This is a genomic window from Chitinophaga sp. YIM B06452 (assembly GCF_039655965.1).
GTDB lineage: Bacteria > Bacteroidota > Bacteroidia > Chitinophagales > Chitinophagaceae > Chitinophaga.
Window position 1 is genome coordinate 288,090 of the sequence record NZ_JAWLKY010000005.1, and the last position, 53,069, is coordinate 341,158.

At 48.5% G+C, this 53,069-nt stretch carries 48 protein-coding genes and 1 tRNA gene; 30 read left to right on the forward strand and 19 right to left on the reverse strand.

Going from position 1 to position 53,069, the window contains the following annotated elements:
• Positions 1-350: 350 nt before the first annotated feature.
• From thrA to rpe, 5 genes are read left to right on the forward strand one after another with little or no spacing between them, the layout of a single operon-like run.
• Positions 351-2,792 carry a bifunctional aspartate kinase/homoserine dehydrogenase I gene (thrA, locus tag R3I13_RS22780; protein ID WP_346320284.1) on the forward strand — a complete coding sequence of 814 codons (2,442 nt, stop codon included), beginning with the start codon at positions 351-353 and terminating at the stop codon, positions 2,790-2,792.
• 8 nt (positions 2,793-2,800) lie between these two features.
• Positions 2,801-3,742, forward strand: a complete 942-nt coding sequence (locus tag R3I13_RS22785) for a homoserine kinase (RefSeq protein ID WP_346320285.1) — start codon at positions 2,801-2,803, stop codon at positions 3,740-3,742.
• A gap of 4 nt (positions 3,743-3,746) precedes the next feature.
• Positions 3,747-5,042 (forward strand): threonine synthase, encoded by a 1,296-nt coding sequence (thrC, locus tag R3I13_RS22790; RefSeq protein WP_346320286.1) that lies wholly within the window; start codon positions 3,747-3,749, stop codon positions 5,040-5,042.
• A 21-nt stretch (positions 5,043-5,063) separates the two neighbouring features.
• Positions 5,064-5,870 (forward strand): tetratricopeptide repeat protein, encoded by an 807-nt coding sequence (locus R3I13_RS22795; RefSeq protein WP_346320287.1) that lies wholly within the window; start codon positions 5,064-5,066, stop codon positions 5,868-5,870.
• A 26-nt stretch (positions 5,871-5,896) separates the two neighbouring features.
• Complete coding sequence (gene rpe / locus R3I13_RS22800) at positions 5,897-6,559, forward strand: ribulose-phosphate 3-epimerase (RefSeq protein ID WP_346320288.1); 663 nt, start codon at positions 5,897-5,899, stop codon at positions 6,557-6,559.
• An 83-nt stretch (positions 6,560-6,642) separates the two neighbouring features.
• On the opposite strand, the gene R3I13_RS22805 is transcribed toward rpe, so the two are convergent.
• Both R3I13_RS22805 and R3I13_RS22810 read right to left on the reverse strand, forming a co-directional pair.
• A complete protein-coding gene (locus R3I13_RS22805; RefSeq protein WP_346320289.1) occupies positions 6,643-7,035 on the reverse strand; it encodes a response regulator in 393 nt (130 codons plus the stop codon).
• Positions 7,036-7,042: 7 nt separating this feature from the next.
• Entirely contained in the window at positions 7,043-9,649 is a 2,607-nt protein-coding gene (locus tag R3I13_RS22810; RefSeq protein WP_346320290.1) for a PAS domain-containing protein, read from the reverse strand.
• A gap of 222 nt (positions 9,650-9,871) precedes the next feature.
• Between R3I13_RS22810 and purE the strand changes: the two genes are divergently transcribed.
• From purE to R3I13_RS22830, 4 genes are all read left to right on the forward strand, one after another.
• Positions 9,872-10,327, forward strand: a complete 456-nt coding sequence (purE, locus tag R3I13_RS22815; protein ID WP_346320291.1) for a 5-(carboxyamino)imidazole ribonucleotide mutase — start codon at positions 9,872-9,874, stop codon at positions 10,325-10,327.
• 92 nt (positions 10,328-10,419) lie between these two features.
• The gene (locus tag R3I13_RS22820; RefSeq protein WP_346320292.1) at positions 10,420-11,403 is read left to right on the forward strand and encodes a PhoH family protein; all 984 of its coding nucleotides are present in this window, start codon (positions 10,420-10,422) and stop codon (positions 11,401-11,403) included.
• A gap of 194 nt (positions 11,404-11,597) precedes the next feature.
• On the forward strand, positions 11,598-11,954 hold the full coding sequence (locus R3I13_RS22825) for a hypothetical protein (RefSeq protein ID WP_346320293.1): 357 nt from the start codon (positions 11,598-11,600) through the stop codon (positions 11,952-11,954).
• Positions 11,955-12,163: 209 nt separating this feature from the next.
• Positions 12,164-12,715, forward strand: coding sequence for an inorganic diphosphatase (locus R3I13_RS22830; RefSeq protein ID WP_346320294.1), 552 nt, complete (start codon positions 12,164-12,166; stop codon positions 12,713-12,715).
• Between the two features lie 343 nt (positions 12,716-13,058).
• On the opposite strand, the gene R3I13_RS22835 is transcribed toward R3I13_RS22830, so the two are convergent.
• On the reverse strand, positions 13,059-13,823 hold the full coding sequence (locus R3I13_RS22835) for a C40 family peptidase (protein ID WP_346320295.1): 765 nt from the start codon (positions 13,821-13,823) through the stop codon (positions 13,059-13,061).
• 70 nt (positions 13,824-13,893) lie between these two features.
• Between R3I13_RS22835 and R3I13_RS22840 the strand changes: the two genes are divergently transcribed.
• The 4 genes from R3I13_RS22840 to R3I13_RS22855 all read left to right on the forward strand — a co-directional run bounded on the left by R3I13_RS22840 (position 13,894) and on the right by R3I13_RS22855 (position 17,083).
• Complete coding sequence (locus tag R3I13_RS22840; protein WP_346320296.1) at positions 13,894-14,457, forward strand: hypothetical protein; 564 nt, start codon at positions 13,894-13,896, stop codon at positions 14,455-14,457.
• Positions 14,450-15,601, forward strand: a complete 1,152-nt coding sequence (locus R3I13_RS22845) for a tetratricopeptide repeat protein (protein ID WP_346320297.1) — start codon at positions 14,450-14,452, stop codon at positions 15,599-15,601. Before R3I13_RS22840 ends, R3I13_RS22845 begins: the two co-directional genes overlap by 8 nt.
• A 516-nt stretch (positions 15,602-16,117) precedes the next feature.
• Positions 16,118-16,693 (forward strand): sigma-70 family RNA polymerase sigma factor, encoded by a 576-nt coding sequence (locus R3I13_RS22850; protein ID WP_346320298.1) that lies wholly within the window; start codon positions 16,118-16,120, stop codon positions 16,691-16,693.
• 36 nt (positions 16,694-16,729) lie between these two features.
• The gene (locus R3I13_RS22855; RefSeq protein ID WP_346320299.1) at positions 16,730-17,083 is read left to right on the forward strand and encodes a zf-HC2 domain-containing protein; all 354 of its coding nucleotides are present in this window, start codon (positions 16,730-16,732) and stop codon (positions 17,081-17,083) included.
• Here R3I13_RS22855 and R3I13_RS22860 read toward each other — a convergent pair whose 3' ends face one another.
• Positions 17,084-17,569 carry a nucleoside deaminase gene (locus tag R3I13_RS22860; protein ID WP_346320300.1) on the reverse strand — a complete coding sequence of 162 codons (486 nt, stop codon included), beginning with the start codon at positions 17,567-17,569 and terminating at the stop codon, positions 17,084-17,086.
• Positions 17,570-17,929: 360 nt separating this feature from the next.
• A complete protein-coding gene (gene clpB / locus R3I13_RS22865; RefSeq protein ID WP_346320301.1) occupies positions 17,930-20,530 on the reverse strand; it encodes an ATP-dependent chaperone ClpB in 2,601 nt (866 codons plus the stop codon).
• A 315-nt stretch (positions 20,531-20,845) separates the two neighbouring features.
• Between clpB and R3I13_RS22870 the strand changes: the two genes are divergently transcribed.
• Positions 20,846-22,102 carry an OmpA family protein gene (locus tag R3I13_RS22870; protein ID WP_346320302.1) on the forward strand — a complete coding sequence of 419 codons (1,257 nt, stop codon included), beginning with the start codon at positions 20,846-20,848 and terminating at the stop codon, positions 22,100-22,102.
• Positions 22,103-22,160: 58 nt separating this feature from the next.
• Here the strand turns inward: R3I13_RS22870 and R3I13_RS22875 are convergent, their stop codons facing one another.
• Both R3I13_RS22875 and R3I13_RS22880 read right to left on the reverse strand, forming a co-directional pair.
• Entirely contained in the window at positions 22,161-24,068 is a 1,908-nt protein-coding gene (locus R3I13_RS22875; RefSeq protein ID WP_346320303.1) for a DUF3857 domain-containing protein, read from the reverse strand.
• Complete coding sequence (locus R3I13_RS22880) at positions 24,065-26,098, reverse strand: DUF3857 domain-containing protein (protein WP_346320304.1); 2,034 nt, start codon at positions 26,096-26,098, stop codon at positions 24,065-24,067. Before R3I13_RS22880 ends, R3I13_RS22875 begins: the two co-directional genes overlap by 4 nt.
• A 108-nt stretch (positions 26,099-26,206) precedes the next feature.
• Between R3I13_RS22880 and queG the strand changes: the two genes are divergently transcribed.
• The 7 genes from queG (at position 26,207) to R3I13_RS22915 (ending at position 32,607) form a co-directional block, all read left to right on the forward strand.
• Entirely contained in the window at positions 26,207-27,127 is a 921-nt protein-coding gene (queG, locus tag R3I13_RS22885; RefSeq protein WP_346320305.1) for a tRNA epoxyqueuosine(34) reductase QueG, read from the forward strand.
• Between the two features lie 183 nt (positions 27,128-27,310).
• Positions 27,311-29,179 carry an RICIN domain-containing protein gene (locus R3I13_RS22890; protein ID WP_346320306.1) on the forward strand — a complete coding sequence of 623 codons (1,869 nt, stop codon included), beginning with the start codon at positions 27,311-27,313 and terminating at the stop codon, positions 29,177-29,179.
• An 84-nt stretch (positions 29,180-29,263) separates the two neighbouring features.
• Positions 29,264-29,337, forward strand: a tRNA-Pro gene (locus tag R3I13_RS22895).
• Between the two features lie 281 nt (positions 29,338-29,618).
• Entirely contained in the window at positions 29,619-30,857 is a 1,239-nt protein-coding gene (locus R3I13_RS22900) for a site-specific integrase (RefSeq protein WP_346320307.1), read from the forward strand.
• A 99-nt stretch (positions 30,858-30,956) separates the two neighbouring features.
• Positions 30,957-31,271, forward strand: a complete 315-nt coding sequence (locus R3I13_RS22905) for a helix-turn-helix domain-containing protein (RefSeq protein WP_346320308.1) — start codon at positions 30,957-30,959, stop codon at positions 31,269-31,271.
• 209 nt (positions 31,272-31,480) lie between these two features.
• On the forward strand, positions 31,481-31,843 hold the full coding sequence (locus R3I13_RS22910; protein ID WP_346320309.1) for a hypothetical protein: 363 nt from the start codon (positions 31,481-31,483) through the stop codon (positions 31,841-31,843).
• Positions 31,840-32,607, forward strand: coding sequence for a relaxase/mobilization nuclease domain-containing protein (locus R3I13_RS22915; RefSeq protein ID WP_346320310.1), 768 nt, complete (start codon positions 31,840-31,842; stop codon positions 32,605-32,607). The genes R3I13_RS22910 and R3I13_RS22915 overlap by 4 nt, the downstream gene beginning before the upstream one ends.
• Positions 32,608-32,738: 131 nt before the next feature.
• Here the strand turns inward: R3I13_RS22915 and R3I13_RS22920 are convergent, their stop codons facing one another.
• The 4 genes from R3I13_RS22920 to R3I13_RS22935 form a co-directional block, all read right to left on the reverse strand.
• A complete protein-coding gene (locus R3I13_RS22920; RefSeq protein ID WP_346320311.1) occupies positions 32,739-33,275 on the reverse strand; it encodes a hypothetical protein in 537 nt (178 codons plus the stop codon).
• A 142-nt stretch (positions 33,276-33,417) separates the two neighbouring features.
• Positions 33,418-33,939: an alpha-ketoglutarate-dependent dioxygenase AlkB gene (locus R3I13_RS22925; RefSeq protein WP_346320312.1), complete on the reverse strand. Its 522-nt coding sequence runs from the start codon at positions 33,937-33,939 to the stop codon at positions 33,418-33,420.
• A 76-nt stretch (positions 33,940-34,015) separates the two neighbouring features.
• Complete coding sequence (locus R3I13_RS22930; protein WP_346320313.1) at positions 34,016-34,462, reverse strand: hypothetical protein; 447 nt, start codon at positions 34,460-34,462, stop codon at positions 34,016-34,018.
• A 111-nt stretch (positions 34,463-34,573) separates the two neighbouring features.
• On the reverse strand, positions 34,574-34,774 hold the full coding sequence (locus tag R3I13_RS22935; protein WP_346320314.1) for a hypothetical protein: 201 nt from the start codon (positions 34,772-34,774) through the stop codon (positions 34,574-34,576).
• A gap of 480 nt (positions 34,775-35,254) precedes the next feature.
• Here R3I13_RS22935 and R3I13_RS22940 point away from each other — a divergent pair, with 480 nt between their 5' ends.
• The 5 genes from R3I13_RS22940 (at position 35,255) to R3I13_RS22960 (ending at position 39,548) form a co-directional block, all read left to right on the forward strand.
• A complete protein-coding gene (locus R3I13_RS22940) occupies positions 35,255-35,542 on the forward strand; it encodes a helix-turn-helix transcriptional regulator (protein ID WP_346320315.1) in 288 nt (95 codons plus the stop codon).
• A gap of 15 nt (positions 35,543-35,557) precedes the next feature.
• Entirely contained in the window at positions 35,558-36,160 is a 603-nt protein-coding gene (locus R3I13_RS22945; protein ID WP_346320316.1) for a hypothetical protein, read from the forward strand.
• A 288-nt stretch (positions 36,161-36,448) separates the two neighbouring features.
• Positions 36,449-36,997, forward strand: a complete 549-nt coding sequence (locus R3I13_RS22950; RefSeq protein WP_346320317.1) for an Abi-alpha family protein — start codon at positions 36,449-36,451, stop codon at positions 36,995-36,997.
• Between the two features lie 4 nt (positions 36,998-37,001).
• Positions 37,002-38,978 carry an AAA family ATPase gene (locus R3I13_RS22955; protein ID WP_346320318.1) on the forward strand — a complete coding sequence of 659 codons (1,977 nt, stop codon included), beginning with the start codon at positions 37,002-37,004 and terminating at the stop codon, positions 38,976-38,978.
• A 375-nt stretch (positions 38,979-39,353) separates the two neighbouring features.
• A complete protein-coding gene (locus R3I13_RS22960; protein WP_346320319.1) occupies positions 39,354-39,548 on the forward strand; it encodes a hypothetical protein in 195 nt (64 codons plus the stop codon).
• Between the two features lie 33 nt (positions 39,549-39,581).
• Here R3I13_RS22960 and R3I13_RS22965 read toward each other — a convergent pair whose 3' ends face one another.
• The 5 genes from R3I13_RS22965 to R3I13_RS22985 form a co-directional block, all read right to left on the reverse strand.
• On the reverse strand, positions 39,582-40,604 hold the full coding sequence (locus R3I13_RS22965; RefSeq protein WP_346320320.1) for a hypothetical protein: 1,023 nt from the start codon (positions 40,602-40,604) through the stop codon (positions 39,582-39,584).
• 26 nt (positions 40,605-40,630) lie between these two features.
• A complete protein-coding gene (locus R3I13_RS22970) occupies positions 40,631-41,350 on the reverse strand; it encodes a hypothetical protein (RefSeq protein ID WP_346320321.1) in 720 nt (239 codons plus the stop codon).
• 247 nt (positions 41,351-41,597) lie between these two features.
• Positions 41,598-42,542, reverse strand: a complete 945-nt coding sequence (locus R3I13_RS22975) for a hypothetical protein (RefSeq protein WP_346320322.1) — start codon at positions 42,540-42,542, stop codon at positions 41,598-41,600.
• A 149-nt stretch (positions 42,543-42,691) separates the two neighbouring features.
• The gene (locus tag R3I13_RS22980) at positions 42,692-43,306 is read right to left on the reverse strand and encodes a DUF4304 domain-containing protein (RefSeq protein ID WP_346320323.1); all 615 of its coding nucleotides are present in this window, start codon (positions 43,304-43,306) and stop codon (positions 42,692-42,694) included.
• Between the two features lie 280 nt (positions 43,307-43,586).
• On the reverse strand, positions 43,587-44,636 hold the full coding sequence (locus R3I13_RS22985; RefSeq protein ID WP_346320324.1) for a YCF48-related protein: 1,050 nt from the start codon (positions 44,634-44,636) through the stop codon (positions 43,587-43,589).
• A 456-nt stretch (positions 44,637-45,092) separates the two neighbouring features.
• On the opposite strand from R3I13_RS22985, the gene R3I13_RS22990 reads away from it, so the two are divergent.
• The 4 genes from R3I13_RS22990 (at position 45,093) to R3I13_RS23005 (ending at position 48,303) form a co-directional block, all read left to right on the forward strand.
• The gene (locus R3I13_RS22990) at positions 45,093-45,797 is read left to right on the forward strand and encodes a hypothetical protein (RefSeq protein ID WP_346320325.1); all 705 of its coding nucleotides are present in this window, start codon (positions 45,093-45,095) and stop codon (positions 45,795-45,797) included.
• A 269-nt stretch (positions 45,798-46,066) separates the two neighbouring features.
• Positions 46,067-46,351 (forward strand): GNAT family N-acetyltransferase, encoded by a 285-nt coding sequence (locus R3I13_RS22995; RefSeq protein WP_346320326.1) that lies wholly within the window; start codon positions 46,067-46,069, stop codon positions 46,349-46,351.
• A gap of 156 nt (positions 46,352-46,507) precedes the next feature.
• Positions 46,508-47,377 carry a helix-turn-helix domain-containing protein gene (locus tag R3I13_RS23000; protein ID WP_346320327.1) on the forward strand — a complete coding sequence of 290 codons (870 nt, stop codon included), beginning with the start codon at positions 46,508-46,510 and terminating at the stop codon, positions 47,375-47,377.
• A 170-nt stretch (positions 47,378-47,547) separates the two neighbouring features.
• A complete protein-coding gene (locus R3I13_RS23005) occupies positions 47,548-48,303 on the forward strand; it encodes a nuclear transport factor 2 family protein (protein ID WP_346320328.1) in 756 nt (251 codons plus the stop codon).
• 116 nt (positions 48,304-48,419) lie between these two features.
• Here R3I13_RS23005 and R3I13_RS23010 read toward each other — a convergent pair whose 3' ends face one another.
• The 3 genes from R3I13_RS23010 to R3I13_RS23020 form a co-directional block, all read right to left on the reverse strand.
• On the reverse strand, positions 48,420-49,400 hold the full coding sequence (locus R3I13_RS23010; RefSeq protein WP_346320329.1) for a type IX secretion system membrane protein PorP/SprF: 981 nt from the start codon (positions 49,398-49,400) through the stop codon (positions 48,420-48,422).
• Between the two features lie 18 nt (positions 49,401-49,418).
• Positions 49,419-51,737: an Ig-like domain-containing protein gene (locus R3I13_RS23015; protein ID WP_346320330.1), complete on the reverse strand. Its 2,319-nt coding sequence runs from the start codon at positions 51,735-51,737 to the stop codon at positions 49,419-49,421.
• Positions 51,727-53,069: Ig-like domain-containing protein (locus R3I13_RS23020; RefSeq protein ID WP_346320331.1), on the reverse strand; the 1,343-nt coding region annotated here is incomplete at its 5' end. The genes R3I13_RS23020 and R3I13_RS23015, both read right to left, overlap by 11 nt.

Here is a 53,069-nt window from a genome sequence, read left to right on the forward strand (position 1 = left end):
CCTATCACTCAAAGCCACTACAGTAAAGCGATTTTACAAAGAATGTATAAAAATCCCCATGTTTCCCCGACATTAAATGTTTTCGAAATTTTGTCTTACCCCTTTGTATTTTCGCTTTTAATTCCCAATCTTTGTAATACTAAAGTCATAAAATAATAGTGCATTTATTCAACTCACATATAATCCGTATCGCTTCACTCTCCTCCGGCGTGTACGGCACTATTATTACCACCACAACCACCACAACCCCATCGCGGGGTTAATTTTTCATATCGTCCACCGGCCAGGTAATACTGGCACACCGCAAAGCAGGGAACATCCCTTTTATATCCATTCAACACTTCCTTTCCATGCAAGTTTTAAAATTCGGCGGCACTTCCATAGGCAGCGCCGCAGCCATCGAGCAGGTTTGCAGTATCGTAGCCCAATACAAACGTAAAGGCAACATGGCCATCGTAGTGAGCGCCATGAGCGGCATCACGGATAAACTGATCCAATGCGGCCAGCTGGCCGGGCAATGCCAGGAACAATATAAATCCGTGCTCCAGGAAATAGAGACCAAACACCTCGATACCATCCGCGCGTTATTCCCCATCACCGTACAAAGCAGCCTCCTCAGCGAGGTGAAGAAACAACTCAACCAGCTGGAAGCCCTCTGCGATGGCATCTTCCAGGTAGGCGAACTCAGCAAACGCTGCCAGGATAAGATCATGAGCTTCGGCGAACTCCTCTCCTCCTGGATGGTAGCGGAAAAACTGAAGCAGACCGGGTTGAACGCCGCCTGGAAAGACAGCCGCGACCTCATATTCACCGACGCGCAGCATGGTCACGCCCTGGTAGACTTTGACGTGACCGACCACCAGGTGACCACCTTCTTCCAGCATCAAAGCGCCAACTTTGTCGTGCTGCCGGGTTTCATTGCTTCCAATGCGGATAAAGACACCACTACCCTCGGCCGCGGCGGCTCCGATTACACCGCCGCCATCATCGCCGCCGCCATGGATGCCAGCGTACTGGAGATCTGGACGGACGTGAGCGGCATGATGACCGCCGACCCGCGCCTGGTGCCGCAGGCCATCGCCATCCCGCGCATTTCTTACGAAGAAGCCATGGAACTTTCCCACTTCGGCGCCAAGGTGATCTACCCGCCCACTATCCAGCCGGTAATGAACCGCCGCATCCCCATCTGGATCAAAAATACCTTTGCACCGGACGATTACGGCACGCTTATACAGGACAACGGCGAAAAACCTTTCCCCGTTACCGGCATCTCCGGTATACAGAAGATCGCCCTGCTTACCCTCGAAGGCAGCGGCATGGTGGGCATTCCCGGCTTTTCCAAACGCCTGTTCGACGCGCTGCTGCGCGAAAAGGTGAACGTGATCCTCATCACCCAAAGCTCGTCGGAACACTCTATCACAGTGGGCATCCTCGAAAGCGACATGCTCAGCGCCAAAGCTGCGGTAGACAGTGAGTTCGTACAGGAAATACACGACAAGCGCATCGAGCCGCTGATCGTCGAAAAAGACCTTTGCATCGTGGCCGTAGTAGGCGACAATATGAAGAACCACCATGGCATGAGCGGAAAACTGTTCGGCGCACTGGGGCGCAACGCCATCAACGTGCGGGCTATCGCGCAGGGCTCTACGGAAAAAAATATCTCCGCCGTGATCAATAAAGCGGATGTAAAAAAAGCGCTGAACGTGATACACGAAGCGTTCTTCGAATCAGAGACCAAACAGGTGAACGTGTTCGTTGCGGGCACTGGCAACGTGGGCGGCAAGCTGTTGGAACAGCTGCAATTGCAGCAGGAATACCTGCTTCGCGAACTGGGCCTGCAGGTGCGCATCATTGCCCTGGCCAACAGCCGCAAGATGCGTTTCTCCGAAAGCGGGCTTTCCCTCGGCCAGTGGAAAGAGGAACTGGAAGCAGGCCATGAAATGGACCAGGAATTGTTCGCCAAACATATCCTGGACATGAACCTGCGCAACAGCGTGTTTGTAGACAATACCGCCAGCGATACCGTTGCAGGCATGTACAGTAATTTCCTGCGCAATGGCATTTCAGTGGTAACCTGTAACAAGATCGCGTGCTCTTCCGCCTATGCGGAATATAAAAAACTGAAAGACCTTGCCCGGAAGTTCAACGCTTCCTTCCTTTTCGAAACCAACGTGGGAGCGGGCTTACCCGTTATCAACACCTTGAACGACCTGGTGCGCAGCGGCGATAAAGTACAAACCATCGAAGCGGTGCTGAGCGGCAGCCTCAACTTCGTATTCAACCATTTCGTGAACGGCGCCAACTTCAGGCAGGTGGTAAAAGCCGCGCAGGACGAAGGTTACACCGAACCCGATCCGCGCATAGACCTGAGCGGCAAAGACGTGATGCGGAAAATACTCATACTGGCGCGGGAAAGCGGCGCGGTGCTGGAAATGGAAGACATAGAGAACCTATCCTTCCTGCCCGCGGAATGCCTGCATGCGAAAGACGTGCCTGCTTTCTACGAACAGCTCGATGTACATGCCGCACATTTCCAGCAGCTGCTGAGATCCGCGGCAGACAAGGGCGAACGCCTCAAGTTCGTAGCCCGTTATCACAACGGCAAAGCATCCGTCGGGCTGCAGTCCGTGGGGCCGCAGCACCCGTTCTACCAATTGGAAGGAAAGGATAACATCGTGCTGTTCACCACCAGCCGTTATTCCGCACAGCCATTGATCGTGAAGGGCGCCGGCGCCGGGGCAGACGTAACCGCTTCCGGCATATTTGCAGACATCATCAGAACCGTTCGATAATTTAAGATATGAACCAGGCAAACAATAAAATAAAGGTATTCTCTCCCGCCACCGTTGCCAACGTGGCCTGTGGTTTCGATGTGATAGGGCTTGCGCTGGAAGGCACCGGCGACGAAATGGAACTGAGCCTGAGCGATAAACCCGGCGTGCGCATCACTTCCATCGAAGGTGCAGACCTTCCGCTGGAAGCCTCCCAGAACGTGGCCGGCGTGGCACTCATGGCCCTTTTACAGGAATACGGCAAGCCGGAGACCGGTATGGAAATTTCCATCAAAAAGAACATCCACCCGGGCAGCGGCATCGGCTCCAGCGCCGCCAGCGCGGCAGGCGCAGTGGTAGGTGGCAATATGCTGCTGGGCAATCCCTTTTCCCCCGAAGCGCTGATCCGCTTTGCCATGGAAGGCGAAAGACTGGCCTGCGGCACGCCGCATGCGGACAATGTGGCCCCCGCCATCCTCGGCGGCTTCACGCTCGTGCGCAGCTACCAGCCGCTGGATGTGATCAGGCTGCACACCCCGCAGGACCTTTGGGTAACCGTGATACACCCGCAGATAGAAGTGAAAACGGCGGACGCCAGGGGCATCCTCAAACAACAGGTGCTGCTGAAAGACGCCATCCGCCAGTGGGGCAACGTGGGCGCGCTTGTATCAGGCCTCTACACCGAAGATTACGGCCTCATCAGCCGCGCGCTGGAAGACGTGATCGTGGAGCCAATCCGTTCCATTCTCATCCCCGCCTTCCACGACCTGAAAATACGCTGCAAAGAAGCAGGCGCCCTGGGCGGCGGCATTTCGGGCAGCGGCCCTTCCGTGTTCATGCTCAGCAAAGGCGAAGCTAACGCCAGGGCCGTGGCCGCCATGATGGAAACTATTTACGCGCCGCTGGGCGTGGATTACCACATCCACGTGTCCCGCATCGGCCACTCCGGCGTTAAAGCCATAAACCTTTAAATCCATGCAATACTATAGCTTACAGAACCACCAGCACCGCGCCTCCTTCAGGGAAGCAGTGATCCAGGGCCTGGCGCCGGACAAAGGACTGTATTTCCCTTCGGAAATACCCAGGCTGGACAAGGATTTCATAGAACGGCTGGACGAATACGACCCGCAATACATTGCCCGCAAAGTGATACAGCCATTCGTGGGCAACGATATACCTGTGCAATACCTCACGCAGATCATCCGCGAAACGCTCACCTTTCCCTTCCCGCTGCGCGAAGTGGAAGAAAACGTATATGCGCTGGAGTTATTCCACGGCCCTACCCTTGCGTTCAAGGACGTGGGCGCCAAATTCATGGCCGGCTGCCTGGGTTATTTCAGGCGCGACGCCGGGCAGCCCGTTACCGTGCTGGTAGCCACCTCCGGCGATACCGGCGGGGCCGTGGCGCATGGTTTTTACGATGTGCCGGGCGTGGAAGTGGTGATCCTCTACCCTTCCGGCAAAGTGAGCGACTTGCAGGAAAAACAGCTCACCACGCTGGGCCGCAACATCCGCGCACTGGAGATCAAAGGTACGTTCGACGATTGCCAGCGCATGGTAAAGACCGCCTTCCTCGACGGCGAATTGCAGGCCCGCCGCCCGCTTACCTCCGCCAATTCCATCAATGTGGCCCGCTGGCTGCCGCAGATGTTCTACTACTTCATGGCCTACCGCAAGATCAAGCAGTGGCGCAGGGAAGCCGTGATATCTGTACCCAGCGGCAACTTCGGCAATATCTGTTCAGGCATGATGGCCGCCGCAATGGGCTTGCCCATACAGCATTTCGTGGCTTCAACGAATGTGAACGATACCGTGCCCCGCTTCATGGCAAACGGGAAATATGAGCCGCATAATGCTGTTCCCACGCTTTCCAACGCGATGGACGTGGCGGACCCCAGCAATTTCGTGCGCATCCTTCAACTCTTCTCACAAAACGAAAGAGCGCTGAAAGCCTCCCTCTCCGCCTACCGCTTCACGGACGAAGAAACCACGGCCGCGATGAAAAAAGTCTACAAAGACCACCAATACCTCATGGACCCGCATGGGGCTGTAGGATATCTTGGATTGAAAAAATACATGCAGCAGCATCCCGGCGTAACCGGCATTTTCCTGGAAACCGCCCACCCGGTGAAGTTTGCCAACACCATGCCCGCCGAACTGCAGGAGGCCATTGCCGCGCCGGACCGCGTGCAGCAAATGAACGGCCACCGCAAAGAATCGGTGCTGATGGACGCGGATTACGCGGACATGAAGGCATGGCTGATGCAATAAAAATTCCCTATGTTTGGGACTATGAAACTTTTATATGTGTTATGCATACCGGTGTTTTTTGCCGCCTGCCAGCAAAGCGGCACGGAGCAGAAAACACCGGTTGTAACAGATTCCCTCAGCGTGGCGATAGACAACATGAGAAAAGACCTGCAGGTAAAACCCGGAGACGCCGCCACCCGCATCTATCTCGCCAACGCGTTGATCCAACAGGGGAATTATCCCGCGGCTGACAGCCAGGCCGCCGTTCTCGAAAAACATCCCTCCACGCTTCCCAATGCTCTTTACATCTACGGTCTAACCTCGCTCAACCGGAAAGACACCGCCACGGCCATTTCGCATCTCACCAAAGCCATCGGCATCCGGAAAGACAGCAGCGAATACGAAGCTGTAATGCTTACGGCAGACCTGCTTCTTGGTAAAAAAGATTACAACCAGGCCCTTTCCCTGTATACACTTGCTTCTTCGATAGATTCCCTTTCCGCCGAAGCCAGCTATGCCGCCGGCGAAGTGTACGACCTCCAGGGAAAAGAAGCGCAGGCCAGGCAAAAATATGTCTACGCCCTTCAGCAAGACCCTGCGTACAGCCGGGCTTACATCGGGTTAGGCAATTTATCGTCCCGGTACGGGAAATGGAAAGAAGCCCTGCCGCATTACAACATGGCTGCGAAGGCTGACCCTACCAATGCCGATGCATTCTACCTCCGCGGGCGCGCCCTGCTCATACTGGGCAACAGGCCCGCCGGCATAGACGATCTCACCAAGGCGCTCTCCTTCCGGAAGAACTTCCCGGAAGCCCGGCAGCTCCTCGATTCCGTTAAAAATCAGTAGGTTTGTAATCCTTAAAATCATCCCGCTTGGAAAAGAAAACACCGCTTATCGCCCCCTCCTTACTGTCCGCTAATTTCCTGGAAATAGGGAAAGACGTGGAGATGATCAACAACAGCGAGGCCGACTGGCTGCACCTGGACGTGATGGACGGGCGCTTTGTGCCCAATATCAGCTTTGGCTTGCCGGTGATTGCCGCAGTTGCCAAAGTGAACAAGAAGGTAAACGATGTGCACCTGATGATCGAAGAGCCGGAGAAATACGCGGAAGCCTTTGCCAAGGCGGGCGCACAAATACTCACCGTTCATATCGAAGCCTGCCGCCACCTGCACCGGAACATTCAGCAGATCAAGGGGCTGGGCATGAAGGCCGGCGTAGCCCTTAACCCGCACACTTCCGTGAGCCAGCTCGAAAATATTATTGCAGACCTGGACCTGGTGCTGATCATGAGCGTGAACCCCGGTTTTGGAGGCCAGCATTTTATTGAAGGCACTTACGAAAAGATCAGGCAGGCAAAAGAACTGATCACCCGTTCCGGCTCGGAAGCGCTGATCGAAGTGGATGGCGGCGTAACGCTGCAAAACAGCAGGGCGGTCGTGGCGGCCGGCGCGGACGTGCTGGTGGCCGGCAATACCGTATTCTCAGCGAAAGATCCCGTGGAAATGATCCGCGCGCTGAAACATAATGGCTGAACAGTGCCCTGGCAGGGCATTTGGAAGCAAAACAAACGTACTTCCAGGCAGGGTTTGCCTGGAATTTTCATATACAAAAGCGCCTAACGCGCCAGCCCGAGGATGATATCGTTGGTAAGCGGCTTGGTGAGGTACCCTTCCACAAAATCGAAATTGCTCACCCGCTGGCGGTCCCTTTCGTCGATGGAAGAAGTCAGCACATAAACTTTCACAGGTTTGGGCAGCGTGCCGCGTACGGCAGAAAAGGCTTCCAGGAATTCCCAACCGTCCATCACGGGCATGTTCAGGTCCAGCAGGATGATATCCGGCAGGGAAGCGGGCTCCGCGATGTTCAGGCGGATATGATCCAGTACGTCCTGCGCATCGGAGAATTTTTTTACGTCATTGGTAACCCGTAACCGGTCCAGCATGATCTCGGTGATCTGCTGATGTATAGGGTCATCGTCTACTATAAAGATCGATCGTAGCGGCTCCATAGATTAGCTATTCGGGGCTGAAGGTAATGATAAATTTGGTTCCTGCGCCAGGCTGGCTCTCAGCATGAATGCTTCCACCCATTGCTTCGATCTGGCTCTTTGTTATAAATAGTCCTATTCCTTTGGCATCCTTGTTCTTATGAAACGTTTTCCTGAACCCGAAAAGTTTCGCCCCGTACCGTTCCATATCTATCCCCATCCCGTTATCTTCCGCCGTCAGCATCACCCCGCCGTCTACCAGCCTGCTTTGCAGTGTCAGCCTCGGCTTCCGGCCAGCCGCCCTGTATTTGATGGCATTGGTGAGCAGGTTCTGCAAAATACTGTCCAGGTAAATGCGCGGGTACTCAATGTACGGCGCTTCACTGAAATCTGTGATCAGTTCTATGCCGCTGGTCTCAATATCCACGAACAGGATGTCCTTCACTTTCTGCAACCGCTCGGAAAACACCAGCCGTTCCCGTTCCACGTTCAGGTCTTTGCGGATCTGCACTACTTCAATGAGGTCGTTCAGCGTTTCGTCTATATTCCGGATCACTTCCTGGAACATGCTGCGGTACAGCTCTTTTTCCTGCTCGCCGTCTGTATCGTTCATGATCTGCATCAGCGCCTTCAGGTTGGCGATGGGCGCGCGCAGGTTGTGTGAGGTGATGTGCGCGAAATCTTCCAGCTGTTTGTTCTGGTTCACCAGGTATTTATTGAGCGAGGAAAGCTGCTCGTTGGCCTTGCGCAGTTCCCGCTGCATCTTTTTACTGTCGGTAATGTTGCGGGTGAAGATGGAGATATTCCCGTCCTGCATGGGCGCCAGCAGGAATTCGTACCACTTGTCCGTAGCCGGCAGGTAGTTGGAGAAGGAAACGGGGGCCTGCAGGGCCATACACTGCTGCACGCGGGCGTGGAAGGTGGAGCCCACGAGGGTGGGGAATACTTCGAAGATATTCCGCCCGATCACTTTCCCGTGATCCACGATCTCCTGCGCCTTGCGGTTGATGAAGTTCACCTTGCCGTCTTTGTCCATCACGGCATACCCCATGTCTATGGTGTCAAAGAAAAGCCGCATCAGCTCTGCGTTCCGCGTCAGCTGGTTGCGTATCCTGAATTGTTCCGTCACGTCCTGTATTACGCCGTAGATGCGCACGATACGGCCGTTCCGGTATTCGGGCTTGCCGATGATGCGGCATTGCAACACGTTGTTCCTGGCGGTATTCACGGTGATCTGCAGGTCGAATGCCTTGCCCCGCTGCATGCATATGCTCACCGCCTGCTCTACCCGGCTCCGCGATTCTTCGGTGAAAAAGGACATGGACTTTTCGTAGGTCATATGCGTAAAGGGCGGCAGCTCGTGGATCTTGTAGGTCTGGGCGCCCCAGCGCATCTGCCGGGTGGTCATGTCTACCTCCCAGCCGCCGATCTTGCCGATCTCGCCGGTTTGCATGAGGAACTCGTGCGTTTTGGTGTTTTCCAGCTCCTGGCGTTTCTTCTCGGTAATATCATTCACCAGCGCCACCACGATCTGGTCCTTGTCTACCGGATCTTCCACGGGAAACATGGTAAGGTCCAGGAACACTTCGCGGTCCGCTTTTCCGCCGTTGCTGTGCACCTGGAACTCCACCTTCTTTTCCAGCCTGAGCATTTTGCCTTTTTGCAGCACCTGCATAAAAAGCTGGTCCAGCTCAAAGAGCCGGGCGAAGGGATCCTGGATGAGGTTGCTGTCCGGCTGTTCTTCCAGGCCGGTGCCGGCAAAGAACCGCCGCTGCGTCTGGTTCACCCGTCGAATGAACCCGAAGTTATCGAACTGGATATACCCGACGGGCAAATGTTCTACGATGGTATCCAGCAGGCGCTCGCTTTTTTCGAGGCTGAGCACTGCCAGTTTCTTTTCCGTGATCTCGCTGAGGATGATGAACAGGTAGGCGATCTCCCCCTGCAGATCCAGCACGGGGAAGCCTGTCACGTCGTAATACAGCGGCAGGATGCGGGTTACGTTGCCGTCGTGCTGCTCGGCATAACGCAGCAGCATTTCTTTTTTGACAGGGCCTTTGCGCTGCTTGACCTCGGTGAGCAGGGCGGTGAGGCCGGTACGGCGGTTGAAGGCGTCGCCGAACACGTTGTAGGGGCCATGATTGGCCGGGTGGCCTTCGCCGAGTATCTGCCGCTGGGCGGTGTTCATATTGCGGTGCCAGCCATCCGGCGTAAATTCCTGGAGGCCGACGGGCAGGTTTTCCAGCACGCTGCGGAAGAAACGTTCGTTGCGGCGCGCTTCGCTTTCCTGTTCCACGTTGCGGATCACCATCATCACGTGCACCGTGTTGTTGTCGCCGTAAAGGGGGCTGTAGCTGATCTTGAAATGAACGGGGGGCTGCCCGAAGGGCACGACATAGGCAAAGCGTTCGCCGCTGAGGGCGCGCTGCCAGTGCTCGATCGCGTCGTCTTTGATGTGCGGAGCGGCATCACAAAGGCGTAACATACTGTCCCCTGCCTCCAACGCTATAGCCAGGTATTTTTTATTCTCCCCGATAAAGGCACTATTCATGGCAACCAGCCGCAATTGTGCGTCAAACACCGCTACGGGGTCCGGCAATGCCTCCACCACCTGGCTCAGCAGGGCAATGTTCATGGAATTGTTCACTTTGGCATAGGCGGTTGGGATGGGCCAAATGTAGGGATTATATTATACAAATTCATGCTATTAATATGTGATAAAGGCTGTTATGTATTGTTTTCAAAAAATTCACAGGGGGATTCCACGGTGGGCTCCTTACTTTTAAATATCTTTGGGCAGGAAACAATAATTCCGATTTTACGTTAAACTATAGCAGATTAATATTCAAACAACAGGATGAAAGTTTTAATTCTCATGGGCTCTGAAAGCGATAAGCCTGTTATGCAGGAATCGCAGAATTACCTCCAGTATTTTGGCATTGAAAGTGAAATGATCGTGGCATCGGCCCACCGGAATCCGGACAAGGTGCGCGAACTCGTGATCAATGCCCAACCCCAGGGTTATGGTGTGATTATTGCAGCAGCTGGTATGGCAGCCGCTTTGCCGGGCGTGGTATCCGCGTATACCTCCCTCCCGGTGCTGGGTGTTCCCCTGGAAGGCGGTTTACCCGGCGGTGTGGACGCCCTGTATTCCATTGTGCAAATGCCCGCGGGCCTGCCGGTAGGCACCCTGGCGGTAGGTAAAGCAGGTGCAAGGAATGCGGCAGTGTTAGCGGCAAGGATCATTGCCCTGAGCGACAAAAAAACAGCCGAACGCGTAGAAGCGTTCAAACAGAACGGATACCGGGTCTAGCTCAGTTATTGCAGGATGCGTTGGCCCCGTGGTGCACGCATCCTGTTCTTCCAGTCCAGATCCGAAATGCAGACATCTAAATTGAACCGCACTTGACAGAATCGATCATTAACCTGGACAGCGTAAATCCCATTGAGTTTTTCGGCGTCAACAACGGAAAGCTGGACTTATTGAAAAAGAAGTTCCCCTTATTGAAGATCCTCAGCCGCGGCACACAGCTGAAACTTTCCGGCGCGCCGGAAGAAGTAGCCACCGCGAAGGAAAAGATCGGGCAGATCGTGAGCTACCTTGAACGTAACGGGCACCTGAGCGAGAATTATTTCGAGCAGATACTGGGCGAAGAGGAAGGTTCCGGCATCGATCATTTTAAGGACAGGAACCCGAATGAAGTGCTGGTATTCGGCCCCAACGGGCGCACGATCCGCGCGAAAACCGCCAACCAGAAGAAAATGGTGGCGCTGGCAGACAAGAACGACATCGTGTTTGCCATCGGCCCGGCCGGTACCGGGAAAACCTATACTGCTGTAGCCCTCGCCGTAAGAGCGCTGAAGAACAAGGCGGTACGCAAGATCATCCTCACCCGCCCTGCCGTGGAAGCAGGGGAAAGCCTGGGTTTCCTGCCAGGCGACCTGAAGGAAAAGATCGACCCATACCTGCGCCCGCTGTACGATGCGCTGGATGATATGATCCCGCCGGATAAGCTCAGTTATTTCATGACCAACAGGATCATCGAGATCGCACCCCTGGCCTACATGCGCGGCCGTACGCTGGATAACTCCTTTATCCTGCTCGACGAAGCACAGAACTCCACGGACCTGCAGATGAAAATGTTCCTCACCCGCATCGGCGCTTCCGCCAAGGCGATCATCACGGGCGACCTTACCCAGATAGACCTTCCCAAGAACCAGAAAAGCGGTCTTGGCAGGGCTACCCGCATCCTCCGCAATATAGACGGCATCGGGTACCTCGAACTGGATGAGGAAGACGTGGTACGTCACAGGCTGGTGAAAGCCATCATCAAGGCATACGACGCGGCGAGCGAAGAACATGGCGGCGAGAAGCGTGGGGACAATTAACACGGTTTTAACAGCCATTTATCGTAGTTTGCGCAATTGAATGATTCCTGTTAATTTTGTTAATGACATTATAACTTTAACCTATCAACCACATGAGCTATTACAGGCGAATTGTTTATTTGATGTGTGTCTCGGGAATATTTTTAACTAGCTGTAAAAAAAGACCTGAACCGCAGGAGGTTGCCTTGGAATTTATGCACGCCATACAGGAATCCAACTTCGAGCGCGCTAAAGAATTTGCTACCAAAGAATCACAACAGGTTATACTGCTCTACTCCATTTTTGACGGGAAACGCAATGAAAACGAGCGTGAAAAGATCAAAAATGCAAAGCTGGAAGTGGTGAACCACCAGGAAGACGGAGATAAAGCAACGGTCACCATCCTTAATTCCTCAGCCAGCCAGCAGGAAACCCTGCAACTGGTAAAGGAAAGCGGTCAATGGAAAATATCCCTGACACTTGAGAGCATCCTCCCTACCTACGTGGCTCCCGGCACTATGGACATGAACTCAATGGCCCCGCAGACAACGGATTCTTCCACTGCACACTGATTCCCTCCATTATTTTATAGTATTTAACGGTTTGTTCCTTAATTTTGCGCCCACAAACCGGCAGAATCACTGATATTCAGGCTCCTGGAACACTTTATCGTTCCAACGGCCGCCCGGGTATCAGGGATACCTGTTTCAGGCCGTAAGGCCCGCTGCAAGCCCCTGCCGGCAGATTGATGCACATACTCATTTTTTAAAAGAATCATTGAATGACGATGACGACAACGAATCCATGGCACAGCGTAAGCCCCGGTGATAACGTGCCCCACACAGTAACCGGAATTATTGAAATACCGAAAGGCTCCCGCGCCAAATACGAGCTGGATAAGGAAAGCGGCCTGCTGAAGCTGGACCGCGTGCTGTACTCTTCCGTATACTACCCGGCCAATTACGGCTTCATCCCTAAAACATATTGTGACGATAACGACCCGCTGGACATCCTCATCCTCTCCCAGATCGACTGCGTGCCCCTGTGCATCGTAGATGCGAAGGTGATAGGCGTGATGCAGATGATAGACGGCGGCGAGGCGGACGATAAGATCATCGCCGTGGCTGCGCACGACATGAGCGTGAACCACATCAACGACATCAGCGAGCTGCCCCCGCACCTGCTGGAGGAGATCCGCCACTTCTTCGAAGAATACAAGAAGCTGGAGAACAAAACCGTGAAAGTGGAAGAATTCCAGAACAAGGCGAAAGCAGAACAGATCATCAACGACGCGTTTGACCTGTACGATAAAACGTTCGGACAACAAAACTAACCGCACATACCGTTACCCATCATTTCCGGTTTGATCCGTTTATGATCGCAGTAGTGGTGAAGATGCTGTTTTTTGATAAAACCTGAATAAAGGAATTTACCTGGAAAGTGACCGGAGGCAAGCTTTGCCTTTCAGTCACTTTCCTATTTTAAGGCCGGTTAAAGGAAAAGGCCTGCCAACCCGGTGCCATCGTAACCCAATGGCATATTCACGGTATGGACACTGTATGTCAACAGTATGGCTCCCGTATAGTTAAAGCGTTCATTACCCCTAGTAAAAGCGTTCATTACCCGAGGTTAAAGCGTTCACGACCCGGGGTAAAAGCGTTCAAACAGTATCGCTCTTAGGGGAACATTCTCTTGATCAGCCTGAGCTTATGCGTTCTCACCCCGGTATCCTTATTCACGATCCCCTGGTGATCGATAGGATCGACGCGCACTTTGCCGGAAGCGTGAATGATCTCGTGGTCGCTGAGCAGCAGGCCTACGTGGGTTATCTTACCGGCTTCGTTGTCGAAAAAAGCAAGGTCGCCGGGCTTTGCTTCCTGGATGAGGGACACCGTTTCGCCTTCGGTCGCCTGCTGGTAAGCGTCCCGCAGCAGGGGAATACCGAGGATTTTATACACGGTTTGTGTAAACCCCGAGCAATCAACGCCAAACACCGTTTTTCCGCCCCATAAATAGGCCGTATTCAGGAAAGTGTAGGCAATGGGCCACCATGCCAGGTGAGGCGATTTAGCAGGCGCAAACGGCTCAATCCCGGATTCTGCCGTTACTTTCACATTTCCCCATTGTGATCCGCCGAGTTTCAGCAAACTGCCGTAAGGAACATACACGGGCTGATCGTTCAGGTTAAGGCGGGCTGCCCATTGTGTGGCAATATGCGTGTAAGGGGCATTATAAAGGTCCAACGTAATGGTTTCCAGGTGAGATTGCGTTACCCAACCCTCGTACCCGTCGTACTGCAAGCGCACCTTCACCCAACCGTCTGCATTAACTGTTTCTGTTTCAACACATTCCCCGAAAATTGCCTGGGAGATCATTTCGCTTTTGTGGGAAGGTTCTGCGCGCAGCGGCATCACCGGCACGATCGTAATTGCAAGTGGCATGTTAATTGTTTAAAATATGTGGGCTGGGTGAACATTTGACCCGGTTTTGCGTAAATATAGTTATAAGCATATGCACCTTCAGTTAAATAACCTGAACGACAAGGAATTGCTGCTCCGCATGCGGAAGCTGCAGGACCGGGAAGCCACCGGCGTTCTGCTGGGCCGGTACAGCCACCTGCTGGTGGCGGTATGCCTGCCGAAGCTTTCCCAGGAGAAGCCAGCTGAAACCGTATTCCCTACGCTGATCCGCCAGATGTCTACCCAACTCTCCTCTTCATTCGGTAAGTTAAACGAAACTGTGTATGCAATAGTTCAAAGTTATTTCGCGACGGGCAACAAAACAACTGCCCCGTATATCACCCCGCCAACCCAGATCATACAGCGGCTGGAAACACAGGTGGAAGTCGCCGGCAATAACCCGATAGCCAGGGCAACGCTCACTGCCCGGATAGAACAGGCTTTGAGCCAGCTGAATAAAGAAGAAGCCGCCCTCCTTACCGGCTTTTACCTGGAACACCAAACGTTGCAGGAACTCGCGCAACACCATCGCACAACGGCAGACAAAGTAAGGAACTCCCTGAAAGGCATCAGGAAGAAAATAGCAACACAACTGAAGGACGTGGCTTATGAATAACGACTCTCCAAGGCAAGAACGGATCCTTAAGATCTTTACCCCTGTACGCTGCATCAACAGGGATCAACTGCTTCGTTACCACCGCGGCAATATGACAGCTGTGGAAAAGCACCTGGTTGAACAACATATTGTAGACTGCGATCTTTGCCATGATGCGCTGCAAGCCATGGGCAATCATCACCTGCATGAACAATACAGTCATCTTACACATGAGCTGAGCCAGTTCATCCACCGCGAATTCGCCCCCCCGCCGCAACCCGATAAAAAGCAGCAACAGCGCCAGATCCGGCAGCACAAGACCGCGGAAAGCCTGCTGTCTTACTTCTGGGCCATCATGTTCGTAGCCATCGGCGGCGGCAGCGTTTTCCTGCTGCAGCAACACCTGAAAAACAGGCCAGCCCTCGCCGCATTGCCCGCCCGTACATCAGAAGCGCTGGTCATCCCGGCTCCCGCAGCACCTCCGGCAGCAGCCGTAGATCCTAATTACCCGGCAACGCAAACGAACGACGGCAAACCATTGGTAATACACACTCAATATAATTCCAGCGCCCGCGATTCCATCAATAAGAACGACAGCACCACCATCAGTGCCGCCAATATCAAACCCATAAAACCGGCACCAAAAGATTCCGCTTCCCTCAAAAAGAAAGCGGTGAAAGACAGCACGCCCAAAACTTCCGCCGCAGACACCAACGCCCGCCTGGCGCTCAACACACCCGCCACGCTGAAAGAAGACCCCAAAAAAACGGAACCCAAAGACCCGAAAGATCAAAAATATACCGCCGAAGAAAGCAATAACACACCTAACCAGGCCGAAACAGACAAAAACATCAACCCTGCTAACACATCCAACAACACCGGCAAATCCAAAGAAAAAGAAGAGAAAGCGCCTGCCTCCGGCGACGAATCCCTCTTCCGCGCCGCCATGCAATACCAGCAGCAGGGCGACATGAACGAGGCGATCAACCAGTTCAAAAAACTCTCCGGCAACGAAAAATATTCCGAAAGAGCCAAATACCAGCTGGCCATGATCTACAAGAACAAAGGCCAGAACGGCAAAGCCAGAAGGCTCTTCAAAGAGATCATCAAAATGGAAGGCAACATGAAATCAATGGCACAAGCGCAACTCAACAACATGAATTAAAACTCAGGGGGCCCCGGGATTTTTACCAAAAAATTTGATAAAAAGAACTGGGCTTTGTTATTTCGGGGCTGCGGGCTCAGCTTTTTATCAAATTTTTTGGTAAAAATCCTTCCCCTTCGGGCCGCAGGGAAATTTTGTGACTGGGGGACTCATTTCCCTGCCTTGTGATTGGATTGCTTACGGGAACGGTTATACTAAATGCTTGCGCATTTATTTTCCTGGAGTTTCTCTGGTTTCTTTTCTCTTTTTCCCTTTTTTAACTCTTCCTTCTCTCTCCTATCCATCTCTTTCCGCGTTTTTTTCTCCTCTTTTCCTGCGTCTTCTTCTGCATCTCCTTCTCCATCTTCATTCGCCCTTTTTTAAAGACCATTGCCTGGGTGACATAGTGGAAAATTTTACCTTTTAATTTTTTTAAATGACTGAGCCCACTGCCCCGGAACAACTTTGCCCAGTTTCATTTAAAAAAATTAAAAGGTAAAATTTTATGGAAAAAGGAGAAGACATTATCTTAATGGGGTGAATCCCTCCGAACAACACCAGAACCTGAGTGATCAGGAATTGTTACAACGGTATAAAGCCGATGGGAACGGCGACTGGATAGGCATTCTGTTCGATCGTTATGCCCTGCTACTGCTGGGCCTTTGTATGAAATACCTGAAAAATGAAGAAGACGCCCGGGACAGCGTACAGCAGATCTTCCTGAAAGTATTGTCAGACATCCATAAGCACGACGTGGTTTACTTCAAGGCCTGGATCTACCAGGTGGCACGGAATCATTGCCTGATGCAGCTGCGGCACCATAAGGAGCTGGAGCTGAAAGAAGATTACATGCCCGGCACCGCCCAGCAGGAGGATATTTCAACGGAAGCATATGTGCAGAAAGACAATATGCTGGAACATATGGAACAGGCGCTGGGGGAATTGAACAAAGAACAGGCTACCTGCGTGAGGATGTTTTACCTCGAAAAGAAATCGTACCAGGAAATAACAGAACAGACAGGATTCACCCTGCTGCAGGTTAAAAGTTACATACAGAATGGAAAAAGGAACCTCAAAATATTATTGGAAAAGTACAGTAAAAATAAACGCTAACTTGCAGTTAAATGCAGTAGCGAACATCTGCCTTATATGAACGAAAATTTTGCCGACATATTCACTCAAACCGCTTGTCCCAGCCAGGACCAGCTGTTGGCGTACGTTAAGGGGGAACTGAGTGCGGAAGAACGTCATGAAGTGGAACTTCACCTGCAGGACTGCGATATGTGCAGCGAAGCAGTGGAAGGTTTATCGGCGATCTCCCGGAAAGACCAGATCCCCGGATGGCTCCGGCAGGCCAAATACAACGTACTGCAAAAACTCCGCAAAAGAACACGCAGGAGAAGGAAGACCGATTTTTATCTATATATCGCCATCGTTACGCTGGTAGTGATATTCCTGTTGCTGGGCTTCTACTGGATCTTCCACTTCGTAACTGCCCGCTGATCAGTATAATTTCTTGTTCTCCATGCCGTCCCACTCACGGAATACTTCCCTCGCCGCTTCCTGCGGGAAGGAAATGAAAGGTATTTTTTTCTGCCCGTGCGGCAATTCTATTTCCCTGTATATAAAAGAATCATCGAAGTGAATCGCTGCGGCCTCTTCTTTGGTATTGGCGAAGAACACCCTTTGCGGGCGGGCCCAGTAAATAGCGCCCAGGCACATGGGGCAAGGCTCGCAGGAGGTGTAGATCTCGCAATCGGTCAGCTGGAATGTGCCAAGGTTGCGGCAGGCGTTGCGGATAGCCACTACTTCAGCATGCGCGGTAGGATCGTTGTGCGTCAGCACCTGGTTCCAGCCCTCGCCCACTACTTCGTTCCCCCGCACTACAACGGAACCGAATGGCCCGCCGTCCCCATTCCGCATGCCTTTCCGGGACAACTCTATGGCCAGCGCCATGAACTTCTTTTCTCTTTCTCCGATCTGGTACATATACGTTCTGTTTTCCGGGTTAATAACCCAAATGTACGGAAAATCAACGCGTTCTATAACCGTACAGGGGAAGGCGCAGGTCGCTGCGCCCTTCCTGTAGGCCTTTTAACCCCCATCATCCTAACAACACGTTCTTATTACGCCGGCCCGGCCGCGCGTAAAGTTCTTGCCGAATGAATGCGGGCAGTAACGTATGCGTACTTCCTCACAATATAGTTACGCATATTAGATTAAACAAATTTTTAATTTGATGTATTTACTAACGTATTAACGGTGATAGCGTTGGGCATAAAAAAACCCGGGAGAAGATTCACCCGGGTATTACCTGTAACTGTATATCGTCGTATTAGAATAGACTTTTTAAGTATTCCTGATCACCACTACTCCATCGAACACATCCACGAGCACCGGCTTGTTCTTATCGATCTCGCCAGCGAGGATCTTCTTGCTGAGGAGATTCACGATCTCTTTCTGGATCAGGCGTTTCAGCGGCCTGGCGCCGAACTGCGGGTCGAAGCCCTGTTCTGCCAGGTAGTCAAGCGCATATTCAGAGAATTCCAATATCATGCCATTTTTACTTACCAGGTCGCGCAGTTGTTGTAATTGTATGTTAATAATACCTCTTACTTCTGAACGCAGCAGCGGCTGGAACATGATCACCTCATCCACACGGTTTAGGAACTCCGGCCTGATGGTCTGCTTCAGCAGGCCCATCACTTCATCCTTCGTCCTGTCCACGATCTCGTCGCGGTTGCCTTCGTCGATCTTTTCAAAGTTCTCCTGGATAATGTGGCTGCCCATGTTACTGGTCATGATGATGATCGTATTCTTGAAGTTCACCACCCGGCCTTTGTTATCTGTCAGGCGGCCGTCGTCCAGCACCTGGAGCAGGATATTGAAGGTATCGGGGTGCGCTTTTTCGATCTCGTCGAGCAGCACCACGCTGTATGGTTTACGTCGAACGGCCTCTGTGAGTTGCCCGCCCTCGTCATAACCTACATAACCCGGAGGCGCGCCCACCAGCCTGCTCACGGCATGTTTTTCCTGGTATTCGCTCATGTCTATGCGGGTCATCATGCTTTCATCGTCGAACAGGAAATCTGCCAGGGCCTTGGCCAGCTCCGTTTTACCGACACCGGTAGTGCCAAGGAAAATAAAGGAACCGATGGGCCTTTTCGGGTCGTTCAGGCCGGCGCGGCTTCTGCGGATGGCGTCCGCCACGGCCACGATCGCCTCGTCCTGCCCCACTACCCTTTTATGCAGCTCATCTTCCAGGTGAAGGAGCTTGTCTTTTTCGCTTTGCAACATCCTGGTAACGGGAATGCCGGTGGCTTTTGCAACGTTCTCGGCAATGTCTTCCGCGTCCACTTCTTCTTTCAGCAATCTTTTATGGCTGGACGAAAGCTGGTTCAGCTCCAGGGTAAGATCAGCGGCCAGTTTTTCCTGTTCTTTGATCTTGCCATACCGGATCTCGGCCACTTTACCGAAGTCGCCGTTCCTTTCGGCCTGCTCGGCTTCCAGCTTCAGGTCTTCGATGGCGGCTTTGGCATTCTGCACTTTATCTACCAGCTCTTTTTCCTGCTGCCACTTGGATTTGAAGGTATTTCGCTCTTCGCTCAGGCGCGCTATTTCGGCGGCCAGCTCGTTGAGTTTTTCTTTATCATTTTCACGTTTGATCGCTTCACGCTCGATCTCCAGCTGGCGGATGCGGCGTTCCAGCTCGTCCAGCTCTTCGGGCATGGAATTCATTTCCAGGCGGAGCTTGGCCGCGCTTTCGTCTATCAGGTCAATCGCCTTGTCCGGCAAAAAGCGGTCTGTAATATACCGGTGCGAAAGCTCCACTGCGGCGATGATCGCTTCATCTTTGATCAGCACATGGTGGTGGTTTTCGTACCTTTCTTTGAGGCCGCGGAGGATGGAGATGGCATCTTCCACGCTGGGCTCGTCTATCAGCACTTTCTGGAAGCGGCGTTCGAGCGCTTTATCTTTTTCGAAATATTTCTGGTATTCATTCAGCGTGGTGGCGCCGATGGCCCTGAGCTCGCCGCGCGCAAGCGCGGGTTTCAGGATATTGGCCGCGTCCATCGCGCCTTCCATGGCGCCTGCGCCAATGAGGGTGTGAATTTCGTCGATGAACAGGATGATGCCGCCATTGCTTTCCGCCACTTCTTTTACCACTGCTTTCAGTCTTTCTTCAAACTCCCCGCGGTATTTGGCGCCGGCCATCAGCGCGCCCATGTCCAGCGCGTAGATGATCTTGTTGTGCAGGTTGTCCGGCACGTCGCCGTTAATGATGCGGTGCGCCAGCCCTTCTGCGATGGCGGTCTTACCTACGCCGGGCTCGCCCACGAGTATCGGGTTGTTCTTGGAGCGGCGGGAAAGGATATGCAGCGTTCTGCGGATCTCTTCATCGCGGCCGATCACGGGGTCCAGCTTGCCGGCGCGGGCCAGCTCATTGAGGTTCTTGGCGTATTTTTCAAGACTGTTATATTGTGCGTCCGCCGTTTGGGAATTCACGGTGCCTCCTTTGCGAAGCTCTGTGATAGCGGATTTCAGGCCTTTTTCAGTAAGACCGGCATCCTTTAATAATTTGGATGTATCGTCGCTGCCGCCCAGGAGGCCCAGCAGCAGGTGTTCCACACTCACGAACTCATCCTTGAATTCCTTGATGCTGGAACCTGCGCGGAGAATGGCGTTGTTGGCATCCCTGCTCAACACCTGCCCGCCTTCGCCATTGCCGATCACTGCGTATTTCTGGACCTGCTCGTTGAGCTTTCCGTCCAGGAAGCCGGTGTTCACATCGTTCTTCTTCAGCAGGTATTCGATACTGTTATCTTCATCCTGCAGCAACGCCTTCAGGATGTGGCCAGTCTCAATCGCCGAATTGCGGTGATTGAAAGCCAACTGCTGTGCGGCCTGCAGCGTTTCCTGCGATTTGATGGTAAAGTTATTTAAGTTCATATCTGTTTATTCTTCTTTTAGGTTAACGGTTGGTTTGAATGATTTGTTTATGGCTGATCAAATGTTGATCCAAGGTATTTTTACCGGTTATTTTGACAGCATTTTCTTGTTTGAACTGCTTTAATTTCAGTTTATATGCAAATGGACTGTTATTTTGTCTATCCCATTCATTATTAACCCCTTACATCAATGTCAACATTAAATCAGCCTTTATATTGAACTGTATGGAATTTAACCTGTTATAGAACAGTTACAACACACAGACCCTAAAGACCGCAAGCACTCTATTTCATTCACCACCAAAACCTGTATTTTATGGCTTTTGATCTCATTGACACCCTGAAAAACCTTTTCAACAATGATTTTAGTAATAAAGCCGCCGCACAGTTAGGCGAAAATGAATCCAGCGTACAGAAGGCCCTTGGGGGCATTATCCCGGCGGTATTGACCGGTTTGCTCAACAAAGCCGGCTCCGGCGATACGGGCGGGCTGATCGGCATGATCAAAGATGCCGCGGGGGCGAACCTTTCCCAGATGGGCAACCTCGGCAGCGGCCTGCCGGCGGGTTTGCTGGCAAAAGGGGCAGACATCCTGCGGTCGCTGTTTGGCAGCAAGGCCGGCGATCTTACGGGCGCTATTGCCAGCTATGCCGGTATTAAAGTACAATCTGCCGAAACCCTTTTACAAACAGCGGCGCCTGCTTCGCTGGGCGTGCTCGGGCAGCAGGCCACCGCGCAAAACCTCGGCCCTTCCGGCATCCTGGATATCCTGAACAGCCAGAAAGACAAGATACTGGCGGCTGTTCCTTCCGGCCTGGGCCTTGCCAGCCTGCTGGGCGTAAGCAGCCTGGGCGACATTGGCAACAAACTCTCCGGCATTACCAGCTCCCTGAAACATACGGCCAATAGTGTAGGCCACTCCGTTACCAACACCGGTGGCAACCGCTGGATCACCTGGCTCATTATCGCCATTGCGCTGATATTATTGCTCTGGTGGCTGCTGAAAGGCTGCGGCGGGCAACATACCACGCCGGTTACCGATTCCGTGGCCGTTTCGCATATGGAAGATACCGCCGTGGGGGCAGTCAGCACCGCCCCTGTCGCCACCCGCGAATCCATCAAGGTTACGCTACCTGACGGCGTTGTGCTGGATGCGTATAAAGGCGGTATCGAAGACCAGCTGGTTGCTTTCCTGCAGGACCCGAACACCAGGGGCGGCAAAGACCAGTGGTTCGATTTCGACAACCTGAACTTCAAGACCGGCAGCGCAGAGCTTACCGAAGACAGCAGGGTGCAGATCAGCAACCTGGCTGCTATCCTCAATGCTTTCCCCAAAGCGAAGATCAAGATCGGCGGGTATACGGATGCTACCGGCGACGCCAAGGCCAACCAGAAACTGTCGCAGGAACGCGCGGAAGCCGTGCATCACGCGCTGAGCGAAAAGAATGTAAAACCCGTGCAGCTGCTGGGCGCGGAAGGTTATGGCTCACAATTCGCGAAAGCCGCGGCAGATGCGCCGGATGAAGAACGGAAAAAAGACAGGAGAATATCTGTGAGCGTACGCGAGAAATGATCTTTCAAACTGCCACATCTATACAATGAAAGAGAGGGCTTTGGTGGCCCTCTCTTTTTTATGCTTCCTTTTTTACCAGGATGACCCTGTTTCGGTCTGTTTTGTAAATGGTGGCAAAGAATTCTTCCAGCGCCTGGTAGTCCTTTGCCGGGTATTGCCCGGCCTTCAGTTCACAGGTGCGGATATAGGTGATCCGGTTGCCTTCCACTTTCACGCTGGCCTGGTATTTCCCGAAACGGGTCTCCAGCGTCACGGGCTGGAACACGGATTCAGGCGTATAGCCGTTCGGGATAGTGATCTCCACCGTATCCACATCGCGGGAAGCGGTGCGCAGCCAGATGTCGGACTTGCGTGTATCATCCTGCGTGAGCTTGGTGGTATTGCGGTTCAGCACATTGGGCACAATGAAAAGCCTTTTGCCGCTGAACGTGGCGTAGTTGGTAACGGTCAGCTCCAGGTCCTCCGTCATTTCCGGGACAGGCCTTGCCTGCGGATGCGGCGTGTAGTGGAATTTGCGGATATCGTAGCTGGGGAGGTTCAGTTTTTCCTTGAGTATTTCCAGCTGCTTTTCGGCGGAAACGCTGGTGATGAGGGCATGATACCAATCCTGCTGCAGGCCGGTGAGCCTGGTGGCGGAGGTGGCAGTGAGGTTGCCGTTCTCGTCCAGCACGGCTTTGAGGCTGCGCAACTGGAGGTTCTGTTCGAGGGAATAAGACGGCGTGCGCACCAGTTTGCCGCCGGTTTCGGTAACGAGCAGCACGGGGCGGTCGTTGGTGAAGTCGCCGAGATAACCGGCCGGCATGGTCTGGTTGGTGCATTCCAGCCACACGGTGTCTTTCGCCATGGGTACGCAGAGAATGATGTGGTTGAACTGGTCCACCGCGAAATCCTCTATCAGGTCTGTTTCGCCTTCGCCGGCCTTTACCAGCGTGTAATGCGAGCGGATGCCGGCTTCTTTCAGCAGGGAATACATGTAGTTGGACAAAGCCTTGCAATCTCCGTAACGTTTGGCGGCCACATATGCTGCATCGAAAGGCTGCCAGCCGCCAATACCCAGCTGGATGCTGATGTAGCGGGTGTTTTGCTGCATGTATTCGTAGAGGAGGCGGATCTTCTCGCGCGGGTCCTGCACGTTACCGGTAAGCTGGTGAACGGTGGTTTTGATATTGTCAGGCAGCACATCGCGGCCTTCGTTGAGCGTACGCTGGAATTTGCCGAAATCGTCCCAGGTGCTCATTTTACCGGTATAATCGCCGAAAGCGAAATCGCTGGGCGCGAGGTATACCATCACGGAACGCGTTCTCCAGGGCCCTGCCAGCGGTTCTTCTTTTTGTGCGGGGATGTTCTTTACTTCCCACACAAAAGTTTTATCGCCTTTGCCGGGCAGCTGAACGGGCTGGCCGTTGTAGTTGAATTGTTTGTAACGCAGGTCGTACTCCGCGGGCACGGTCACGGATAAACGGCTATGCTCCACGGCGTAGTTGTCCATACCCTGGGGCGTCCAGGGGCGGAAACCGGCTGTGCTGCGGTAGCGGGTTTCCACTTCGTATTCAATGGTGTAGGGATATACTTTGTAGTAGAAGTCGTGCGATTTGATGCGGCTGTCGTCTATCAGGTTGTTGTCGCTCACGCCGCTGCGGTCGCTTACTTCGCTCTGTTTGAGCTTGCGGAGCTGCTTGCCGGAAGCGTCGTACAGGGCGCCGCGGAAACCGGTGATCTCGCGGTATTTGTCGTACCAGGAGCTGAAGCCGGAATATTTATCGCCTTTTTCATTGAGGATGGTGAGCACTACTTTATGCGTCACCCGCATGTCCCGGAGGTCGTTCAGTTTCATCGTCACTTCTTCCACGCGCTGCACCACATCCGCATTTTTCAGCAGGGTTTCAGGAATGGCGCTCACAGGGTACTGAGGGTCCGCGGCGAATGCCGTGATGCTGCACAGTAATAAAATTGCGGTCAGTCTCATGATTTTTTCTTTAAAACGATCTGTTCGCCGTGTTTTTTCACCACCATATCAAAAAACTCACGGAGGCCATCATATTCGTCCGGCGCATACAGGGCGCGGCTGAGCCTGATGCGGGAACGCAGCTGGATCAGGTTTCCCTGCTGCTGCGCGATGTACTGGAACACGCCTTCCCCGTCGTTGTACTTCACGATGGCGGACTTTGGTATTTCTTCCACGGTGTAATTGTCAGGCACCTGGAAGCTGAGGGTATAGTTAATGTCGTTAACCGACGGCATTTCTACGGGGTATGTGCGCACGGCGGATTTGAAAGGATTGCTGCGCAACGATTCGGAGAACATGGGGTGCAGGTAAAGCATGCCGCCCTCGTCCGTTCCGGTCAGCTTAAAATCATATTCCACCACGGCCTGTTCGCTATAATCTTTGAGGTTCTTGATCGTACCGTTCTTCAATTCAATATCCGACATAAAACCTTTCGCCACTTCCTTGAAATAGTCCTCCTCTCCTTTTTCCTTGATGCGGGAACGCAGGTCGTATGATTCGAAGTAAGTCAGCTGGCGCTGGTAATGGCCGGTGAATTGGCCTTTGTCATCCGGGGAAATGAAGATGCCCGTCACAGTAGCTTCGCGGAGGGAATCGGCTTCAAAGACCAGCGGTGTGGCTTCAGGGTTGATCTTGCGGGCATGGCCGTTGTATGCGGAGGAATGGAGCTTGCCGAAGCCCAGGTACGGGCGGGTGGCGTCCATGAAATATTCGGCGCCGTCCACTTCCAGCGAAACCACTGTATAGTTCAGCTTGGAATGAATGGGATAGATCGGGTAGGTTTTGCCGTGCGCCCGCGTGCTGAGCATCACCGGCGTCGCGTTCAGGTCTGCTTTGCGCAGCATGGCCGTAAGCAGGAGGTTGATGTCTGCCACGTTGCCGTTCCGCTTGGTAAACGTCGTTTTCAGCCCCTGTGTGCCTACTATGGCCGAGTAATCGGTGCAGGTATAGTTATCACGCACAAAGCTGTATATCTTTTCCGCTTTTTCTTTCGGCCCGGCTGCGCCTTTCGTCAGTTCCTCCACCTGGTCTGACAGGAAGCCGTTGTTCTTGCCGAGGTCTTCGCCATAATTAGGATGTTTCAACAGTTCTTCCGTGAATTTCGGCCAGGTGCTCATGATCTGGCGCACCGGCGATTCGGGGAAGCGGATGGCGGAGAGCTGGAACTCGATGGAACTTACGTGGTTGCTGAGCGTGGTCACATAATTTTCTTCTTTTAATGCCGGCACATCTTTCATCACCCAGCGGTGGCGGGTAATGCCGGGGCTCACGGTGACGTTCTGCGAACGCGTGCCGCTGTTGCCGCCGTAGCCGTCGTTTTCAGGCACCCTGAAGCTGAAGGTCTTGCGGGAATTCTCACTGTCTTTGATATGAAAAGGATGGTAGCCCTGGCTGAGGAAGATGTATTCATAATATTCCGGCAGCGTTACTTCGTATTCGCTCCAGAGCACGGGTGCGGTGGTAGACTGGAATGTCCACGACCGCAGGTCTCGCGGGAACTCGGAGTTGATCGTATAAGAATATTCAATGATAGAGCCTTCTTTCACCGCGGGCAGCGTGAATTTTTTGAGGGTGTAATTCTTATCTATTTTTTCAGTGAAAACGGACTTGCTTTCCAGTTTCGTTTCCACCACTTTGCCGTTCTCCAGGTTGTAGGTCACCGCTTTGAGGTTCGCCACTTTTTCTTCCCTGGTGCCTTCCGTACGGAGCGCGATGGTGATATTGGCGCGGTCGTACCCGTTTTTATTGAGGATGTGTATGCGCTGGTAGAGTTTGAATACCTGCATAAAGTCGTCCGTTCCCGATTCGAATGAGCTGGAGCCCACATCGGCGATCACCACCGCGCTGGCGGAGGAGTCTATCTGGTAAGGTGCTTTGCTGAAGTCTTCCGGTTTGATCTTTCCGAAAGAAGCGGGTGTTTTATCCTGGGCGTTGGTTGAACAAACGGCGAGGATCATTCCGAGGATCAGTGAGGTAGGTCTACAGGGCATTACTAAAATTGATAAGGTAAGGGTGTATATACGGCTGTAAATGTAGATATTTTTTTGATTTGGCCATAATACCCGCGGGCGGAGCGAATATTGTAACTTGCGGCAGAAATGCGGACACCGGAGCAAAATACCCTGCTGATCAAGCAGAAGGCCCGTTCCCTCGGGTTTGACCATTGCGGCATTGCCAAAGCGGAGCAGCTTACCGAAGATGCTTACCGGCTGGAGCAGTGGCTGCAACGGGGTATGCACGGCAGTATGCAGTACATGGAGAATTACTTTGACAAGCGCATCGACCCGCGTTTGCTGGTGGATGGGGCACAATCTGTGATCACCCTGCTGCTGAACTATTTCCCCGCCCGGGCCCAGCAGCCCGAGGCCCCGAAGGTCGCCAAATACGCCTACGGAAAGGATTACCACGATGTGATCCGGGAGAAGCTGAATACCCTGCTGGCGGAGCTGCGGGCGGAGATCGGGGATATACAGGGCCGGGGATTCGTGGATTCCGCGCCCGTACTGGAACGCAGCTGGGCGCAACGCAGCGGCCTTGGCTGGATCGGCAAGAACGGCAACCTGATCCATAAGCAGGCCGGCAGTTTTTTCTTTATCGCCACCCTGATCGTAGACATCCCGCTGGTATACGACGGCCCTGCGGGCGATTATTGCGGCAGCTGCACCCGCTGCCTGGACGCCTGCCCTACCGGGGCACTGGTTTCCCCTACCGTGGTAGACGGGAGCCGGTGCATTTCCTATTATACCATCGAGCTGAAGGATATGCTGATCCCTTCGGATATGCAGGGCAAATTTGAGAACTGGATGTTCGGCTGCGACATCTGCCAGGACGTGTGCCCCTGGAACCGTTTTTCCCGGCCCAATACCGAGTTTACGCCTATCCCCGAGATACTGAATTTCAGCACCGCGCAGTGGGAGGAAATGACCGAAGAAGAGTTCAGGCGGATATTTGCCAAATCGCCCCTGAAACGCAGCAAATACGCGGGGATACGCAGGAACCTGAAGTTCCTCAAGCCCTGACACTGCTTCGTTTGTCATATAATTGTTTCAATCCGCTTCCCTCCTTCTTTTCATTCCTTCCCGCCTGACATGCCAATGTCATATTAGATCGGGGTACAATACGAATGCCCCCGGGAAATATTAGCTTAACGGTACGTGTGATAAGCTACCGTGTAATTCGTTTTACCACCCAAAATCAACCCAATGCGTACTTATTTGCTACTCTTCCTGGCAACGGCTTCCTGTTGCCTGCTGGCGCCGCCGCTGAAGGCGCAGACCAGCAATGCCGCGCCTTCCCAGCATCTTGTATTTAGTTTCCCGGCGGATGCGTCGCTGAAAATGATGAAAGTGAAGATCACCCAAACGGCGTACACCTCGTATTTCTCCGTGTTCAACTGGAGCGGCGGTTATGCCGGCCTGCAGCACACGCCAGACAGCTCGTCCGGCTCTTCAAAGATCCTCATCGCCTCCCAGTGGGACCCGAATACCGCCGGCGGCGTACTGGCGCGGCAGGCTTACCTGGGCACCGGCACCATCTACAGCCGCTTTGGCGGTGAGGGCGATGGCGCCAAGACCATCAACCCTTACAACTGGACGCTTAACACCTGGTACAACTTCGTGATCAGGGCCTGGAAGCTGAATGGCGAGCTGTTCATCGGCACTTTCGTGCAAAATCTCAGCAACAATCAATGGTTCCACACTTCCACGCTGGCCATTCCCACCCGCACTACCTTCCTGGGTTCAGGTTCCGGCGCTTTCCTGGAAAACTGGCATGGCAGCGACCCGAGGTTCGACGGGCGTTTTGTGCGCAAAGCCTATTTCAAGGACTGCTGGAACCGCACTGACGCCGGCACCTGGCAGAAATCCACCAGCCGCTATTTCAGCTGCAATGCGAACGACGCTTACCGCAACGGTATCTACGACACGGCCTTCAATGCCGGTTTTGATGCCGGGGAAGACGCCTACTTCATGGAGCATGGCGGCAATGTAACCCGCAGTGCAGCTTTCAACGGCGGCCGTGTGCTGGACCTGCCTGCTCAGACCAACCAGGCCAGCACCCCCACGCTTACCACCGGCGAGGTAAGCACCATAAGCGCATCTTACAGCGCGGGCGCGGCGACCGTCAGCTGGACGAACAATAACACCAAAAGCCCGCAGTTTTCCTCCACCGTTGAGATACTGAACGCCTCCAACACCGTGGTGGGCACAGTCACAGAAACGCTGCCCCAGAAGCGCAGCGCCGTGATCTCCGGCACGCTGGCAGCAGGTACTTACACTGCACGTGTAACCATCACTGATATATTCGGCGGCGTATCTGCCGCCAGGACCGTGACCTTCACCGCAGGTTCCGGCGGCGTGAGCGGCAACTGGTATAAGATAAAGAACGTTCACAGCGGTAAATACCTGGGGATAGAGAACAGCAGCACCGCCAACCTGGCCTATATTGCCCAGTATGCCAATAGCAGCACCAACAACCTGCAATGGAAGCTGGTGGCCCAAAGCGGAAACTACGTGCTGGTGAACCGCAACAGCGGCAAAGCGATCGACATTGCCAACAGCGACCAGAGCTCCGGCGTGCAACTCATCCAATACACCGTCACCAACGGCCAGAACCAGCAATGGAAGCTCGTTTCAGCCGGCTCAGGCTCTTATCTTATCCGCACTGCCATGAGCAGCGGCAACATCATCGACAACCCCGGCAGCAGTACTTCAGACGGCACAAAGATGATCCTCTACGCCGCAAACGGCGCTACAGGCACGCCCAACCAGCAATGGGTGCTGGAAGACCAGGGCGTACCGGCTACTTTGCAGCCGCTTTCCTATGCGAAGCCCTCCGATTCTCCGGCGGATGATGTTGCATTGAGGGTATCCCCTAACCCGGCATCCTCCTACATTTACGTAGACCTGCCCGTGAAAGGCACAGAGATCAGGGTTTTCAATATGAGCGGGGCTTTGGTAAAGGTGATGAAAGGGAACTTATCCGGCAGGGTGCAGGTGGATATTTCCGGGTTGGGAACCGGGATGTACGTGGTGCAGTTCGAGGGCAGGCAAACGCGGTTCATTAAGCAGTAAATTCCGCTATGGGCCTGGGATTGCTTTGCCTGTTCAAAAATTATTTTTGATTTTTGGCGGCAAAGAGTAAATTTGCAGCCCATTCGGGATGTAGCGCAGCCCGGTAGCGCGCTTCGTTCGGGACGAAGAGGCCGCTGGTTCGAATCCAGTCATCCCGACTTGAATGAGATTTAAAGAAAGTAGAAAGCTCGTAAACGCAGTGTTTACGGGCTTTTTTGTTTTTGGGAGGTGTCAATTTGAAGCAATATTGATCAATTAAGAAGTGAATGATGTGGTGAATGATGCGGTGAATTATTTTTGATTCACCAGATTGAGATAACGGATTGATCTATAATCGATTGAATTGATTCAAAAAAGTGGGTTTTAGTTCATTTTTAGTGGTCCGCGAAGCGGATTTGGTGAATGATGTGAGTGAATGAAGACACTAAAATGAAAACATATGAAAACGAAAGACACCTTCGGCGTATCCTTTGTGCTGCGCCAGTTTGAGACGGGCAACTGTTACGTGTATGCGAGGATTTCTGTCAACCGTTCTAAAGCGGAGATCGCGCTTAAGCAGCCTGTTTTGAAACAAGATTGGAATTATGCAAAGGGATGCGTGAAGCCAAAAACAGAGCAGCTGCGGCAGCTAAACAGTCTCCTGGAGGAAATCAGGGCAAAGCTCATGCAGTACTACCAGCAACTCCGGTTAGGAGACGAGGTAATAACTGCCGACGCTGTGAAAAGAGCTTTCCTGCGGGCAGATCAGGGCGCGGAGGAATACACTTTGCTCTGGCTGATGCGGGAACATAACAGGATGATGCAGGAAAATTTGCGGCCTGGCACTATGAAAAACTACTTCACGACTGAAAAGTATCTTGAACGCTTCCTTGCCAAAAAGTATCCTGAAAAAGACGTTCTTCTCCGAAAATTAACCTTCGAGTTCATTACGCACTTTGAGCATTTCGTACGTACCAATCCCGTGCAGGCGGGTGGGCCGTGCACGAACAACGGCACGATGAAACATATGGAGCGGCTGAAGAAAATCGCGCTTTGGGCCGTGAAAAATGGGTGGATGGAGAAGAACCCGTTCGAGCATTTCCAATTGAAGTTTAAGCATAAGGAAAGAGATTTTCTTACGCAGGAAGAGTTGAAAAAAATCGAGACCCAAAGCCTTAGCAATGAAATGATGAATACCGTCCGGGAGCTGTTTGTCTTTGGCTGCTATACCGGGCTTGCCTATGCTGATCTTGTCAACCTGAAACACTCCAATATCATCACCGGGAATGACGGGGTGAAATGGCTCAGCATCACCCGTACCAAAACCGACACGCCCGCCTATGTTCCCCTGCTTACCCCGGCATTATTTTTGATGGGAAAGTACCTGCGAAGCCCGCTTCCTGCCACTCTCCCGGGATGTGTTTTCCCGAGGATCAGTAACCAGGAAATGAACCGGAATCTTAAATTGATTGCGGAGATCTGCGGGATCGGGAAGCACCTCACCCTCCACCTTGCCCGTCATACATTCGCTACAACCATCACCCTGCTGAATGGGGTTCCCATTGAATCCATCAGCAAAATGCTGGGCCATACCAAGCTCACCACTACAATGATCTACGCCAGGGTTACGCAATCCAAGATTGGAATGGACATGGCGCTGCTTCAGCATAAGCTGGATGCGAGAAGTACAACGGCGTAATGACCTGCCCTATGGCATTGAATTTTTCATTTCCCTCAAGTGAGAAAGTGTGAAAATATTACCTAAGATGTTAATAGTTTGAAACCTTAAATGTGAAGTATGAAAAATGTGAGCAACGAAAGGGAAAAACCGGTGCTGGTAAACCAGCTGGTGACAATTGATGATCTCCGTTTATACACGGAGGAAATGATGGCCGAGATCAGGCTGTTATTTGAAAGACAGGCGGGTACTGTACAAAAGAAGTGGTTAAAATCTTATGAGGTCCGGCGAATGCTGAACATCTCGCCCGGCACCTTGCAAACCTACCGGGCAAACGGGATGATTCCTTTCACCCGGCTGGGTGGCAGCATCTACTATGACCAAGAGGCGATCAACCGCCTGATGGCAGAACAAAAAGCTGGCAAAAGGTCATGAGGCAGGGCAACCATTGTTTGAAACCCCTGCCGGGAAGGGGTAAGGGGAATGGCGCGGCAGCAGCGCCTTCCCCTTTCTTATTGCCTCTCCCTGCGTGGTGTTTTTTGTAAGAGCCAGCTATGTTTTGACTTCGTCAAAACTGGCTGGCTCCCCTCATGCCTTCGGCATTTGGGGAGGGAAAATTAAATGTTTGATGTAAAAAGCAGCTTATGTTAGTGAAGAGAAACAGAGGTGGAAGACCGCGTAAGCAGGACAAGAAGACAGAACAGCTGGCAGTAATGTTGACAAAAACTGACAGCTTTATTATCCGGGCAATGGCCAAAACGGCAGGTCTGACAGTATCAGAATATTTATTAAAGGCCGGCCTCGGCATGCAGGTGATCCATGCAAAGATTCCCAAAGAGGCTTTAGCCTTTACCGGTAGAATAAACCATGCAGCCGGGCTATTAAACCAGATCGCCAGGAAACAAAACTTCGGGCTTTCCTTGAATGAAGTTGACAAATTGTTGCTGGCGGAAACCCTTAAGGAACTTCAAAATCTCTCTGGCCAGATTAAAACCTACTTCCAATGATTGGCAAGATCATTATCGGGAAAGGTTTTAAAGGATGTATTTCTTACTGCCTGAACCCTAAGAAAGGGGAAAGTGAAAGGGCTGAAGTGCTTCATTTTAACAACTGCTTTGGCACTAAGGCAGAGTTGATCCGGCAGTTTGAAGAAGTTCAGGGCCTTAATCCTAAGCTGGGTAAACCGGTTATGCATGTGATCCTAAGCCTCTCTCCAGAGGATAAACCTTCACCTGGCAGTATGGAAGACATTGCACAGCACTGCGCTGAAGAATTGGGATTTTCCGACTGTCAGTACCTGGTAGTAGCCCATAACGACACCCGGCACCAGCACATTCATATCATTGTCAACCGGGTGCGGTATGATGGGAAAACACTTTCCGATAGTAATAACTATAAAAAGATCGTGCAGTTTTGCCGCAAGGCAGAGCTTCGATTTGGGCTGAAAAAGGTGCTGATGCCGCGGCGGTTTCTCCCTCCCGTTATCCAGCGATTGCCACGGAGGGATGCCCGGAAAGAAAGCCTCAAGGAGGATATTAAAGCCGCTTTGGTAAGAGCTGGCGACTTTACCTCTTTCCTTTCATTGATGGAAAATAAAGGGTACAAAGTGGAGAAGAGCCGGGGGATTGCGTTCATTGATGCTAAGAATGTACGGATAAAAGGCAGTGAGGTTGGGTACTCGCTTTCCACTATTCAGCAGACACTTGACCGGATACAGCGCAAGCAATGGATCATGCAGCCTGTATCACGTAAGAGAGGTATGCGAATGTAAACCGGGGAAGGGGCTAATGCCGCCCCTTCCCCCTTCCCCTTCCCGGCAGGGGTTTCCAAACAATTTTCATCGACGGGGATGGAAAAAGAAAATCCCCGAGCCTTGACAGATCCGGGGATTTACAATCTCTCCTACCATTTTAAACATTGCGTTATCTGTATGAAGTAATTTTGTTGAGAATCTGGAATTGAAAAATCACCCCTTATATTATTAAACTCAAATCTAATATCGGTTACTCTCTTGTTCTTCAGATGAGCAAGAAAGTCTGCGTTAATCTCCGACTTATTAAGGGACACAGAATTACTGTACATCATATACTCACCACGAAATAGTTGAAACGATTTATCATCTTCAAAAAGCAAGTAGAGGGAAATACTATTTCTCTCATTTGAAATATACTTGCGAGTTAAATTATCATATTCTTCTAGTCCAAACTGATTCTTCTTTCCATCGCCAGCATGTAATTGAATTCTAATGTAGTTCGGGTAACCATTCCCAATATTAAGCTCCAATCTTACAAATGGCTTTATATCTTCAATACCTTTTAAGAAAAGATTAGATGTTTTGTCTTTTGTAAACTTATCCACTTCAAATAGTCTGCTACAATCTTGACCAAAAGAACCCAAATATGGAATAATGAATAAATGAATTAAAACAATGCATTTCATAATGTACAGGGTTTAATATTTTAGAAGATAAATATATCAATTTCAATGAATACTCTATCAAAGAAGCATCCCCGAGCATTGACACGCCAAGGCAGACCAGAAGATAAAGAAAACATGGCAGCAGCGAGGAGAATTAACTGCTTTAGGTTAACCTTTTTATTTGCCGAAAAGTAATACTGATTCTACCTTTTCCCGTATCTGATGCGGGTATTGCATGTTGCCATACCGCCTGAACCTCCTGTGTCATGTAAATCATCGAACCGGAAGGTAAAGGATAGTCTTTTGTTATACTTTGATCCGCAATATTCCTGAATCTTAAAGTTCTGGTTTCGCCGACCGAAATAATCACGATTCCGGTGTCTTCATGTAAAATATCAGTCTGATCCGAATGGAAGCCCATTTTAGACTTTCCATCCAGATAATAATTGATCAGGCAATTGTTTGGCTCAAATCCTAGTGTCCCATGGATCTGTTTTGCTATTTCTTGCAGTGCCGGTAGAAATTCACTATCTGGGTATTTAATTTGTGAATAGTTGTAAGCTACACCGTAGCTGGCGGTTTTCCGGGCAGACATCCTCGTATCCCAGGTAACGTTTTGATCCAGGTAGCTGAATAGAGAAGCAGGATCAGAAATGAAGTCGGCAATAAATGTAATTCCGTCCATAAATATTTATGTATAGGCACTAAAATAATGAAAAAAGGGGCTGAAAAAGCCCCCTAGTCGTTTCTTCATTGACCATTTATAGTGTTGCGCCGTGATCTATTGCAGTGAGTTTAGAAATCATCTCTTTCACGCCAACCAGGCTATTCACGATGGATAACGGCGGAATGCCTCCCAAAAACCTGGCGTGCGCTTTCATCCAGTAATTAAAAGTCTCCCGATTGTTGTAGATGCTGTACCCGTGGGCATACAATTCAGCCAAAGCCATGATTCTCTCGCTGTGATCTACCGTGAACGCCTCCAAATCGCAGGTTTCCCGGTATGCATGCCCGGACGTTCCCAAGATGAAGCAGGTGGTAGTTACATCCAGATCGGCCACCGTCATAAAATCCTTTAAAAGCTGGCTGGTTAAGCGGGTTTTGCGAAATTTCTCCTTTTCCCCGTCAGTCAGCAGATGCACGGCCTTCAACGCCTTAAATGATTCAAAATGGACGAAGGCGCCCGTTTCGTGGTTTGCATTGTTCATATGTTATAATTTTTATTGATTACTTGCCCTTGTTGTACAGGAGGGAACTTGCCAGAGAGGCTTTCAAATAGCCGTGACGGCTCATTTGGGGGCAGTTTTCAAGGAGGTAACTCAGTTGGTCTTTACGATATGGTTTATCATAATCCGGTCTGAAAGCGGAATCCGGCTGTTGTGATCCAGGTAATATTCAAGATCATCCTTGTCCCAGCCGCATTCTTCACAGACGCGGGTAAGAAATACATCGCTGATAAGGTTTAATACAGAAACGATCTGCGGGAGATCGTAGAAGATTCTTGCCTGTTTCTTTCCCATGAGACGAGGATTTTAGATTAATCGCGACATTGCGTTCCTTGGCAAACTGTTTCGCGGAATTCCCTCGCCAGGTTCATTAATTGGTGGGCCTCGCAAAGCGGGTTAGGCGTGATTCTTCGACTTCTCATATGAAATTGATTTAATAGTGACGAATGGGTTACTAAATCATGTGAGAAGGGAACAAAAAATTAGCGTGAAACCCAACTCACCGCCTGGAGCCAGTAGGAAGGCTTTGCACGGAAGAGAAGGGCTCACGCCAATACGTGAGCCTCCTTCTAATCATCCAGTGCATGCGGAACGTCCTACTTTTCCAGGCTGGAATCAAAGAAGCGGCTTCAATAACTTTTGAAGTCGCAAAAATATGATTGCAATGCTAATATAGGAATTATTTCATAAAAAGGATACTATAATAGGCATTTTTATTTGTACCATATTTAATAGGGTTGTTTATAATATGGATATAATGTTATTTAGGGTCTTATGGCAAAGGCTAAATCAAATAAGAAAGAAGAACGCAAGAAGGCAACCCTTGGGCATTTTGATCATGATGCCTTTCTTCAGCAGATCAGCAAGAGGATTAAAACGCTGAGGAAGCAGAAAGGGTTTAAGAGTTATGAGCTGTTTGCTTATGATATTGAGGTTTCCCGGGCGGGGATGTCGAAGTATGAGGCCGGGACGTTTGATGATATTAGGATGAGGACGCTACTTAAGATTATTGATGGATTGGGTATTTCACCAAAAGAGTTTTTCTCCGAAGGATTTTTATAAATTGCATTTCAAAGTATGGATTCACTACAAGAGACTTTAACTGCGTCCGATAACCCTCAATCTCTTCACAATCAGCAGCTTTCTGATTATAAAGTTCATTTACAACAACTCGTCAACAAGAGCCAGGATACATTTGAAAAGCAACTGTCTTATATTAGTGGAGGTGCAATTGGAGCCTCGATGTTAATTGTCGAAAAGTTTTACGAAAAGCCTTGGTTAACCGAATGGAAGCTTTTGCTCTTAATGGGCTGGTTTTTACTAGTAATAACGTTATTAATAAATTTAATATCACACCTTTTAGCGGCCAAGGTGCTGAATCAAACAATCTTTGACATTAGTAATAATCACTACGATTTTATCAAAGCAGAAAAAAGGGGAAACAAAATTCAATATCTAAATTTGCTTTCAGTACTATCACTTTTTGTAGGCACTACTTTAATAATCATATTCATAACATATAATTCCTTCTTTATGACAGAGCCAAAACCGACACAACCATCACAACCGACCAGAGAAGAAAAATTTGGGTTTGTCCCAGAACCACCCCCTAAGATTACACCGCAATCTCCACCAGTATCTTCACCAACTCCCACTAAACCTAATGAAAATAAAAGATAGCCTTATGTGTTTATCTCAAAATAACAACGATAGAGAAATAAAACCTCAAATCATCGAACCTGATACGACAAAAGGGTTTGCCCCCGGACCGCCACCAAAACTACCAACGCCTCCGTCCCCGCAACCGCCACAACCTAACCCTACCCCTCCTAGCAGCCAGCCAAGTAAATAAAAGTAAGGTAATACTCTTACCAGAATACGCTATTGGTATGCAGAATACAATTTCTATTAAAAAACATATGCGAATCACTTGAAGCCCAAGTAAATTAGGGACTTAAAATCTCTCTCATGGATACTAATACAAAGTTGATCTATCAGGATGCCATTGAAAATATTCCTGAAAGTGAGCGACTGCCGCTACAAAACCCAATTGCTCTAAGAACATTGGCTGCTTTAGAATTTTATGAAAAAAACAGTTCCCACGCTATTGCATTCACCACTCTAATGCAAAAGTCTTTCGACAAGCGAAACGTGAAGTACATACATCCTTCTTACATAACAATATTGTTACAACTAACAGAGGATGAACTCTCTTTCATAAAAATAATCCAAAAGGAAGGCACTTTAGAATATGTGACAAAGCTTGATTTAACAGATGACAAAAGTCAGTTTTGTAATCGCAGATATCTAAAAGACCCGTTACCAGAGAAACAATTAAACTATCCGGAAATGAAATGGCTTTACATTGATAATTTGCTACGGTTAAATATCATTAACTACCCAATATATAAACAAGATCCCGTGATGGAGAATGGTGCTCAAATTGGGCTTATCCAGCAATCCAGAATACACTTGACTAATTTTGGAAATCACTTTTTTGAAGCTATAACAAATTAAAGGAATGAAAATTAAATTTACTGGAAAACATAAGTCAATCTCCGGTTTTGAAAGTGAAGAACTCCACCCATTTACGGTCATAACTGGTAAAAACGGAAGTGGGAAAACCCAACTACTGGAAGCCATCCAACTATCCAAAAATGCCGCATCTGGATCCCAACCATTTTCTGTCACCCTTTATCCCAATCCCCAAACCATACATTTTTCTGGGCTAGGAAATTTCCCTTTGGGAAACGTCTCTCTTGATACCCTTCAGCAACCAGTCAGTCAGATACTTACTACTTTTAATTCACTTGATGCAAGGGAAAGGAAGAAAATTTTAGCGCCAGTCTTCCAAAAAGCAGTCACCATAGCGGAATTAATCGAAAATGATTGGGAACGAATTCAAGAAATATTTGAAGCCACAAACGACCACGAATTTTATGCAAAATTCAGTTTAGCCTTCACAGATCATTACCATAACCCTCATGACCACGAAAACCATAAGCGGATATTTGTCAACTATATGACAAATAATAGAAAGAATTTAGAAGCGATTTTTGCTGTATGCGAATTACAACAAAAGGACTTTCTTGATCTCATTGAAGCAGATTTTAAAGAATACACACTCCACGAAAAATTCTTGGATAACCGCCACGTATTTGAATCAAAAATCGAACTGATTTTTTTAGCCTACGCCAAAAGAAGGTTTGAAAACGATTATAAATACTATCGAAAATTAAACTATGCTGATACAAATTCGGCGGTATCAGATACTGAATTTTTAGCAGCCAACCCAGCACCTTGGGATCAATTGAATCAAATTCTTGCTGATATTAAGGTGGACCTCCAGTTTGTAGGAATTGACCCAGGTGCTATCACTAATACAACCCAATACCATTTACATTTTACCAAGCCGAGTATTACCGACCATATCACATTTGCGACCCTATCCAGCGGCGAGAAAATTATTGTAGGATTAGTATTGGGCTTATTTACCAGCAATTATTATGACGATCTGGTTATGCCGGACTTGATTATCTTCGACGAACCAGACGCACATCTACATCCAGAGCTAACTCAGCTCTTAATTAACGTGTTACATGACACATTTGTATCAAAATACGGAAAACACGTAATTATTACTACCCATTCACCCTCCACAGTTGCATTAAGTCCGGAGGAAAGTCTTTTTCAGATGGAGAACGCCCCAGATACAGCTTTAAAGAAAATTTCAAAAGACGAAGCACTTATATTATTAACTGGAAATATTCCAACCCTTAGTATCAACTATAAAAACCACCGTCAGGTTTTTGTGGAAAGCATAACTGATTTAGAATATTATCAAACTATATACTCTAAGTATAGCAGCAATGAGAAATTACCTCATAAGTTGTACTTCATATCCGGAAGTCGCCGCGGCAAAACAAATAGCGACTGGGTAACAAATATGGTTCAACAAATACGGAATAGCGGAAATACAACAGCTTTTGGGATTTTAGATTGGGATCTAAAAAATCCGTCCACATCCTATATACCCGTACATGGCGAAAAACAGTACTATTCACTAGAGAATGTCATATTACTGCCTTTATATGTTGCAGTATATTTTCTATCCAAGAATGGAGCACACAACATATATTCCGAATTATCTTTCGACGCCAGTTATAATTTCTATGCTATCGGAGAAGAAAGCCCAGATCGGCTACAGCAAATTTCAAATTGGGTCATTTCAAAAGTCACTACTTCTAACCGTGGTCTTAATCTATCTGGCACAAAACGCGCAGTAACGTTTTTAAATGGTAAATCAATACAAATACCGGTAGAGTTTTTGGATTCCCAAGGCCATGCTTTGCAAGCATATTATAAAAAGGCATTCAATGTACTAGATCCATTTATCAAAGAAGGTGATCTTCAACAGCACTTTTCTGTACTAATTTCCAGATGTTATCCATTGGTTACTATCGAAACAATCAATACTTTACGTTATTTAACGAGTTGAATGTTTGGTTACTGATTTCTATTATTTTACAAAGTAATAATATCCAAGTTTTTTGGTAATTTTGTTATAAAAATAAATCATTCATTAAAGAATGAATTAAAACCACCTCTTACCATAAAACACCGCATTTATAGCATTCTCAACATACAAACCTCTTCCAGTCATCCCGACTCTTTTACAAGTCAAATAAGTAAACCCGCTCTAGGAGCGGGTTTACTTATTTAGAACAAAATTGCTTTGTTTCCTTCCCTCCAAATCTTAATCTCATGTTTGTCAAATATTTAGATGGGGTTCGAATCCATTTGAACAATTCTTAAGTATCAAGGTTATATTGTCGACTTCCTAATGTTGTCCTCCCAAAAACAATTAAACTATATGGCAAAGCACCTTGATGAAATACCATTTTCTTTTGATGACGAACCATCTTATAGAATGTCGCCTGAAGAACTCCGGGGCTTTCCTGGTTGTGAGCATTATAGTGATGAAGAAGCAAATGAAATTATCGATTCGCTAGAAAAGTTAGCCAATATTTTGTACGAAATTCATGTGCAACAAAATGCTTCTAAATAAATGCAATGCGATCTTGGCCGGATCGTTTAAAACTTACAGCTTACATTTATCCAATGCAGTAATCAACTTACCAAGAGACACGCTGATTCTTTTTAATTGGTCAATTCTATTGTCAGCCCTATTGTCTCTGGAAACATCTAAATTTTCGAATAAACGCATTGTTCTATTTAGCCATAACTGTCCAGAAGTATCGGCGGATACAATCATGTTCTCAAATTCACGGAAGCTAATTACGTCGTAGCTCCTACCGTTGTCTTTACCTCGTTCCTTTATCATAAGATCTCCGATACCTTGCTGCCAATCTCGATATATTAATCCAAGTCGTATGGATGCTTCGTCAATTACATTTAACTCTCTTAGTTGACCTTGATCAACTTCTCTTTTCAGTTGATCTTTAATTAAGGTTGTCAATGATGAGAGAAAAGCGTCATGATTTTCTTCTGATGCCTCGGCAAGCACATGCTTATTTTCTGAAGCTATAGCCTTTTGAATCAAATGGTCAATTTCAACAGAGAATTTCTCGACTACACCTTCTTGTAGGTTAGCTGCATCGATATTAAGCAAGACTAGTAATCTCTTTGCAACATCCATTTCCACACCTTGCCCATCTGCCAAACTCGTACTAAAGGCGTCTAACTGCACCATTATTTGCTTACGCAACTTTTTTGAAGGAACCTGGAGATACGACTCTTCTTTTCTAAACGCATAAATCCAGCCGAGCAAGCTACATAATCTATAATTGGTACTGATTAATTTGTAATTGTAGAAGTCGTTAGCTGGATTGTCTTTCCAGAGTATGTGTGCCCGTGTACGAAATATCTCGTCTAATCTTCGTTTAAACGATAGCGCGCTATCTTTCAAAGGAGTTCTATAATTCCTAAAAACGCTAACCCTTTCAATCTTAGCTTTCCTTTTCTCTAAACGAATAGGTATTAAATAATCTTTTATGAAAAAGCCTAAACAAACAGTTACAAGCGTTACTGACCCGATAATAATAGCCGCCTTTACTTGCGGTTCTTGGTTGCTGAACCAATCTGTTAAGACACACAGAAACATTTATTAAAGTTTAAATGTCAAAGTTGTTAAATGCTTTCCCAAATATCAGACAACGTTATCTCCACAGGTTGTTGATGCTCGTAATACACATTCACAACTCCCAAATAAGAAGGGTTGGCAATTTTATGAATGCCCTTTTCAATATCTTCAAAAATCTCTTCGCGATAATCCAAATCTAACCCCCAAAATATTCTAGATGTTAAAAACATCGAAAATGGAAACGATGTTCTCAACACTTTTCGATTATCATTCTGTTGAGTTTGCTTTAAAAGTTCTTTAGCTGTATTAATAGGAGAAACCCAAACTTTACTGTTCCACTCTCTCTGGTCGGGAAACTTCAAAGGTAGATTTTCTAAAGTGTGTGTATACAACAATAAATGAGAATATGGAGTATTTGCCCAGATACGTTTTAATTGATCAATATCCATTGATTCAAAGCTACCGGAACTGAAATCACGTTTTGCCTCAAGACAAGCAACGCCTTTTAATGTCTCGCCGGATGTAAATTGAATGGTTATCAGTAATGCGATGTCACCAAATCTATTTTCTTGCCTACCTCTATTTTTGAAAGATTGCCAATTTACAATTTTTGACCATCCGTCAAATCGTATTATTTTATTGCTAAAGAGTTGCCGCAGCCTTTGCATTAATTGATAAGAAATATGATTTTCATCCCACTCATAAGGGTGAGAATCAGCACATATTTCATTGAAAATGCTTTCGAGACGTTCTACGGTTTGCCTCATTGGATTTAAAGGGCAGATGATTGATTTCCGGCAAATATATGGCAAATTTAATTAATGAGCTTTAAAGAAACCTGCGAGAATAGCTTGATATTATTTAAATAATAAATATGTATCAGTCGCCGGTTTTATCAAATGTGCCAAGTAAGCATATTCGCTGAATAACGTATTAATATGACAGAATAGAGCAAGTTTTCTTGAATAAGTTGACTTTTGAATGACGTCAAGCAGCACTATTTAAAATACCCTGCTACAGGCAGTTTTGTATTGTTTCAACTTCATTGATTGTAATTACTTTGGTTCTTATTTTTAGTCGCTCGTACGTCTTTTTAGCTTTGTAATTGCAACGGTCGTCATTCGTAATGAAGGTGTCAAAATGAGCACCATAAAATGTATGTAGTGCGTCATCAAACATATTGTTGAAGTGTCCGTCTGTTTTGTATCCCGCGAGATCAAATTTAAAAAACGTGTCAATGACTTTGGAATACATAAGGTTGTCACTTGTTTTATTATTCGGTGTATATGCGTCAAAAATGTCGGTCAATTCAAGATGCTTTGGTAGGTCTTTGAAGTTTGAGTTCACAGCTTTAATAAGCTCCGGCTTATTTTTTATTTTATTGAGGCTTGTTAGCAGATATACTTTAAAAGCCTTGTAAAGCCCGTAATCCGATTTTAGTCTTGATTGAAAGTTGTAGATATCCGCTTGCAGTGCGTGTTGATTATTATGAATTTTTGAAAGAGGAAACATGATTCCGAACATAGGTTCAATGTATCCCTTTTTAAATTCTGGTGACAATGGAACAAGTTTATACAAGTTTAAAGCACTTTGCATTAATGGTTCGTCCTTAAATAAATCGTCATACGAATTAGGTTCGAATTCCCATTCTTCTACTTTTTCTTGGAAAAATTCAAATATGTCTCTGTAATGCCATTTCACTTCCTTTTCGCCCCAGTATTGGCAAATGCATAAGTTGTCAGTAAACTTTTTGATATTGTTTAAATGACCGTCAATGTAGTCTGGATTTTTCTGAAAACCTCTAAATAGGTCATTCAGATGAGCATTTGAATATGCCGTTGTGACTTTCTTGTCGGTTAACAGTGTCAGTAATAGCTGATAGTTGGGTTTGTCAACTTCAGGAATTTTGTCAAACTTTTCAAGTCTGTCAAAGATGTTTAGGTCTATGTAAACGGTCATTTAAAATTGCTTGTAACGTTCGGGGCTTTCCGAAGGCAGGGTATTTCGACACTGTCGTTCATTTGAAAAAATACATTTCGGTTAAGTACAAAACTGTCATGGAAGTTCGTCTCCCACTCTTTTGGCAATAACTTGCTAGCTGTTTTTTTCTATTTATCAAGTCCATATTTTTGTCCGTATTCTCTAACTTTCATTAAGAAATCAGGACTTGTTTTATTGTTCAGAAGTCCTTTATATTCTCGTTTAGCTTTGTCAAACTGTTTAAGTTCTCCATAAACTATAAGTTTCCCAAAGGGTGTCATGATCATATCTGCTTTGTCTAACTCTTGAAGCATTTTTTCTGTGCTATCAAGGCGGTTAAAATATGGCAAAATGAATTCTGTTAAGTTTTTTCTCATTTCGGCAATAAGATAGTGCTCGTCAGTTCGCTCTTTAATGTGATACCAAGTGTCATGTTGGTTTCGTAGGCTTCCAATTCTTTCTCTAATCAAACATTCCGGTTCAGTCGGATAGCCTGGAAGTCCTTTATCACTATAATTGTAAAATGCAAGCCAATACTCTGGGACAAAAATCCCCGTGTTTATAGTAAAACTAATACTGTCTTTATTGCCAAACGCATTTTTCTGAACATTAATGATTTGTCCGACGGAGTCCAGTTTTAAGTAAAAATTATTCGCCTTTTTCTTAAAGCCTAATGGTTTCAATATTTCGTGAAATCCGTCCTTAATAATTTTCTCAAACTTTATTTCCGATACTGTCTTCATTTTCGTTTTACAGTTTGTCGTTCTAAAATCACAGCTAACTCTTAAATATACAAAGTTCGACCAATTGTAATGCTGCTGTTGTATAGCTCAATTATTCCCGCTTGTTTACAGAATGTATCAATCTTGCACAAATCGTCAATAAATAAGTTAGAAAAGTGTCCAGTCATCCCGACAGCTTTAAAGAGGTTATCAGAAATGATGGCCTCTTTTGTTTTTAGCATTGACCGGTAATGCATCCCGGCATAGGTTGGGAGGGTCGCTGGTCAAAGCGCCCAAGCGGTCAGTTTTTATCGGTGTCCATCCCGGCTCTTAGTTTCCTTTCACTGCCGCTTACGACAATGGCTCCCTTATAGCTTATCATGTTTGCGATAGCTAACCCGTTAGGCAATCCAGCGCTGGAAAACTTCCAGTTTTCGGATTCCTTATCCTTTCGGTAAACCCCATCCCATTGCCCTGCCAATAATGCATTGCCGCTTCTTATCACATTAAAGGTATAAAGCTGGGCAGGTAAGCCCTTTTGAATGTTTTGCCAACTATTTCCCTTGTCAAATGATGAAAATAGCTCATTATACACCATTGCATAGAGTCCTTTATCGTCGGAGCTGATATTATGCAAAGCTCCATTTGAAAAGATTTTCTTCCAATCTTTTTTGCCTATTGGTGAGCTAAACGCTCCCTGATTTGTGGCAATGTAAATACTTCTATCAAACACCGCTATGCCGTTTACCTGTAGCGTGCTGTTTCCATATTCCTGTTCCCATTGATTGCGCAAGTCATTATATGAGTAAAATCCGGAGTTCGTTGCTGCGTAGAGCTTATGGTCGATTTCGGCAAATTTTCGAATGGTGAAGTTATCTAAACCGGTATTTAGCTTTGTCCAGCTTTTCCCTTCATTCTCAGAGTAGAAGATACCGCCAAATTGTGTTCCTGCGTAGATGCGGTCTTTATAAAACTGCAAAGCTCCCGGATTACTTTCAATCAGCTGCCTGTCCGTGGGAATATTGATCCACCTATCTTCTTGGTTATTAAAGAAGTATAGTCCGCTATCCTTTGACAGGAGCGCCAGCCTGTTTTCAGAAACGGCAATTCCACCCAGCCCAATTCTGGTTGTAGCGGGCAAACCTGTACTTTTATTTTCCCATGTCAACCCATTATCGGCCGAAAAGTAAATAATCCCGTCCGCCGTTTCCAGCGGATAGCTAATTCCGGAAGAAGGAATACTGCCAAGGGATGAACCGTTTTTTGTGTCACTGCCGGTTTGTCTACCACAAGAACTTAAAACAACCAAGAGAGGTATAATTATAAGACATACTATCCTTACCGCCTTCATAGTTATCTTTTTTAAGTATATCAATCAATTCAACTCATAAATTCATATAAAATCGGGATGCGCAAAAGCCTGATTGCCCATTCGTTTGCTTAGTGATCATTGGGGCTCATTCTAATATAATGTTAATGCCTGATATATTTATGCCAAAATATACAGTCGGCAAATCAAAAGTATTAATATCACTATCAGGACCGCCTCACCTCCAAAATCTCAGCAGGCATCCTGGAATCCGTTCATAAGAAATGGAACGAATTATGAACGGTGAATGATTTTTAATTGAATGGCTTAAAGAAAAGGCCACGAAACGTCGTTAAAAGCGTTTTGGGGCTTTTTTTATTAATGAACGCGATGGCAAATGGAGGTCGGTTATGTGTTTTAAAAAATACCTAAAAATTAGTATTTCACACGATGCAAAGGGTTTGCATCTTGCAGCACCAATCACAAAAAGCAATTTAAATGAAAAACTTGTTCTCGTATTTAGTAGCATGTGTAATGCTTATATCCTGCTCGAAAGATAAAGATAAAGATGAAGCTGGCAGTAATTTATCAAACACCCCAACTGCCAAATCAACCTACGACAACAAAAACTATGGTATTTATAAAGGAGTTTTTGTAGGATCAACCGGAAATATCTTAATCAATTTTAAAAATGACGGCACCACGTTATCGGCGAGTTTGGTAATTGATGGCAAATCGTATACTTACACATCCAATAATTCGACCACAGAAGGCGCAAATAGCACTATCACTTTCCGTAATAATAATGACTATTTCGATTTTACGGTGAATGCAGACGGAAGTACCCCAACTATTACGAATATTCACGTTAACGGTCATAGCAATGCAGTAGTGCAGATACTTAAAGAAGAGTCTTATGCACAAGCATATTGCTTTGAAGGGACTTTTACCGAACAAGGCGGCAATGGTACCGTGAACCTGGTTATCAAAAAAAACAAAGTTGAAGGGTTGTTTATTCCTGCTGACTTCCAGGTTATCCCTCCTTTAAAAGGTTCGATAACTAACAATAACATTACAGCTACTATTGGGGAAAACCCCAACCCGGTCGCAACAATTACAGGAATTATCAGTGGCAACGATATTAAAGGAAGCTGGAGTTCGGATACCGGTTCTGGCAGTTGGAAAGCCCACAGGACTTTATAATATTCCTGTTGTCAGAATCGGTCCAGCCATCCTGATCACAGGGACAAAAGTAGAAAACTCTGCTTTTGTCCCTTTTTCTTTTCCGTGACCTCCCAATAATCAGGTCCACCTTGTACAAATACGGATAGTAACTGCAATTTTTTATATTACATGGAATCTCAGCAAACGGATCCGGTATATGGAACACAAAAAAGAAGCGAGTTTAAAAAACAGATCAATACGACCCAAAAAGATGAGGCAAGCCAGGAAGCGATCCATCAATATACGACTTGATAAAACAAAGTATCCAGGATGACATTAAAGATGGTTTCAAAAAGACCATTGCAAAAAATCTAACGTTAGGAATCTATGACCGGATAGAGACTGCGCCGCTCCATCGCCGCAAAGGGTTAGCGACAATAGTTCTGAAGAAGCTTGAAGATTTAGCAATGTCCAGGGCTAAAACGAAAGGTTTACTGGTTGCAACACAGGCGGGCAAGGTTTTATACGAGGCGCTTGGCTGGAAATTATATTCGGCGTATACTTCTATCGTAATTCCTGAACCGGGATATTAATCTGTAACAGGCGAAAACTAGCCTTCAAAAAAATAGTCCTGACAACCAACATAATTTAGGCTTTTTTACCACACTTTTACGGTTTAAATGCTATATTGTCTAAAGACTATCTTCCTTGTGACATCTATTATCTAAAATTAACCCGGTCTTTGGAGTATGGATCGTTCAACAATTACTCAATACAGCTTCAGGAAGAATCTTCCATCAGAGTTCGAGATTATAGACCTGAGTTCACTTTACGAACAACATGGTGATAAACTTGCCTCGCCTCACAGGACCGCCTTTTATCATATTATTTGGCACCAGGACAAAAGCACCAATCCGAAGGTTGATTTTAAACCCATCCGCGTTCATTCCAACTCTTTGTTGTTTCTGAAGAAAGGAATTGTACAGCAATTCAACAACGTAAAAGCGAAAGGGAAAGCGCTTTTGTTTACCGAAGAGTTCGTCGCGCGGCATCCGGAAGCCCTAACTTTTCTCAAAAGCACCATTCTTTTCAATGACCTGCTTGAAACAGCCCAACTCCGGCTATCGGCTGGCGACCTGACGATCCCGCGGGTATTTGAGGCCATTGAAGGCGAATTCGCCCGTGATCCGGATCACTTTCAGCCAGGCGTCCTGCTTAATTACCTGCATATTTTATTGCAGGTTTCCGAACGCATGTACAGAAAGGAAGGCTTTCGCGAAATCAAAAAGAGCGCAGACCTGGATTACACCCTGCTGTTCCGGGACGAACTGGAGTCTCACTATAAAACTATCCGGCAGGTTAGTCAATATGCGAAACTGCTCAGTGTTACAGAAAAGAGATTAAACGCCGCAACAGCCAGGATACTCGGCAAACCTCCAAAAGAAATTATTGATGAGCGGGTCATGCTGGAAGGAAAACGCCTGCTGGCGCACACATGGCTTAGTGTGAAAGAAATCGGTTACAGCCTCGGCTTTGATGAGCCGACCAATTTTATAAAGTATTTCCGTAAGCATAGTGGCAAAACCCCAATAGAGTTCCGGGAGCAGTTTTCAAAATAGAGGAGCGCAAAAGTATCATCTTTCGGAGGATTCTGACCTTTTAGATAACATGCTGGCGAATGACCTTTGTATTGTAAAACAGAACAATCACAACAATGAAAAAGGCGTTTACCGCGGTGGCTGTTATGGCCTCCGTTACCCTCTCATCCGCTCAATCTAAAAAACAAACTATGCAAAAGCAGGAAGTAGTGGCACTACTCAAAGCCATAGAAACAGGCGCGGCGGAACCCGTAGCCTCAATCAATGCCAAACATTACAAACAGCACAACCTGGCGGTTGCTGACGGACTCGCCGGTTTTGGCGCATTACTTCAGCAATTGCCTGAAGGTTCGGCCAGGGTCAATACAGTTCGCGTATTCCAGGATGGTAATTATGTTTTTGCGCACACTGACTACAATTTCTTCGGACCCAAGATCGGCTTCGATATATTCCGCTTTGAAGACGGAAAAATCGTCGAGCATTGGGACAATCTCCAGGAAACAGCCCAGCCTAATCCGAGTGGCCATACTATGACTGACGGCCCAACAGAAGCAAAGGATCTTGACAAGACAGCAGCCAATAAAAAGCTGGTCCGCCAGTTTGTAGAAGACATCCTGGTAAATGGCAGGATGGACAAGCTCACAGGCTACTTCGACGGCGACAATTACATCCAGCACAACCCAACGATCCCGGACCAGCTATCCGGTCTTGGAAAAGCATTGGAAACGATGGCAAAGCAAGGCATTATCATGAAGTATGATAAGATCCATATGGTACTCGGGGAAGGCAACTTCGTACTCGTTGTAAGCGAGGGCCATCTCGGCGGGAAACATAGTTCTTTCTACGATCTTTTCCGCGTGGAAAATGGAAAGATCGCAGAACATTGGGATACTATTGAAGAAATTCCAGCCAGGGAAACCTGGAAGAACGAAAATGGCAAATTCTAAGCAGTAATCTTCTTCCGGCCGGAAAAGATATTTGTTTTCAAAACGACTTTTAAAAAGGTGGGATTTCCCGGGAATAAGTCCGGTGACCGGACAATACCGGGAAAGCTCCCCCAGCCTCAAAAATACTTCGGACAAGAAACCTGCCTGCTCGCGCCCGAGCCCGAACCGGACAACGAAAACCCAATGGACAACTCATGCGATCCATTGCTGTAGGATTGAAACCCACCTATCGAAAAATCATAGGCATAGCCGATCCGCAGCTCTGGTATCGGAAATATTTCCATCGCCGCTACAGCGGCATTCCTGTTCTTCACTGTTTTTTCAAGGTATCCCTTTTCGTATAGGCGCACCCCGGTACGGTATGAGCCGCCCAGCCATATTTTGTCCTTAAAGAGCAGGAAAGCATTCAGGTCCAGCGTGCTTGGGCCGCCCCTGTCGTCTTTCAATAAGAAGGATGGTTTAATATGAATATCCTCGCTCAGCGGGACGAGCATGCCTGCGGTAAGGAAAAAATGCGGTTTAGGCTGGGGAATGTAAACAAAGCGGGACTTGCTGATATAAGGAGAGATCAGGTTATCCACGGAAAAACCTGCATAGAAACGCTCGTCCGCATAATAAATACCCGCTCTCGCGTCGGGCACTACGGTGGTTTGCGTACCGATGGGTGTTTCAAACTCGGGGTCCAGCGTATTCAACATCGCCCCGTTGATACCCAGCTGCACTGCTCCCGCGCTGATACCGAACGCCAGCCGGGCCGTCCCCTCTTCGTTCGTTTTTATGCGGTATGCGTAGCTCGCGTACACGGATTGAGAACGCTGGGCACCCAGCTTGTCGCTGGCCACCTGCAATCCGAGACCTACATTGCCGTCGTTCGCGATACCGTCTGCGGCGATGGAAAAACTACGCGGCGCACCCTCGATGCCAGTCCACTGCGCACGGTAGTAGCTGTGTATATTCAGCACTTCCTTGTAGCCCGCATATGCAGGGTTAATGTAAATACCATTAAACATGTACTGACTGTACTGTGCAGCCTGCTGCGCAAAGGCCATGCGGCCCAGCAGCAGAAGCACTCCCATAAATACGATCCCTCTTTTCATGTCAGATGTTATTAAATGTTATTGTTTGAATTTCCTCAACAGGGTGGTATATCCTTTAAATACCTCCCATTCCGCCGAACCGGCTTTTTTCACGCGCAAAAGGTAATAGTAGGTCCCTTCAGCGAGCCCGTCGCCTTTCCAGGTTTGCTGGTAATTTTTCTGCCGGTATACTTCAGTTCCCCAACGGTTCACCATCACCAGCTCGTTTTCCGCATATTTATGCAGCCCGCGTATCTCGAAAACATCATTTTTACCATCGCCATTGGGCGTGAACAATGTTGGTATCTGCAGGCCCTCCGCTTCCACCTTTACCTTAACCGCAGCCATATTGGTCGTATACCCCTCCATATCCTGGACGCGGTAAGTAAACGCATCATCGCCGCTGTAGCTGTTCTCCGGCAGGTATGTCACCCTGCCGTCCCCAAGGATCACTACCTGTCCATGCTGCGGCCTGGTGATAATACGGAGGCTTCTCCTGTTGAAGGCGGAAGAACCGGCATCGTCATTGTCAAGCACGGGCACGATCACCGGTGTGTTCAGCCTGGTGCCCGCCTCATCGTTAACAGCCAGCGGCGCCCCTGCTACTTTTGTTTGTGTGGGTGAATCGTTGTCGGTGTCCGTTCCGGACCTGTCCTTAACTTCTCTATTCACGGGCGTCAGCGCGGTTACTTCGGCGGTGTTGCTCACCCTTCCCCGTTCGCGGTCTTCCTGGGTAAGTTTGTATATGGCAGACATCGAAGCTGAAGCGCCCGGCTGTAGCCTATCTGGCAGCATTTGGCTGAATCCCAGCATGGCGTCTGAAATAGTTATATTATGCAAGGCCGTATTTCCGGTGTTTGTAACCGTGAATGTATAGGTGATGCTGGCATTGTCTGACCGGAGCTCCGCTGTTTTTACAAGCGTTATTTGCCCGGCCATGGGCTTAACCTGGATGTTGACCGTTACAGTAACCGTTCCTCCCCTGCCATCGGAGATATTGACATTGAAGTTGTCTGTCCCGGTGTATCCCGCTACCGGTGAATAGGTATAGGTGCCGTCGCTGTTTATTACAACCGATCCATGAAGGGGATCCGCGGCACGGGTAAAGGTCAGCGCATCGCCATCGATATCTGCGCCTGTTACGAAGCCTCTTGCGGGAGTGCTTTCAATGGTGGCCCTATCGTCGCCGGTGCCCACTGGCATATCATTCACAGGGGTAACCAGGATGCTCACAGTCAATCTGACAGTGCCGCCATTCTGATCGGCAACAGCAACGAAAAATTCATCAGGACCGTGATAGTTGGTGTTGGGCGTATATGTATAAGTGCCATCGGGCTTTACTTCTGCCCTGCCGTGGGCAGGAGCGGCGGCCATGGAAAAAGTGAGATCAACACGATCGCTGGTTTTAGCCTTGACTGCGCCGCTCACTGGGGTATCTTCCGGCGTGGTCCTGGTGTCGCCCGTGCCTGTGGGCACATCGTTCACCGGGATTACGGTAATGTTTACTTGTACCGTTGCATGACCGCCGTGGCCATCGCTGATGCCGACTGTGAATACATCGGCGCCGTTGTAGTCCGGGGCCGGGGTGTAGGTGTAAGAGCCATCGGGATTCACCGTTGCGGCGCCATGGGCCGGTTCTGATGCCCTGGTAAAAGTAAGTTGATCACCGTCCGTGTCCATTCCTGTTACTGTGCCGCTTACCGGCTTGTCTTCCTGGGTGGTTCTGGAATCGCCGGTACCAGTGGGAGCATCGTTTACCGGGGATACCTGGATATTTACAGTGACGATGGCGGTTCCGCCGTTGCCGTCGCTGATGCCGGCCGTAAAGCTGTCAGGACCTTTATAATCTGCATCCGGCGTATAGATATAAGTACCGTCAGGATTCACCACTACTGCGCCATGAGCGGGGTTGGTATTCCCGGAGAAAGTAAGATTGTCGCCATCTGTGTCTGTGCCGGTCACTTTGCCTTCCGCCTTCGCGTCTTCGTTGATGGTTTGCGGATCGGCCTTTCCGGCTGGGATATCATTAACGGGTGTTACGATGATATTTACGGTTACAGTGGTATTGCCGCCCTGGTTATCGCTGATGGTGATTGTAAAATTATCCGGACCGTTATAATCCGCATTGGGCGTATAAGTGTAAGAGCCGTCTGTGTTTACCGTTGCAGCACCGTTGGCCGGGTTTGTGGATTTTGTAAACGTAAGTTGATCTCCATCTGTGTCTGTGCCGGTCACTGTACCATTTACAGGAGTATCTTCATTGGTGGTTTTATTATCACCGGTTCCTGCCGGGGCATCATTCACTGGCGACACGGTGATATTCACAGTCACGGTAGCACTGCCGCCATTACNCAGCATTCGGTGTGTAAGTGTACGTACCGTCAGTATTCACTATTACAGACCCATAGGAAGGATCAGTGGCTTTTGTAAAAGTAAGCTGGTCTCCGTCTGCATCTGCCCCGGTCACTGTGCCGCTTACGGGGGTATCTTCATTAGTGATTTTAGTATCACCTGTTCCCGTTGGGGCATCGTTTACCGGGGAGACAGTGATATTGACGGTTACGGTTGCGGTTCCGCCATTACCATCACTGATCGTGATGGTAAAGTTATCGGAGCCCCGGTAGTCTGCATTCGGGGTGTAAACGTAAGTGCCGTCAGTATTAACCGTTGCGGCGCCATTAGACGGGTCAGTGGCTTTGGAGAATGTAAGCTGATCTCCATCTATATCTACTCCGGTCACTGTGCCATTTACAGTAATATCTTCGTTGGTAGTTTTAGTATCACCATTTCCTGTCGGGGCATCGTTTACCGGTGAAACGGTAATATTTACAGTTACTGTAACACTCCCTCCGTTGCCATCGCTGATGATAACGGTAAAGTTATCGGAACCGTGGAAGTCTGCATTCGGCGTGTAAGTATAAGTACCGTCAACATTTACGGATACCGTACCGTTGGATGGGTCTGCAGCTTTCGTAAAAGTAAGATGATCGCTATCCGCATCTGTACCAGTTAGCCTGCCGCTAACAGGCGTTTCTTCATTAGTGGTTTGAGCGTCGCCAGTTCCAGCGGGGGCATCGTTCACCGGCGACACAGTGATATTGACAGTTACAATTGCTGTTCCGCCATTTCCGTCATTGATCGTGACAGTAAAGTTATCGGAACCCTGATAATCTGCATTCGGCGTGTAAGTATAAGTACCGCCAGCATCCACCACTGCAGTTCCATTCGAAGGATCCGTGGTTTTTGTAAAAGTAAGTTGATCGCCGTCCGTGTCTGCACCGGTCACCGTGCCATTTACAGGGGTATCTTCATTGGTGGTTTTGGTATCACCGCTTCCTGTCGGCGCATCGTTTACCGGCGACACGGTGATATTGACCGTTACAATTGCAGTTCCGCCATTACCGTCACTGATCGTAACAGTAAAGTTATCAGAACCGTGGTAGTCAGCATTCGGCGTGTAGATGTAAGTACCGTCGGCATTCAACGTTGCGGTACCATTAGAAGGATCCGTAGCTTTTGTAAAAGTAAGCTGATCTCCGTCTGCATCTGCACCGGTCACTGTGCCATTTACGGGGGTATCTTCATTGGTAGTTTTAGTATCACCATTTCCTGCCGGGGCATCATTTACCGGAGACACGGTGATGTTCACAGTCACGGTAGCACTGCCGCCGTTGCCGTCACTGATCGTAA

What these genes read in the sequence shown, in the direction of transcription:
- thrA (WP_346320284.1), top strand. Translation starts at nt 351, where the DNA reads ATGCAAGTTTTAAAATTCGGCGGCACTTCCATAGGCAGCGCCGCAGCC.
- R3I13_RS22785 (WP_346320285.1), top strand. Translation starts at nt 2,801, where the DNA reads ATGAACCAGGCAAACAATAAAATAAAGGTATTCTCTCCCGCCACCGTT.
- thrC (WP_346320286.1), top strand. Translation starts at nt 3,747, where the DNA reads ATGCAATACTATAGCTTACAGAACCACCAGCACCGCGCCTCCTTCAGG.
- R3I13_RS22795 (WP_346320287.1), top strand. Translation starts at nt 5,064, where the DNA reads ATGAAACTTTTATATGTGTTATGCATACCGGTGTTTTTTGCCGCCTGC.
- R3I13_RS22805 (WP_346320289.1), bottom strand. Translation starts at nt 7,035, where the DNA reads ATGGAGCCGCTACGATCGATCTTTATAGTAGACGATGACCCTATACAT.
- R3I13_RS22810 (WP_346320290.1), bottom strand. Translation starts at nt 9,649, where the DNA reads ATGAACATTGCCCTGCTGAGCCAGGTGGTGGAGGCATTGCCGGACCCC.
- purE (WP_346320291.1), top strand. Translation starts at nt 9,872, where the DNA reads ATGAAAGTTTTAATTCTCATGGGCTCTGAAAGCGATAAGCCTGTTATG.
- R3I13_RS22825 (WP_346320293.1), top strand. Translation starts at nt 11,598, where the DNA reads ATGCACGCCATACAGGAATCCAACTTCGAGCGCGCTAAAGAATTTGCT.
- R3I13_RS22830 (WP_346320294.1), top strand. Translation starts at nt 12,164, where the DNA reads ATGACGATGACGACAACGAATCCATGGCACAGCGTAAGCCCCGGTGAT.
- R3I13_RS22835 (WP_346320295.1), bottom strand. Translation starts at nt 13,823, where the DNA reads ATGCCACTTGCAATTACGATCGTGCCGGTGATGCCGCTGCGCGCAGAA.
- R3I13_RS22840 (WP_346320296.1), top strand. Translation starts at nt 13,894, where the DNA reads ATGCACCTTCAGTTAAATAACCTGAACGACAAGGAATTGCTGCTCCGC.
- R3I13_RS22845 (WP_346320297.1), top strand. Translation starts at nt 14,450, where the DNA reads ATGAATAACGACTCTCCAAGGCAAGAACGGATCCTTAAGATCTTTACC.
- R3I13_RS22855 (WP_346320299.1), top strand. Translation starts at nt 16,730, where the DNA reads ATGAACGAAAATTTTGCCGACATATTCACTCAAACCGCTTGTCCCAGC.
- R3I13_RS22860 (WP_346320300.1), bottom strand. Translation starts at nt 17,569, where the DNA reads ATGTACCAGATCGGAGAAAGAGAAAAGAAGTTCATGGCGCTGGCCATA.
- clpB (WP_346320301.1), bottom strand. Translation starts at nt 20,530, where the DNA reads ATGAACTTAAATAACTTTACCATCAAATCGCAGGAAACGCTGCAGGCC.
- R3I13_RS22870 (WP_346320302.1), top strand. Translation starts at nt 20,846, where the DNA reads ATGGCTTTTGATCTCATTGACACCCTGAAAAACCTTTTCAACAATGAT.
- R3I13_RS22875 (WP_346320303.1), bottom strand. Translation starts at nt 24,068, where the DNA reads ATGAGACTGACCGCAATTTTATTACTGTGCAGCATCACGGCATTCGCC.
- R3I13_RS22880 (WP_346320304.1), bottom strand. Translation starts at nt 26,098, where the DNA reads ATGCCCTGTAGACCTACCTCACTGATCCTCGGAATGATCCTCGCCGTT.
- queG (WP_346320305.1), top strand. Translation starts at nt 26,207, where the DNA reads ATGCGGACACCGGAGCAAAATACCCTGCTGATCAAGCAGAAGGCCCGT.
- R3I13_RS22890 (WP_346320306.1), top strand. Translation starts at nt 27,311, where the DNA reads ATGCGTACTTATTTGCTACTCTTCCTGGCAACGGCTTCCTGTTGCCTG.
- R3I13_RS22900 (WP_346320307.1), top strand. Translation starts at nt 29,619, where the DNA reads ATGAAAACGAAAGACACCTTCGGCGTATCCTTTGTGCTGCGCCAGTTT.
- R3I13_RS22905 (WP_346320308.1), top strand. Translation starts at nt 30,957, where the DNA reads ATGAAAAATGTGAGCAACGAAAGGGAAAAACCGGTGCTGGTAAACCAG.
- R3I13_RS22910 (WP_346320309.1), top strand. Translation starts at nt 31,481, where the DNA reads ATGTTAGTGAAGAGAAACAGAGGTGGAAGACCGCGTAAGCAGGACAAG.
- R3I13_RS22915 (WP_346320310.1), top strand. Translation starts at nt 31,840, where the DNA reads ATGATTGGCAAGATCATTATCGGGAAAGGTTTTAAAGGATGTATTTCT.
- R3I13_RS22920 (WP_346320311.1), bottom strand. Translation starts at nt 33,275, where the DNA reads ATGAAATGCATTGTTTTAATTCATTTATTCATTATTCCATATTTGGGT.
- R3I13_RS22925 (WP_346320312.1), bottom strand. Translation starts at nt 33,939, where the DNA reads ATGGACGGAATTACATTTATTGCCGACTTCATTTCTGATCCTGCTTCT.
- R3I13_RS22930 (WP_346320313.1), bottom strand. Translation starts at nt 34,462, where the DNA reads ATGAACAATGCAAACCACGAAACGGGCGCCTTCGTCCATTTTGAATCA.
- R3I13_RS22935 (WP_346320314.1), bottom strand. Translation starts at nt 34,774, where the DNA reads ATGGGAAAGAAACAGGCAAGAATCTTCTACGATCTCCCGCAGATCGTT.
- R3I13_RS22940 (WP_346320315.1), top strand. Translation starts at nt 35,255, where the DNA reads ATGGCAAAGGCTAAATCAAATAAGAAAGAAGAACGCAAGAAGGCAACC.
- R3I13_RS22945 (WP_346320316.1), top strand. Translation starts at nt 35,558, where the DNA reads ATGGATTCACTACAAGAGACTTTAACTGCGTCCGATAACCCTCAATCT.
- R3I13_RS22950 (WP_346320317.1), top strand. Translation starts at nt 36,449, where the DNA reads ATGGATACTAATACAAAGTTGATCTATCAGGATGCCATTGAAAATATT.
- R3I13_RS22955 (WP_346320318.1), top strand. Translation starts at nt 37,002, where the DNA reads ATGAAAATTAAATTTACTGGAAAACATAAGTCAATCTCCGGTTTTGAA.
- R3I13_RS22960 (WP_346320319.1), top strand. Translation starts at nt 39,354, where the DNA reads ATGGCAAAGCACCTTGATGAAATACCATTTTCTTTTGATGACGAACCA.
- R3I13_RS22965 (WP_346320320.1), bottom strand. Translation starts at nt 40,604, where the DNA reads ATGTTTCTGTGTGTCTTAACAGATTGGTTCAGCAACCAAGAACCGCAA.
- R3I13_RS22970 (WP_346320321.1), bottom strand. Translation starts at nt 41,350, where the DNA reads ATGAGGCAAACCGTAGAACGTCTCGAAAGCATTTTCAATGAAATATGT.
- R3I13_RS22975 (WP_346320322.1), bottom strand. Translation starts at nt 42,542, where the DNA reads ATGACCGTTTACATAGACCTAAACATCTTTGACAGACTTGAAAAGTTT.
- R3I13_RS22980 (WP_346320323.1), bottom strand. Translation starts at nt 43,306, where the DNA reads ATGAAGACAGTATCGGAAATAAAGTTTGAGAAAATTATTAAGGACGGA.
- R3I13_RS22985 (WP_346320324.1), bottom strand. Translation starts at nt 44,636, where the DNA reads ATGAAGGCGGTAAGGATAGTATGTCTTATAATTATACCTCTCTTGGTT.
- R3I13_RS22990 (WP_346320325.1), top strand. Translation starts at nt 45,093, where the DNA reads ATGAAAAACTTGTTCTCGTATTTAGTAGCATGTGTAATGCTTATATCC.
- R3I13_RS23000 (WP_346320327.1), top strand. Translation starts at nt 46,508, where the DNA reads ATGGATCGTTCAACAATTACTCAATACAGCTTCAGGAAGAATCTTCCA.
- R3I13_RS23005 (WP_346320328.1), top strand. Translation starts at nt 47,548, where the DNA reads ATGCAAAAGCAGGAAGTAGTGGCACTACTCAAAGCCATAGAAACAGGC.
- R3I13_RS23010 (WP_346320329.1), bottom strand. Translation starts at nt 49,400, where the DNA reads ATGAAAAGAGGGATCGTATTTATGGGAGTGCTTCTGCTGCTGGGCCGC.